The organism is Actinacidiphila yanglinensis, assembly GCF_900107965.1.
In the GTDB taxonomy this organism is placed as follows: domain Bacteria; phylum Actinomycetota; class Actinomycetes; order Streptomycetales; family Streptomycetaceae; genus Actinacidiphila; species Actinacidiphila yanglinensis.
Window position 1 is genome coordinate 1 of sequence record NZ_FNVU01000032.1, and the last position, 57,671, is coordinate 57,671.

General features: G+C 72.2%; 46 protein-coding genes and 1 pseudogene (1 of these 47 running past the window's edge). 30 read left to right on the forward strand and 17 right to left on the reverse strand.

Features of this window, described 5'->3' with window-relative positions; translation table 11 throughout:
* The 4 genes from C4U44_RS39300 to C4U44_RS39315 form a co-directional block, all read left to right on the forward strand.
* On the forward strand, positions 1–1,148 hold a 1,148-nt coding region (locus C4U44_RS39300; protein WP_200823563.1), incomplete at its 5' end, for a peptidoglycan recognition protein family protein.
* A 458-nt stretch (positions 1,149–1,606) separates the two neighbouring features.
* On the forward strand, positions 1,607–2,473 hold the full coding sequence (locus C4U44_RS39305) for a hypothetical protein (RefSeq protein WP_103890924.1): 867 nt from the start codon (positions 1,607–1,609) through the stop codon (positions 2,471–2,473).
* 305 nt (positions 2,474–2,778) lie between these two features.
* The gene (locus tag C4U44_RS42175; protein WP_200823564.1) at positions 2,779–4,905 is read left to right on the forward strand and encodes a hypothetical protein; all 2,127 of its coding nucleotides are present in this window, start codon (positions 2,779–2,781) and stop codon (positions 4,903–4,905) included.
* A 162-nt stretch (positions 4,906–5,067) separates the two neighbouring features.
* Complete coding sequence (locus C4U44_RS39315) at positions 5,068–5,766, forward strand: DUF899 family protein (RefSeq protein ID WP_103890925.1); 699 nt, start codon at positions 5,068–5,070, stop codon at positions 5,764–5,766.
* A gap of 106 nt (positions 5,767–5,872) precedes the next feature.
* Here C4U44_RS39315 and C4U44_RS39320 read toward each other — a convergent pair whose 3' ends face one another.
* Entirely contained in the window at positions 5,873–6,436 is a 564-nt protein-coding gene (locus C4U44_RS39320; RefSeq protein WP_103890926.1) for a GNAT family N-acetyltransferase, read from the reverse strand.
* Positions 6,437–6,948: 512 nt separating this feature from the next.
* Between C4U44_RS39320 and C4U44_RS39325 the strand changes: the two genes are divergently transcribed.
* On the forward strand, positions 6,949–8,028 hold the full coding sequence (locus C4U44_RS39325; protein WP_103890975.1) for a polysaccharide deacetylase family protein: 1,080 nt from the start codon (positions 6,949–6,951) through the stop codon (positions 8,026–8,028).
* Between the two features lie 126 nt (positions 8,029–8,154).
* Here C4U44_RS39325 and C4U44_RS39330 read toward each other — a convergent pair whose 3' ends face one another.
* Positions 8,155–8,637 (reverse strand): MSMEG_6728 family protein, encoded by a 483-nt coding sequence (locus C4U44_RS39330; protein WP_103890976.1) that lies wholly within the window; start codon positions 8,635–8,637, stop codon positions 8,155–8,157.
* Positions 8,638–8,833: 196 nt separating this feature from the next.
* Between C4U44_RS39330 and C4U44_RS39335 the strand changes: the two genes are divergently transcribed.
* Positions 8,834–9,718, forward strand: a complete 885-nt coding sequence (locus C4U44_RS39335; RefSeq protein ID WP_103890927.1) for a hypothetical protein — start codon at positions 8,834–8,836, stop codon at positions 9,716–9,718.
* Between the two features lie 327 nt (positions 9,719–10,045).
* Positions 10,046–10,480, forward strand: coding sequence for a very short patch repair endonuclease (locus C4U44_RS39340; RefSeq protein WP_103890928.1), 435 nt, complete (start codon positions 10,046–10,048; stop codon positions 10,478–10,480).
* 166 nt (positions 10,481–10,646) lie between these two features.
* On the opposite strand, the gene C4U44_RS39345 is transcribed toward C4U44_RS39340, so the two are convergent.
* Complete coding sequence (locus C4U44_RS39345) at positions 10,647–11,780, reverse strand: chitinase (protein ID WP_103890929.1); 1,134 nt, start codon at positions 11,778–11,780, stop codon at positions 10,647–10,649.
* A gap of 297 nt (positions 11,781–12,077) precedes the next feature.
* On the opposite strand from C4U44_RS39345, the gene C4U44_RS39350 reads away from it, so the two are divergent.
* The 5 genes from C4U44_RS39350 to C4U44_RS39370 all read left to right on the forward strand — a co-directional run bounded on the left by C4U44_RS39350 (position 12,078) and on the right by C4U44_RS39370 (position 17,855).
* Complete coding sequence (locus C4U44_RS39350) at positions 12,078–12,416, forward strand: hypothetical protein (protein ID WP_103890930.1); 339 nt, start codon at positions 12,078–12,080, stop codon at positions 12,414–12,416.
* Positions 12,417–12,711: 295 nt separating this feature from the next.
* The gene (locus C4U44_RS39355) at positions 12,712–15,129 is read left to right on the forward strand and encodes a glycoside hydrolase domain-containing protein (protein WP_103890977.1); all 2,418 of its coding nucleotides are present in this window, start codon (positions 12,712–12,714) and stop codon (positions 15,127–15,129) included.
* Positions 15,130–15,178: 49 nt separating this feature from the next.
* Positions 15,179–15,955: a hypothetical protein gene (locus C4U44_RS39360; RefSeq protein ID WP_103890931.1), complete on the forward strand. Its 777-nt coding sequence runs from the start codon at positions 15,179–15,181 to the stop codon at positions 15,953–15,955.
* A gap of 176 nt (positions 15,956–16,131) precedes the next feature.
* The gene (locus tag C4U44_RS39365) at positions 16,132–16,551 is read left to right on the forward strand and encodes a YciI family protein (protein ID WP_103890932.1); all 420 of its coding nucleotides are present in this window, start codon (positions 16,132–16,134) and stop codon (positions 16,549–16,551) included.
* Positions 16,551–17,855: an RNA polymerase sigma factor gene (locus C4U44_RS39370; RefSeq protein WP_235032682.1), complete on the forward strand. Its 1,305-nt coding sequence runs from the start codon at positions 16,551–16,553 to the stop codon at positions 17,853–17,855. Before C4U44_RS39365 ends, C4U44_RS39370 begins: the two co-directional genes overlap by 1 nt.
* A gap of 20 nt (positions 17,856–17,875) precedes the next feature.
* On the opposite strand, the gene fxlM is transcribed toward C4U44_RS39370, so the two are convergent.
* The 3 genes from fxlM to C4U44_RS39385 form a co-directional block, all read right to left on the reverse strand.
* Positions 17,876–20,179 carry a methyltransferase, FxLD system gene (fxlM, locus tag C4U44_RS39375; protein ID WP_235032683.1) on the reverse strand — a complete coding sequence of 768 codons (2,304 nt, stop codon included), beginning with the start codon at positions 20,177–20,179 and terminating at the stop codon, positions 17,876–17,878.
* 213 nt (positions 20,180–20,392) lie between these two features.
* Complete coding sequence (locus tag C4U44_RS39380) at positions 20,393–20,812, reverse strand: NUDIX hydrolase (RefSeq protein WP_103890933.1); 420 nt, start codon at positions 20,810–20,812, stop codon at positions 20,393–20,395.
* Complete coding sequence (locus tag C4U44_RS39385) at positions 20,809–23,883, reverse strand: DEAD/DEAH box helicase (protein WP_407642955.1); 3,075 nt, start codon at positions 23,881–23,883, stop codon at positions 20,809–20,811. Before C4U44_RS39385 ends, C4U44_RS39380 begins: the two co-directional genes overlap by 4 nt.
* A gap of 225 nt (positions 23,884–24,108) precedes the next feature.
* On the opposite strand from C4U44_RS39385, the gene C4U44_RS39390 reads away from it, so the two are divergent.
* Positions 24,109–25,119: an ADP-ribosylglycohydrolase family protein gene (locus tag C4U44_RS39390; RefSeq protein WP_103890935.1), complete on the forward strand. Its 1,011-nt coding sequence runs from the start codon at positions 24,109–24,111 to the stop codon at positions 25,117–25,119.
* Positions 25,120–25,271: 152 nt separating this feature from the next.
* On the opposite strand, the gene C4U44_RS43395 is transcribed toward C4U44_RS39390, so the two are convergent.
* The 4 genes from C4U44_RS43395 to C4U44_RS39405 form a co-directional block, all read right to left on the reverse strand.
* Positions 25,272–25,400 (reverse strand): hypothetical protein, encoded by a 129-nt coding sequence (locus C4U44_RS43395; protein WP_265737364.1) that lies wholly within the window; start codon positions 25,398–25,400, stop codon positions 25,272–25,274.
* Positions 25,401–25,500: 100 nt separating this feature from the next.
* Entirely contained in the window at positions 25,501–26,211 is a 711-nt protein-coding gene (locus C4U44_RS39395) for a DUF4232 domain-containing protein (protein ID WP_103890936.1), read from the reverse strand.
* Positions 26,212–26,499: 288 nt separating this feature from the next.
* A complete protein-coding gene (locus C4U44_RS39400; RefSeq protein WP_103890937.1) occupies positions 26,500–26,934 on the reverse strand; it encodes a nitroreductase/quinone reductase family protein in 435 nt (144 codons plus the stop codon).
* A gap of 120 nt (positions 26,935–27,054) precedes the next feature.
* Entirely contained in the window at positions 27,055–27,741 is a 687-nt protein-coding gene (locus C4U44_RS39405; protein WP_103890938.1) for a hypothetical protein, read from the reverse strand.
* 149 nt (positions 27,742–27,890) lie between these two features.
* Here C4U44_RS39405 and C4U44_RS39410 point away from each other — a divergent pair, with 149 nt between their 5' ends.
* The 8 genes and pseudogenes from C4U44_RS39410 (at position 27,891) to C4U44_RS39440 (ending at position 36,376) form a co-directional block, all read left to right on the forward strand.
* Positions 27,891–28,343 (forward strand): MarR family winged helix-turn-helix transcriptional regulator, encoded by a 453-nt coding sequence (locus tag C4U44_RS39410; protein ID WP_103890939.1) that lies wholly within the window; start codon positions 27,891–27,893, stop codon positions 28,341–28,343.
* Between the two features lie 297 nt (positions 28,344–28,640).
* Positions 28,641–30,494: a multicopper oxidase family protein gene (locus C4U44_RS39415; RefSeq protein WP_103890940.1), complete on the forward strand. Its 1,854-nt coding sequence runs from the start codon at positions 28,641–28,643 to the stop codon at positions 30,492–30,494.
* A 107-nt stretch (positions 30,495–30,601) separates the two neighbouring features.
* Positions 30,602–32,011, forward strand: a pseudogene (locus tag C4U44_RS43120) (alkaline phosphatase family protein); the annotation flags it as partial.
* A 291-nt stretch (positions 32,012–32,302) separates the two neighbouring features.
* Complete coding sequence (locus C4U44_RS43125) at positions 32,303–33,100, forward strand: YncE family protein (protein ID WP_235032694.1); 798 nt, start codon at positions 32,303–32,305, stop codon at positions 33,098–33,100.
* Between the two features lie 50 nt (positions 33,101–33,150).
* A complete protein-coding gene (locus C4U44_RS39425; RefSeq protein ID WP_103890942.1) occupies positions 33,151–33,888 on the forward strand; it encodes a hypothetical protein in 738 nt (245 codons plus the stop codon).
* Between the two features lie 92 nt (positions 33,889–33,980).
* Positions 33,981–34,496, forward strand: a complete 516-nt coding sequence (locus C4U44_RS39430; protein ID WP_103890943.1) for a DinB family protein — start codon at positions 33,981–33,983, stop codon at positions 34,494–34,496.
* Between the two features lie 76 nt (positions 34,497–34,572).
* Positions 34,573–35,139, forward strand: a complete 567-nt coding sequence (locus tag C4U44_RS39435) for a YciI family protein (RefSeq protein WP_103890944.1) — start codon at positions 34,573–34,575, stop codon at positions 35,137–35,139.
* A gap of 145 nt (positions 35,140–35,284) precedes the next feature.
* Positions 35,285–36,376, forward strand: a complete 1,092-nt coding sequence (locus C4U44_RS39440; protein WP_103890945.1) for a DUF4232 domain-containing protein — start codon at positions 35,285–35,287, stop codon at positions 36,374–36,376.
* Between the two features lie 81 nt (positions 36,377–36,457).
* On the opposite strand, the gene C4U44_RS39445 is transcribed toward C4U44_RS39440, so the two are convergent.
* The 6 genes from C4U44_RS39445 to C4U44_RS39470 all read right to left on the reverse strand — a co-directional run bounded on the left by C4U44_RS39445 (position 36,458) and on the right by C4U44_RS39470 (position 43,184).
* On the reverse strand, positions 36,458–36,928 hold the full coding sequence (locus C4U44_RS39445; protein ID WP_103890946.1) for a DoxX family protein: 471 nt from the start codon (positions 36,926–36,928) through the stop codon (positions 36,458–36,460).
* A complete protein-coding gene (locus C4U44_RS39450; protein ID WP_235032684.1) occupies positions 36,925–38,682 on the reverse strand; it encodes a discoidin domain-containing protein in 1,758 nt (585 codons plus the stop codon). Before C4U44_RS39450 ends, C4U44_RS39445 begins: the two co-directional genes overlap by 4 nt.
* Positions 38,683–38,951: 269 nt before the next feature.
* Entirely contained in the window at positions 38,952–40,064 is a 1,113-nt protein-coding gene (locus C4U44_RS39455; protein ID WP_407642956.1) for a DUF1996 domain-containing protein, read from the reverse strand.
* A gap of 463 nt (positions 40,065–40,527) precedes the next feature.
* Positions 40,528–41,298: an SAM-dependent methyltransferase gene (locus C4U44_RS39460; RefSeq protein WP_103890948.1), complete on the reverse strand. Its 771-nt coding sequence runs from the start codon at positions 41,296–41,298 to the stop codon at positions 40,528–40,530.
* Between the two features lie 258 nt (positions 41,299–41,556).
* Entirely contained in the window at positions 41,557–42,159 is a 603-nt protein-coding gene (locus C4U44_RS39465) for a GNAT family N-acetyltransferase (protein WP_103890949.1), read from the reverse strand.
* 86 nt (positions 42,160–42,245) lie between these two features.
* On the reverse strand, positions 42,246–43,184 hold the full coding sequence (locus C4U44_RS39470) for an NAD(P)-dependent oxidoreductase (protein WP_265737366.1): 939 nt from the start codon (positions 43,182–43,184) through the stop codon (positions 42,246–42,248).
* A 365-nt stretch (positions 43,185–43,549) separates the two neighbouring features.
* Here C4U44_RS39470 and C4U44_RS39475 point away from each other — a divergent pair, with 365 nt between their 5' ends.
* Together C4U44_RS39475 and C4U44_RS39480 are read left to right on the forward strand one after the other, a co-directional pair.
* Positions 43,550–44,140: a GNAT family N-acetyltransferase gene (locus tag C4U44_RS39475; protein ID WP_103890951.1), complete on the forward strand. Its 591-nt coding sequence runs from the start codon at positions 43,550–43,552 to the stop codon at positions 44,138–44,140.
* A gap of 76 nt (positions 44,141–44,216) precedes the next feature.
* Entirely contained in the window at positions 44,217–44,786 is a 570-nt protein-coding gene (locus tag C4U44_RS39480) for a TetR/AcrR family transcriptional regulator (protein ID WP_103890981.1), read from the forward strand.
* Between the two features lie 30 nt (positions 44,787–44,816).
* Here the strand turns inward: C4U44_RS39480 and C4U44_RS41365 are convergent, their stop codons facing one another.
* Positions 44,817–46,400: an alpha/beta fold hydrolase gene (locus tag C4U44_RS41365; protein ID WP_160145209.1), complete on the reverse strand. Its 1,584-nt coding sequence runs from the start codon at positions 46,398–46,400 to the stop codon at positions 44,817–44,819.
* Positions 46,401–46,656: 256 nt separating this feature from the next.
* Between C4U44_RS41365 and C4U44_RS39495 the strand changes: the two genes are divergently transcribed.
* The 7 genes from C4U44_RS39495 to C4U44_RS39525 form a co-directional block, all read left to right on the forward strand.
* On the forward strand, positions 46,657–47,529 hold the full coding sequence (locus C4U44_RS39495) for an ABC transporter permease (RefSeq protein WP_235032685.1): 873 nt from the start codon (positions 46,657–46,659) through the stop codon (positions 47,527–47,529).
* Positions 47,530–47,549: 20 nt separating this feature from the next.
* Positions 47,550–48,512: a carbohydrate ABC transporter permease gene (locus tag C4U44_RS39500; protein WP_200823567.1), complete on the forward strand. Its 963-nt coding sequence runs from the start codon at positions 47,550–47,552 to the stop codon at positions 48,510–48,512.
* A gap of 150 nt (positions 48,513–48,662) precedes the next feature.
* Positions 48,663–50,156, forward strand: a complete 1,494-nt coding sequence (locus tag C4U44_RS39505; RefSeq protein ID WP_103890954.1) for an ABC transporter substrate-binding protein — start codon at positions 48,663–48,665, stop codon at positions 50,154–50,156.
* 4 nt (positions 50,157–50,160) lie between these two features.
* A complete protein-coding gene (locus tag C4U44_RS39510) occupies positions 50,161–51,999 on the forward strand; it encodes a hypothetical protein (RefSeq protein WP_235032686.1) in 1,839 nt (612 codons plus the stop codon).
* Between the two features lie 47 nt (positions 52,000–52,046).
* Positions 52,047–54,908 carry a right-handed parallel beta-helix repeat-containing protein gene (locus C4U44_RS39515; protein ID WP_146088463.1) on the forward strand — a complete coding sequence of 954 codons (2,862 nt, stop codon included), beginning with the start codon at positions 52,047–52,049 and terminating at the stop codon, positions 54,906–54,908.
* 122 nt (positions 54,909–55,030) lie between these two features.
* Positions 55,031–57,091 (forward strand): DUF2264 domain-containing protein, encoded by a 2,061-nt coding sequence (locus tag C4U44_RS39520; RefSeq protein ID WP_103890956.1) that lies wholly within the window; start codon positions 55,031–55,033, stop codon positions 57,089–57,091.
* Positions 57,092–57,195: 104 nt separating this feature from the next.
* Positions 57,196–57,671: the beginning of an acetylxylan esterase gene (locus C4U44_RS39525; RefSeq protein ID WP_103890957.1), read on the forward strand. Its footprint extends 565 nt past the window's final position; 476 of the gene's 1,041 nt are visible here — the first part of the coding sequence; its start codon is at positions 57,196–57,198; its stop codon lies off the right edge, out of view.

A 57,671-nucleotide genomic window follows, 5' to 3' on the forward strand; every position in this document is an offset into this window, starting at 1 on the left:
ACGAGCACGAGGTCGATCGCCGCACCCTGTTCAAGGTGGGTCTGGGAGGGGCGGTGGCCGCGGTCGTCGGCACCGAACTGGCCTTCCCCGGTGCCGCGCGGGCGGCGGGCGCCACGCCCTCGACGCCGTCCGCCGAGTTCCCCTGGATCATCGACTGCGACACCTGGGGCGCCCGGCCCCCGTCCAGCCCGATCCAGATCACCGGCAACCAGACCAACAAGATCATCCTGCACCACATGGCCTTCCCGAACGTGACCGACTACTCGCGCGACCACGCGATCCAGTTGGCCAAGGACTGCCAGAACCTGCACATGGACACCAACGGGTGGGCGGACACCGGCCAGCACTTCACGGTCAGCCGCGGCGGGTACGTCCTGGAGGGCCGGCACCAGAGCCTGTCGACGCTGGAGACCGGCGAGCACCAGGTGATCGCCGCGCACTGCCCGGGGGAGAACGGCAACGCGATCGGCATCGAGAACGAGGGCACCTACATCACCGAGACGCCGCCCGACGCGCTGCTGGACTCGCTGGTGGAACTGTGCGTCGCGGTGTGCCGGCAGTTCGACCTGCACGCGTGGGACATCTTCGGACACTGGGACTTCCGCCTGGGGACCGACTGCCCCGGCATCTCCTTCTACGCGCAGTTCCCGATGGTGCGCTCGCGCGTCCTGAAGGCGATGGGCACCCCGCTCGCCGAGGTCCCCGACCGCCGCTGGCCCGACATCTGGCGGTTCGTCGACAGCCAAGTGGTGCAGATCGCACAGTACTTGCTGGTCGACGCCGGGTACGACACCCTGGCGATCGACGGCGTCTTCGGCACCGACATGATCGACATCCTGGCCGACTTCCAGACCACGCACGGCATCTCGGTGACCCCGGACGCCACGTTCGACACCGCCACCTGGGAGGCGCTCGCGCCCGTCCTGGACAAGCACGCCGCCGGGCTGCCGGTCAGCGCGGTGCAGTACATCCTGGCCATCAAGGGCTACGCCGACACCGTGAGCACGACCGGCGAATACGACCACGCCACCATGAAGGCCGTCCAGGACATGCAGCGCCTCCACGGCCTCACCCCGAACGGCAAGGTGGACCTCAGCACGTGGTGCGCCCTGGTCGGCGGCTCGGTACGGGAGGCCTTCCGCGTCTGATGGTGCCACGACGGTAATCGACCACGTAACACCCGCGCCGGATGCGGGCCCGAACCCGGAGATCGGGTACGGGCCCGCGGACATGAGCGGGACAGGCCGGGTTCGACCGGCAGGCAGGGCAGTTGGACGGCCGCGCTGCCGGGCCTGCGCGACGTGCGGACGACCGGCGGCGAGTCGGACGGTGTCCTGCCATCAGCGTCGCTCAGTAAGCCGCCGGCACGAACTTCGGCGAGCCGGAATGCGCGCAAGTCCCGGCAGACGCTCGCCTCGTTCCGGTCCCGTAGCCGCCACCGGCAGGTCATTCCCGAACCGAAGCCCCACCCCCGCTGAGCAGACGAGGGCCCGGGTGGGTCGGCTCGTCCCGCATGGAGGAGGATGCACGGCGGGAGGGGATTTGAATGCGTTCAAAAATCGAAGAACCCATGCACGTGGGAGGTCCCCCGCGTGCGCAAGGCCGGGTGCGGGACAGATTCGGCGGGGTTCTGGTGGCCTCGACCGGGGCGCTGTGCGTGGAAGCCGTGGTCGGCGGGATCGCGGCCCTTGCGTGGCAGGGCACTCGGGAGAACCCGGGCCTCGCCTACAGCGGGCTGGGCTTCTTCGTCCTGATCATGCTGGTACCGGTCCTGACCGTACTTCTCATGCTGCTGTCGGCCGGCGTGGTGATGCCCCTCCTGGCGGCGGCGGGGTGGCTGGGTCGCCGCGGCAGGGGGCGTGCACAGTGGTGGTGGACGCCGACGCTGGCGGCTGCAGCCGAGGCTCCCCTTGCCGTACTTGTTGCCGTACTTGCCGGGTCGGTCGTGACCCTCGTACAGGTGGTCGTCGGATGGCTCGTGGGGACTGCGGCGCTCGCCGGCCCCGCACTGGTCTCCCGCAGACTGCTGCTGTCGCACCGACCCCGGCTCTCCGGCAGGGCGATACTCGGGCGGGTGACGGCCTACGGGGCGCTCGCGGTCGTCGCCGCCGTCGTCGCCGCGATCGGTCTCTCCGCCGTCCTCGGATACGTTCCACCGCGGCTGAGCACACAGCTCGTCGCCGGGAAGTGGACCGACGGAAAAGGAGGCACGCTCGTCCTCACGCCGGACGGCGAAGGCACGGCAACCGGGCTCCGCACCTACGACTTTGACGCGATCCACCGGTGCACCGGCACGGGAACGTGGGTGTACGGATCAGGGACGGATGCGTGGTCCCAGGAGGTCAGTGTCTCCGTCGCCGGCTGCGACACGCAGACCTGGCGGGTCCTCGGCACCACCGAGCATCCGAAGCTGTACGTCTTCATCGGCGACCCCGACAGCGAGGACCTTTACGTCCTGCGACGCCGCGCCTGAGCCGAACCTCTGGGCGCACGAGGCGAGTACTCGGAAGCTCGACCCCGGTCAGAACACGTCACCGTGCCGACGCCACCGAAGCCGCGCCCTTCGGTGGCGGCACGCGGGGAACGACTCCCGAGGCACCGCAATCAGCGGGTGTCCGCCGCACGTTGTCACGGGTGACCTCGGCCATTCCGAGCTTCCAGGTTGCCGATCGCGCAGACCAAGCGCGCGATCGACGTCCCGCCTCTTGCCAGGACCGAGCGTGGGGCGCCCCAAAAAATGCCGGGGCCCTGGGACGACGCGTCCGGCACGATGGCTGCATGTCCAGGACTCCCGAGCCCGCGCAGGTGCCGCACCCCGTATCCCCGTCCGCCCTTGATGCGTTCGAGGCCGCGCTGACGCCTGCGGCGATGAACACCCCGGAGTCCGAACGCAACCTCGTCGCCGCGCTGCGCGGCATGGATACCGCCGGCGAGTCCGCCACGGCGCTCCGCTTTCTCTCGGACCAGCCGCGCGTGGTCCTGCGACTCGACGAGGCCGTGCGGCAGACGGCCGAATACCGACTCGGGCGCACGCACCGGGCCGGTCGGGCGGAGGTGAGCCAGGGTGCCGTCCCCGCCGAGGCCAGCCCGCTCGGCGTCGCACTGGCCGCCTGCCACCCGGACGGCCGCGTACGCGAACGCGCGGTGGGCAGAATCCACTTGCTGCTGGGAGGACCCCAACCCCCGCTGGACCTCGTGCCGTTCCTGGTGCTGCGCACCGCCGACTGGGCGGGGCCGGTACGGGACCGTGCCCGTGGGGCGTTGGCGCTGCTGCTGCACGAGCATCCCGAGGTGATGGTCCCCGCGACCGCGCCGCTCACCCTCCTGGTCGTCCGGCGTGAGCGGGGCGGGTTCGCGCGGCAGCAACTCGTGAGCGCTTTGGTCTCCTCGCCCGGGACGACTCTCTTCGAGCCCCTGCTCGCCTCGCCGGACGTACGGCTGCGACGGTTTGCCCTGCGGACGGCGCTCGCGAACCGTCGGCTCCCGCTCAGGACACTGGTCGCGATCACCAGGCGGGACGGTGACCGCCAGTGCCGGGGGCTGGCGGCGGAAGCAGCCGTACGCGACGCCGTGTGGACCGAACAGACCGACCTGCTACGGCAACTGGCGACCAGCGTTCACCACGAAGTGCGGGTCGTAGCACTCGTCGGGCTCCTCAGAAGGGGACTCGCCGCGGAAGTCACGCCCTCCCTCGGTGACACGTCTCCCCTCGTCCGTTCCGTCGCGCGCGACGCTGCCCGCCGTACGGGAACCGACGCGCTCGGCTGGTATCGAGCCGCCGTTCATGAACCCGCTCCGGGCCTGATCGCCGGTCTCGCCGAGACGGGCCGCAAAGAGGACGCCGACCTGCTGGCTCCCCTGCTCGGCCACCAGCAGGCGCCCATACGTGCCGCGGCCCTGCGTGGACTGCGCGCGCTCGACGCGGTAGCCGTCGAACGCGCCGTCCCGCTGCTGCGCGATCCGTCCACGAAGGTGATCCGCGAGGCCACCACGACCCTCCGCAGCTGCCTCGACCAACTCCCGCCCGGAACAACGGAGTCGTTGCTGGCGGACCGCGACCGCGCCGCGGTCCGACGGGCCGGGTACCGCCTCCTCGACGAACCCGACGCGCTGCGGCGGCTCCGCACGAACCTCCGCATCGCCACGGATCCCGACCCGCGGCTCGCCCGGTGGGCCGCCGGCGCGGCCGCCGCCCTGATTCGCGAACTCCACCCGTCTCCATGGCACTCCCGCGCCAGCGGGGTCCGACCCGCCTTCGACCCGACCGCCGACGAGCGGCACGAACTGCTCGTCCTGGCCGGGGCCGCCGCCGCGCTCCTCCCCCACCGGCCACGTCAACTCCTCCAGGAGCAGCTCGACCCCGCTTCCCCCACGACGGAACTGCTCAGGGTCCGGTACGGCCCGCACCCCGACACCACGAACCCACTCCTGGACGTGGAAGCCACCTTCACCGCGGAAGACCCGCACCGAACCATCGCGTTGATGCGCGAGGTGCTGCTCGCCGTCCTCCCGTACGCCGTCGGGCCGGCCGACGCATGGCCCGCCGACGAACGGTGGCCGGAGATCCTGCCGACCTGGTTCGTGGAGCGTTGCGCACCCGAGGTTCCGGTCCGACGGGGCGCCACGGCGGACTGGTTGACCAGGTGGCGCGGCCAGACCCCGCAGCAGCGCATGACCGACTTGCAGACGGACGCCGTCGCCGACTGGCGGCTCCTGGACTGGATCAACCTCTTCGACCCCGACGGCATGGCCGACAGCCGTTCCTGGCGCTGGTGGGACGGCGGGGTCAGGCGGCTTCACACCGGCTGGGTCCGCTTCGGCACCGACGGCCACCCCTACGGCGGCCGCCTGGCGCTGCACTGGCTCATCGAAGCCGCGGGCGGCTACGCCATCGAACTGCCTTGACCACCGCCGCGGTCACCGCTCGTCGGCACACACCGCCGCGCTCCCTCCGCCGCCGTCCACTCGACGGAATTCCGGGCGGACCGATGAGTTCCGCCTCGCCACGGAGTCCGCACTTCCAGAAAGGCACCGAAGGCACCGAAAACGCACCTGACCGGAGGCACCATGCCCACCAGCAGCAACGACGCCCTGCCCCCCGTTGTCGACGCTCCCACCTGGGAGAAGGAACTGGCCGCCCTGCGCGTGCGGGAGAAGGCCGCCACGCGTGAGCTCGACGCCATCGCGGCCCAGCGCCGCCGGCTGCCGATGGTGAAGCTGCCCGACTACGTGCTGGAGGGCGCGGAGGGCCCCGTCCGGCTCGCCGAGATCTTCGGCGACCAGCCGCAGTTGATCGTCTACAGCCACATGTGGCACGAGGGCGCCGAGTGGCAGTGTGGGGGCTGTACCGGCTTCACCTCGCAGTTCACCCGGCTCGCGGGCCTGGAGAAGTTCGACGCCCGGTTCGTCATCGTCACCCAGGGGCCGATCGACGAGGCGCTCGCGTACCAGCGCAAGGTGGGCAACAAGATGGCCTGGTACTCGACGGCGAACAGCCCGTTCGGCAGCGACGTGGGCGCGCCGCCCGACGGTGGATTCGCGGTCAACGTGTTCCTGCGCGACGGCGACTCGGTCTACCGCACCTGGCACACCGACGGCCGCGGGACCGAGCAACGTAGCTACCTGTTCGCCCTGGTGGACCTCCTGCCCTACGGCCGCCAGGAGGAGTGGCAGGACTCCCCCGAGGGCTGGCCCCAGTCGCCGACGTACAGCCGTTGGGCGTCGTCGCAGGAGATCGCGGCGGCGTACGGCGAGGGCGGCCGCTGAGGCAACGGGCTTCCGGGTACGGGGCGGTGGGCGTCACCTGCCGCCCCACGAACCTACCGCCCCGCGCGTACGTGCTTCCGCGCTACGGGTCCCGGTCCGCCGAGCGTCAGGAACGGCCCTGCGCGAAAGCGGACGGCGCGAAGGTGAAGGCCACGTAGGCGCGTTCGCCGATCTCGAAGCGGGCGGCCTCGGTCATCCCGTAGTGCCGGTGGACGGCCAGGGACCGCTCGTTGGCCGTCTCGACGAAGGCGACGGCGAGGTCGAAGTCGTCCTGCAGGGCGCGGCTGAGGGCCGTGAGGAGTTGGGTCAACACCCCGCGGCCTTGGAAGCGTTCGTCGACGGCGACGGGGCCGTAGAGGAACAGCCGGCCCGGGTCGCGGCCGTCGGCCGCCCTCGTGACCGCCGCGACCGCCGCCGCGGCCGGGTGCTGCGGGGGCAGGGAGCCCGGCTCGCTCGTGATCGCGAACCCGGCGAGATCGCCGTCCGCGTCGGCGACGAAGATGCCCGGGCCCTCCTGGAAGCGGTCGAGGAGTTCGCCCGTCAACTGGCCCTGCACGAAGCCACGGCGCGCCCGTTCCTCGTCACTGAGCCCTACTCCCCGGGCGCTGTCCATGAGGGACAGGATCGCCGCGTGATCTTCCGGGAGGGACCTGCGCACGTTGATCGCCATGCAGCAGACCCTACGGAGGCGAGGGGGGCGCGGCCAGCCGCGCTGTGCCGTGGCTGTCCGGTCCCACGCGGATGCCCGGCCAGAGCTTCGAAACTTTCGACGGAACTCGCAGCGACTCAGCCCGTCAAATCAGCTTGCGTCGCGGGATGTTGGCTTCGCACATCATGGATGACGCCTGAACTGCATGTTTCCGGGTGGCCAACTTCGCCTCCTCGCCGAATCATTCGAGCGGAATGCCGAAAGTGTTGACAGTGGCGGTGGGCGGGCCAACACTGTTCGCCGTCGGCAGACCCCACCTGCCGGCTCGGGTCACTGCCCCGCCCCCGACTCCCCGGTCGCCGAACGCGCGACGGTCCGTGGAACTCGGGCGGCGGTCCGTGGAGCTCGCGGCACCGCGCGGAACACCACCGTGCGGTCGTTGCGGCGCCTGCCCCACCGGTGACCCTCGCAGCGTCAACTCGCGCTGCCTTCCCCCCACATGTGATCAGGAGGAAGCGCCTCCCATGGAAGACATGTCCACGCGATCCACGCGCCCCAGACGGAAGATCCGCGCTGCCCGGCCCCAGACCCTCGTCACCGTACTGGTGGCCCTCGCCATGGCCGTCGCGGGCGCCTTCGCCCTCGGTGTCGGCGCCGCCCCGTCCAATGCGGCCACCTGCAACGGCTACGTCGGGCTGACCTTCGACGACGGGCCGTCCAACGACCACACCCCGGCCGTCCTCAACGCGCTCAAGCAGAACGGGCTGCGGGCCACGATGTTCAACGAGGGGCAGTACGCCGCCTCATACCCGGCCCAGGTCCAGGCCGAGATCAACGCCGGTATGTGGGTGGGCAATCACAGCTACACCCACCCGCACCTGATCCAGGAGAGCCAGTCGCAGATCGACTCGGAGCTCTCCCGCACCCAGCAGGCCATCGCCGCCGGTGGTGGCGGGACGCCCAAACTGTTCCGGCCGCCCTACGGCGAGACCAACGCCACGCTGAAGTCCGTCGAGGCCAAGTACGGCCTGACGGAGATCATCTGGGACGTCGACTCGCAGGACTGGAACGGCGCCAGCACGGACGCCATCGTGCAGGCCAACTCCCAGCTCGGCAACGGCCAGATCATCCTCATGCACGAGTGGCCCGCGAACACGTTGGCCGCCATCCCGCGGATCGCGCAGATGCTGGCGGGCAAGGGCCTGTGCGCCGGCATGATCTCCCCGCAGACCGGCCGCGCCGTCGCCCCCGACGGCGGAGGCAGCACCACCGGCGGTACGGGTGGCACGGGTGGTACGGGCGGCACCGGAGGCACGACAGGCGGTACGACCGGGGGTACGGGCGGCGGCAGTTGCACCGCGACCCTCTCCGCCGGCCAGCAGTGGTCAGACCGCTACAACCTCAACGTGGCGGTCAGCGGGGCCAGTAGCTGGACCGTGACCATGAACGTCCCCTCCCCCGAGAAGATCATCGCGACCTGGAACGTCAACGCGACCTGGCCCAGCAGCCAGGTGCTCACCGCCACGCCCAACGGCAGCGGCAACAACTGGGGCGTGACGATCCAGACCAACGGCACCTGGACCTGGCCAACTGTTTCCTGCCGCGCGACCTGAGCCCCACGCACGTAGGAACTCACGTAGGACCGCACGTAAGACCGCACGTCGTACCGCGCGACGTACCTCTCGACGTGGCGCGGTGGCCCCGGCCGCCGCGCCACACGCGCTCCGATCCCGCGGCGGTCAGACGAACGGCTCGCGGTCCGAGGACGGCCACACGTACGGCAGCCCGGCGGGCACGTCGGGGAAGTAGCGCCGATAGTGCTCCGGTGCCCGGGTCACGAGGGCCGAACGATGGCTGAGGTGGAAGTCCGGATCGCCGAGCCAGGGTGGCAGGTCGCCATCCCGAGCGAGTTCGTCCGCGGAGCGCACGTGCCGGCCCCGCGACGCGTGCGCCCCGGCCGGCAGATCGTGCAGCAGCGTGTCCGCGCACGTGTCGGCCCGGCCGGCCGCGGTCCACACCCGGCAGATCTCCAGGCCGTAGCGGACCAGTGCCTCCTCGTACCCGGCCCACATCTTCACCGCCGGGTGATGGCGCCACCCGTACCCGGCCACGGTCAGTCCCCGCAGCACCTGGATGGCCTCCACGCGCTGCTTGCCGAGGCGACGCTGGTCGAGCACACGCGCCGCTTCCTCGAAGTCCGGGTACGGAAGGAATGTCTGCACTCCGTACACGTAGCCGCGAGCGGCGCACCGGCCGCGTCCGACACGCGGGAGGAACGTTTCGCCGGTCAAGAAGACACCCAAGAGCGATCGATCTTGGACGAATCACGTGGTACGTTCTGTCACCAGTGAACTTAAATGAGTGACCCCGGCAGCGCGCCAACGCTCCGGGGTCCGGCACAAGGAGTCCAAGCTCCCCATGCAGATTCATCGTAACCGCCACACGAGCGGTTTCACGGTCCTGCCGAACACGGTCCTGCAGGATCGCCGGCTGTCCTACACCGCGCGCGGCCTGCTGGCCGACCTCCTCTCCCGCCCCGACGGCTGGCGCGAGGACGGCCGGGGGATGGCTGACACCAGCCCCCAGGGACGCCTCTCGGTGGCGAAGGCCCTGCGCGAGCTGACCGCCTCCGGCTATTACCGGGTCGAGCGGGTGCGCCAGGTTGACGGCACCATCGTCACCGAGACCCATGTGTACGACACCCCCCAGGTGGGGCCGGATGCCACACCTCCGGGCTCCGGCCCACCGGCCGATGCTGGTCCTGACGCCCACCCTGTAAAGAACCGGGCGAAAGAACCCTCCCTCCCCCGGCAGCGGCCGCCCTCGACGGCCGTCACCCCGGTGGTGCCGCCGGACGCGGCGACGGGCGAGGCCGCGGCCCTGCTCCACCGCGTGACCGCGGCAGAGCCCCGACTCCGCCTCGGCGCTGCGGAGGCCCTCAACCTCGCACCGCTGGTTGCTCGTTGGCTGGAGCGTGGCCACGGCCCCCGTGACCTGTCCCACGCCCTGCTCAACGGGCTGCCCGAACGCGTGCACAGCGCCTCGGCGTTGCTCCGCGACCGCCTCACCCGCAAGCTCCCTCCGGCAGTTGCGCCGGTCACCGCACCCCCGCCCCGGCACGAGTGCACCACGTGCGCCCGGCCCACCCCGGACGAGGGCATCTGCCGCACCTGCGCGGGCCTGAACGCGCCCTCACCGGCTGCCGTAGCCGAGCGCGCCCGCACCGCCGCCCGCGGCCGCGCCCTCACCCGCGCCGCCCTCAAAGGCCCCCGACCGGCCCTGACGGTCGCCGCAAGAACCTGACCGTGCCCACCCGATCACTCCCCGATCAGCCCGGCCCTCACCCCGTCCGCTCCGAGCTCCCCAACAGGTTGCTTCCGCAGTTCGATGCTTCGGGACGAGGACATTGAAGGCGCCTTGCCCGCGCGGCTGTGGCGGCGCCTTGGTGTCCGACATACCGAAAAAGTGTCGGCGCGACCACCAAACGACTACGTCGCGCGTTCACGGAGTGACGTTCCGCCGTAACGTGTCTCCGCCTTCGTCGCAGTGGACGCGCCTGCTCAACGCAGGGGCTCGTCGTGCCGGTCCCACGCCGGAGCCGCCCGCTCCCGTAGGTGGGAGACTGTTCTTATGTCCCCGACCGCGTCATCACCGGCTGTGGCGGCACGCATGAGTCGTCAGGCATCACGCGACACCATGCAGGAGCTCGCCGTTCGGAGACTGCTGCACAGGGCCGGCCTTCGGTACCGGCTCCACATGTCCGTACCGGGGATGCCGCGCCGGACCGTGGACGTGGTCTTCGGCGGGTTGAAAATAGCGGTCTTCTTCGACGGCTGCTTCTGGCACGGCTGTCCGGTCCACGCCACGCGACCCCAAGCGAATGCGGACTGGTGGCGCTCGAAACTGGATCGGAACAAGGCACGCGACCGGGAGACAACCGAGCATCTCCTGTCCGAGGGCTGGATCGTGATGCGATTCTGGGAGCACGAGTCGGCGGAGGACGTCGCCCGACGGATCCATGACGCCGTGGTCGACCGACGATCCTCCGCCCTCCCCGAGCACTGAGAATCGGACAACCTCGTATCGGGCCCTGAAAGGCCCCTTCGACCTGGCGTGACGTCGGGGACGAGTGTGGTCCCGATTCCATTGCGACATCCACGTCGGCGTTCAGCCGCCGGTTGCCCCGTCCCCCGGTCCGCCCCCGCAGAGGACGGCCGGGGGCGGGAAGGCGTCACATGCGGGAGCCGCGCTCCGCCTGGCGCGGCGCCGGCTTCGGCTCCGACCACGGGGAACGGCCCTTGCCCCATGTCCACTTGGAGTGGGTGAACGCCTCGAACGTGTGGCTGAAGTACCAGTCGCTCTGCGCCACACCCGAGCACGCGCCCGCGCCCGCCGTACCGACGCAGCTGCCGTTGTCCCGCTGGAGGGCCCAGAACGAGAGGGTGTTGATCCCCTTCGCCGCCGCCCAGTGCTCCACCGTCGCCGCGTCCGCCGTGGTGAAGGTCTCCGCCGGGCCGAAGTCGTCGATCCCCGGCATGTCCGTCACGCCGACCCTGCTCCACAGGTGCGACGGCTTCTCCGACGGGTAGAGCGCGGCCAGTTGGTTGATCAGGCCGGCCGCGGCCGTCTCCGTGTCGGTGGCCATCTCGTGGGACGCGCCGTCGTAGTAGTCGAACGTCATGATGTTGACGACGTCCACCCGGGCGTGGTTGGCGACCGCGTTCTGGAGCAGGGCCACGCCGGTGGCGCCCAGGCCGGTCGTCGTCGACGGCAGCGTGTAGGAGAACTGCACGTTGCGGTGGGTGCGGTGGGCCCAGCTCTCGACCTGGGCCACCGCCTTGTTGCGGCGGTCGATGCCGGCCGTGTTGGAGAGGGAGTCCGCCTCGACGTCGAGGTCGATCCGCGTCACGCCGTAGGTGGTGACCAGGCCCTCGTAGACCGACGCGATCGACGAGACGTCGGTGCAGCTGTCGGCGATGTCGGTGCCCGTGGTGTCCGCGGCGTAACCGCCGAACGACGGGATGGCGTTGCCGCCGCGCGCCTGGAGGGCGGCGATGTCCTTGCCGTAGACCGACTTGGACACCGGCGTCGTGGCGTCCCCGTTCCAGGTCGCCGTGCAGGAACCGGCCGCGGGGGTCTGGAGGAAGGCCAGCGTCAGGTAGGTGTTGTGGGACTGGGCCGCGAGTGCGGCCGGGCTCCCACCGGCGTAGGTCTCGTAGTACGGCGCGACCACGTGGGCCGGCATGGGCGCCCGGAAAGCCGGAGCGGCCTGTGCGGCGCCTCCCCCCGCCACCACCAGTCCGGCGGACACGGCGGCGGCCGCCGAAGCGGCAAGCAACGCGCGAACAGGTCCAGATCGTCTCATCAACGCTCCTACCAGGAGAAATAGAGCAGCAGGACACAGCGGAACAGCATCGTGCCCGGAGTCCGGCGGACTTCCGGGCGCGATTCGTCGGGCCTCAAGGCCACCCCGAACCAGGGGAATTGGCCTGACGCGCGTGAATGCGCCCATATTTGGTCTAGGCCAATGATCCTGTCAAGAGCCGAGGCGCCGCGCGCTCCCGGGCGCCCCGACCCTCAGGCGCACTCCGTCCACTCGGGCCACACCGGCCCAACATGCCCCCACCCGAACCTGGTTCGGCCCAGGCCCCACAATGGCCGGGTGAAATCCTGGCTGCTCCTCACGAGTTCGATCGCCTCCCTGCTCGCGGGCATCGCGACCTACGTCATCGGCGCCTGGGACGGCCACCTGTTCGACCTCAGGGCCCAGCGCACCTTCTGCACCGCCAAGCCCTTCGCGGGCGACGGGGGCGGGAGCTTCTTCCCTCCCAGCGAGAAGTGCCGCTGGACGGACGGGACGACGACGCAGCTGGTGCCGTCGTTCGTCGACCCGTTGATGGCGATCCTGCTCGTCCTCGGGGTCGTGCTCCTGGCGCTCGCCCTCGTGAGCATCTTCCGGCCCTCCGGAGAAACGGAACCGGCCCGTCCGCGCCTCTCCTAATAGCGAACGGGAAACGTCGAAAAGGGTTGATCCACCGCATTCCCGCATTCAAACGCGCGCCAGGAAGCCTGTGAAAAAGGGCGCGGGTCGAGGAAACCGTGACGATCACAACGCGCCCTCCCTCGAACCTTCACATCGTCAACCCGACTTTCTCCTTATACGGTTGCTCCGCGCCGGGCGCCGGGCCATCCACCACGCGCCCACCTGCACGCTTCGTCGTCCCACCCCGCTTCATGCCGAAAGGGACGGCAGCGCCGAGAATGCCGAGAATGCCGAAGGAGTCCGAGTGGACCAGATGGTGTTGGCAGCCCAGCAATGGGTCAACGCTACGTACGGAAATGTCGCGGGATACAACAGGGTCACCGAGGACGGCGCCACCGGGTGGTCGACGATGTACGCCCTCACCCGCGGTCTGCAACACGAATTGGGCATCACCGCGCTGTCCGACAATTTCGGTCCGACCACGCTGGCCGATCTGGCCGCACGCGGCGGCGTCAAGATCGACGACTCCAACACCAACCTCATCACGATCGTGCAGGCCGCCTGCTACTGCAAGGGCTACGACGCCGGGGCCATCAACGGCCAGTTCGGGCTCGACACCCAACTCGCCGTCGCCTCGATGATGGACGACGCGGGCCTGGGCGACGCGCTGGGCGGCGCGGTGGCCCCCAAGGTCATGAAGGCCCTGCTGACCATGGACGCCTATGTGGTGCTGGCCGGCGGCACGCAGGCGGTCCGCTCGGTCCAGCAGTGGATGAACAGCCGCTACACCGGCCGGCAGAACTTCTTCGTCATCCCCTGCGACGGGATCTTCTCCCGCTCCGTGCAGGGGGCGCTCTACCTGGCGATCCAGTACGAGTTGGGCATGACGGACGCGCAGGCCACCGGCGTGTTCGGCCCCGGCACCCAGGCCGGACTGCAGGGCATCCTGCTCGGCGAGGGCTCCACCGGCGTCTGGGTCAGCATCTTCACCGCGGCGATGATCTTCAACCGGGTGCTGCTGTCCGACGACTCGGTCTACACCGACTTCACCGACAGCTTCGGCTCCGGCCAGACCTCCGCCGTGAACGCGTTCCAGTCCTTCTCCGAACTGGCCGTCACCGGCACGGGGAACTTCGACACCTGGTGCGAACTGCTGGTCTCCACCGGGAATCCGGACCGCGCGGGCACGGCCTGCGACTGCGTCACCGAGATCACCGCCGACCGGGCGGCGGCGCTCAAGGCCGCCGGCTACAAGATCGTGGGCCGCTACCTCGACAACGTGGCCGGCACCTCGCTGAACAAGAAGATCCAGCCAGGAGAGCTGCTGACGATCTTCGAGAGCGGGCTGCGGGTCTTCCCGATCTCGCAGTACGACGGCGGCGAGCTGTCGTACTTCAGCTACCCCCAGGGCTACACGGACGCGCTCAACGCCCATGCGGCGGCGAACGGTTACGGCTTCGACATCGGCACGGTGATCTTCTTCGCGGTCGACTACGACGCCACCCAGGACGACATCGACTCCCACATCGTGCCCTACTTCGAGGGCGTCGTCGCCGGGCTCGCCTCCCAGGGCAAGAAGTACGTGCACGGCGTCTACGGTTCCCGCAACGTCTGCGAGCAGGTGACCCAGCAGACGTACGCGCGCTGGTCATTCGTCTCGGGGATGTCGACCGGGTTCTCCGGCAACATGGGGTTCACGCTGCCGGAGAACTGGGCGTTCAACCAGATCCAGACCCTCTCCACCGGGTCCGGCACCGGCGCCATCGAGATCGACAAGGACGTGGCCAAGCCCGGCACGTACTCGGGCGTCTCCTCGGTCAGCGACCCCGGCAACCCGGTCAACGACTTCATCGCCTACGTCGGCGCGCTGCACGACCTGGCCGTCCAGTACGACCCGACCCTGGACCCCAGCGAGCTGGCGCTGCAGTACCTGCGCAACGACGACTACGACTCGATCCAGTGGAAGGCGCTGATCGGCGGCACCGACCCGGACTGGATCAGCTACGCGAACAGCCAGGGCATCGGCGAGCTCAAGGTCACCGAGGTGGTCGACCCCTTCTACGGGATCAGCCTGCACGTGAGCCACCTGGGCGCGGCCGCCGACGGGGTCCGGCTGATCGGCAAGCCCTCCGGCACCGGGACCAACCGCGGTGACGTGGCCGGCTGGGGCGGCGACTGGATGACCTTCTACGGGGAGTGGCGCCGGGACAGCGACAGTTACTCCTCCGGCCTCACCTACTGCCAGGACAAGCTCGCCAAGCTCACCGACGTCGGCACGTTCAAGCTGCGCGACCTGATCGAGGACGCCGACGGCTACCTGATCGCCACGCGGCTGCTGAACGGCGAGAGCATCCTCGACGTGGTCGAGGACCACTACACCAACGGGTACCTCTCCCGCTTCGCGCAGTACTACCAGAGCCGCTTCGGCGGCATCGAGGACAGCGCCAAGGCCACCGCCAAGGACATGCTGACCTCCGACAGCGACGCGACGATCGTCGCGGGCCGGACATATCTGATCCAGTCCACCGGCGGCTTCCCGACGCTCGACCCGTCCCTGCTGCCCGACGACAAGCTGGACGAGTTCTGCCAGGGCTTTGCCGACATGCTCGCGGACCGGGTCGGCGAGGAGAACGCGCAGGTCGCAAAGGTGCGGGCCCGGAACGCGCAGGCCGCCAAGGTGCAGGCGTCCCGGCCCCAGGCGACGAAGAACAGGCTCGGGAGCACGCAGTAGCCCCGCCGGGGCCGTCCCGTCGACTTCGAACACAGAGGACTGGTCACAGATGAGCGAGAACAAGGGACCCAGCGAAGAACCCGGCGAGAAGATCGGACAGGGACCCAGCCGCAGGCGCATGCTGGCGTCGCTGGGCCTGGTGGCGGGCGGGGCGGCGGTCGCCGTCGCCGGGCCGGTCGGTTCGGCCCACGCGGCGGCGCCCGCGGCTCCGGCGGCTCCCGCGGAGACCGACCCCGCGGTACCCGCACCCCGGACCTGGACGAAGGGCACCACACAGAACGGCTGGCCGGTGGTGAGTGCCGCGGCCGGCGGCGGCTACACGAACCTGCGCATCGAGGGCACCAGCGCCGTGGTGGCCCTGCGCCCCGGGGACGCGGCGACGGTGCTGGAGTACGTCGCGCGCCGCTTCCACTACGAGATCAGGGCGCTGAAGAGCGGCGACGTCTTCGGCTACACCACCCAGCACTCGGTCACCACGGCGTACGAGTCCAACTACCTTTCCGGCACTGCCCTTTCGATCCTGCCCGGCCTCTACCCGGCCGGAGTGGCGGGCGGCTTCCACCCGTTGGAGCAGGTCGTGGTCCGCGACATCCTCGCGTCCTGCGCGGGGGTGGTGCGCTGGGGCGGCGACGACCCCGACGTCCCCAAGGAAGGGCACTTCCAGATCGACGTCCCGCCCGGCGCGTCCGCGTTGCGCGACCTCGCGGCGAAGCTCTCGGCGGCGCGGACCACGCCGGGCCAGGGCGCCGGCGCGTTCGTCGATCCGTTCGCGGCCGGGCGCCGCTCGGCCGCCAAGGCCATGGAGAGACGGCAGCGAGCCGCCTGACGGCCGACGGCCGACGGGCCGGTTTCGCGGGATCCGTTCCCGCGGAGCCGGCCCGTCCGTACGTACGCGTCGAGAAAAAGCCGTCCCCGGCCCGCTCGCCGTGTCGATCCCCGGCATCGCCGTTCGACCTCCGATAAAGAGGGTCGAGAGGCGACCCCCGATGAAGGAGAGCGACGATGGCGAAGTACATGCTGATCATGCGAGGAACCGACGAGTCCGTCGGGAAGATGATGGAGACGCCCTTCGAGGAGATGCTGGAGACGGTGGGCCGCTTCAACGAGGAGCTGATCCGCGCGGGTGTGCTGGTCGCCGCCGAGGGGCTGGACGACCCGTCCCAGGGCGTGGTGGTCGACTTCAGCGGGGAGACCCCGGTGGTCACCGACGGTCCGTACGGCGAGACGAAGGAGCTGTTCGGCGGCTTCTACCTGATCGACGTCGCCTCCAAGGAGGAGGCCGTCGAGTGGGCCAAGCGGCTCCCCGCCTTCCCCGGTTCGAAGGCCGAGGTCCGCCGGGTGCCGGGGATCGAGGAGTTCCCGCAGGACAACGAGTGGATCATCAAGGAGCGGGCCTGGCGCGAGCGGAACGGCCAGCTCTGATGCCGTCGGCCGACGGCGGCCCGCCGATCGCGGACGCGGCTCGGCGGGCCGTCGAGGCCGTCTGGCGGATCGAGTCCGCCCGCGTCGTCGGCGCGCTGGCCCGCTACACCGGGGACTTCGCGCTCGCCGAGGACGTCGCGCAGGAGGCGCTGGCGGAGGCACTCGTCACCTGGTCGCGCGACGGCGCGCCGGCCAACCCGGTGGGCTGGCTGCTGACGACCGCGCGGCGGCGGGCCATCGACGCCTTCCGCCGGAGGTCGGCACTGGACGAGCGGTACGCCCTGCTCGCGGGCCACCTGGCCGAGGGCGAGTTCAGCTCGGGCGGGCCGGCCGCGCCCGGCGCGGCGGACGACCTGCCGTGGGACCCCGCCCGGGTCGACGACGACGTCCTCGCGCTGATGTTCACCGCCTGCCACCCGGTCCTCTCGCCCGAGGCCCGGGTGGCGCTCACGCTGCGGGTGGTGGGCGGCCTGTCCAGCGAGGAGATCGCCCGCGCGTTCCTCGTGCCGGTCCCGACCGTCCAGGCCCGGATCACCCGGGCGAAGAAGACGATCGGTGCCGCGCACGTGCCGTTCGAGCTGCCGCGGCCCGAGGAACGGCGCGAGCGGCTCGGCGCGGTCCTGAGCGTGCTGTACGTGATCTTCACCGAGGGGTCGACGGCGACGGCCGGCGACAGCCTGCTGCGGCCCGATCTCGCCTACGAGGCCGTGCGGTTGGCGCGGATGCTGGCCGCGCTGCTGCCGGACGAGCCGGAGGTGTACGGGCAGCTCGCGCTGTTCGAGCTGACCGCCGCCCGCTTTCCGGCGCGTACCGGGCCGGACGGTGAGGCGGTGCTCCTGGAGGACCAGGACCGGCGCCGGTGGGACCGTTCGGCGATCCGCCGCGGTCTGGCCGCGCTCGGCCGGGCCACGAGCACCGGGCGCGGCCTGGGACCGTACGGGCTGCAGGCCGCGATCGCCGGCTGTCACGCGACGGCGGCGTCGGTGGGCGAGACCGACTGGGAGCGCATCGTGCTCCTCTACGAGGCGCTCGGCCGCGTCGCGCCCTCGCCCGTCGTCGAGCTCAACCGGGCCGTGGCAGTCGCGATGGCGAGCGGGCCGCAGCAGGCGCTGGACATGGTCGACGAACTGGCCGTCTCCGGGCGCCTGTCGGGGTCCTACCTGCTCCCGAGCGTGCGCGGCGAGCTGCTGGTCCGGCTCGGCCGGACCACCGAGGCCCGGGCCGAACTGCAGCTCGCCGCCCGACTGTGCGGCAACGCCCGCGAACGGGCGGTACTCCTGGGCAAGGCAGCGGCGCTGGAGTAACGGGGCTCGCCCCCTTGGCATCAGTGCTTGTGCGTCGACCAGTCGAACACCAGCCGGCTCAGGGGTTTGCGCACCACGTGGCCGGGGGGCAGTTCGGCGTCGGGGGTGGCGGCCGGGTGGGCGGTCAGGCTCGGTCCCGGGCCGGGGCGTACGTCGCGGTCCCATGTCCGCATCCGGTCCGCGAGGAGGTCGGACAGGGCCCGGGCGCGAGAGCCGAAGGCGTGGACGACGAACTCCCACTCGGCCTTGGCCGTCCCCGTCGCTTCGCGGGTCCTGACGTGGGTCAGGTAGGCGAGCGAGCTGCCTTGCGTGATCGCGGCGGCGTCGGCGCCCTTGGGCAGGTCGAGGTGGGCGATGTCGGGGTCGTCGGCGACGCGGTGGCCGGACAGGCGGCAGAAGCCCTCCAGAGTGGTGGCGAGGAAGAGTTGGAGGGTCGCGAAGGGCTCACCGTCCTCGACGGTGACGCCGGTCCGCGTGTCCAGGCGGGGCGTCGTCCCCAGGGCCGCGTCCAGCCCGGTGGTGTCGGTGGGTTCGCCGTCCTCGAACCGCACCTCGGCCTTCCCACCGAGGAGTTGGGTGGTGGGCGTCCGCCGGCCGCCGATGCCCTGGTCGCGAACGAATCCGCACACGGTGAAGTTCTGGGCGACCAGGACCTCGCCCTGCCGCTGGAACGTGATCGCCCGGGTGTAGCCGCCGACTTCAAGCGGGACGACGAGGTGGCCGCCCTCGGCGAGCTGCGCGGTCCACGCGGGCGCGAGGTCCCAGCAGTTGTGGGTGAGGAAGATCGCGTCGAAGCCGGTGTGCGGCGCGTGGTCCGGTGCCCCGAGCGCGCCGTCGCCCAGCACGAGTCGGACGCGGCCGTAGCCGGCCTCGGCGGTGAAGCGACGCGCGCGGCGGATGACGTAGGGGTCGATGTCGAGGCTGACGACCGAGCCCGCCGGCCCGACGATCTCCGCGAGCAGGGACGCCTTGTAGCCGCCGGAACCGATCTCGAGAACCCGCATGCCGGGCGCGAGCCGGGCGGTCTCGAGCATGTCGGCGTGCAGCCAGGCCGCGCTGACCGAACTGAGGGCCCGGCCGTCGTCGTCCCGGCGGGTCACCACCGCGAGGCTGTCGTCGTACGCGGTCTCCAGGGGGACTTCGGGTGCGTAACGGTGCCGGGGGACCGTGCGGAACGCGGCCTCCACCGCCGGTGTGCGCACCCATCCGCCGGCGACGATGGCGTCAACGAGTGTCGCGCGCAGCCGGATTGCGGCGGCGGGCTCTCCGGGCACCGCGACGGCCGCGCCGGCGTGCGGGTAGCGGTGGACCGGGGGCAGGCCGGGCAGGACGCCGGGCCAGACGACGTCGAGCGCGTGGGCGGAGGGAGCGAAGATCGGCCCGAGGGCGGCGAGGGTGTGCGGGTCGTGCCACTCCCACCGCGTGAACCGGTCCGGCTCGCGGCACTGGAGCGTGCCGGACCATGCCGTGATCCGGACCACGGCGGTCAGCCGGGGCAGTCCGTCCCGGTGGTCGGCGACCATCGCGATCAGGTGGGCGTCGGAGGGGTCGGCGTACAGGCCGGTCTCCTCGGCCAGTTCGCGTACGGCCGCCTCCTCGAAGGACTCCGCTCCGGCGTTCTTCCCGCCGGCCAGTTCCCACATGCCCGGCTGCGAGTGGCCCAGCAGGATCCGCCCCCGCGGGTCGGTGACGACCGCGTACGCCCCGGTCAGCGCGTGCGGCGCCGGCCGCCCCTTCTCCACCGCCGCGGCCCGGAGGCTGCGCGGTCCGCGCAGGACCAGGACCCCCGGCGTGTCCGCCCCGAACCGGTCCACCCGCTCCCAGCCCGCGGCCGGCGCGGCGATCCCGATGTCGTCCGGTGCGGTCCCCCGGTCCCCTTCGGGCGTCACCGCGGCCGCGACAGCGGTGATCACCACGAACGCTCCGCCCTCGCGCAGCCGGCGGCGGAGGCCGTGCATCACGCGCGTACGGTCCTGGAGGACGGTGGCCGAGTGGAGCGCGACCAGGTCGTAGCCGTCGCCGTCGAGCGCGTGGAGGTCATCGTCCTCGATGTCCAGCGGCAGCCAACGCACCCCGGCCGGCGGCTCGTGCCCCGCAGGCGCCGGATCCACGCCGGTACGAGAAACGACGTCGACCGTGTAGCCCGATTCCACCAGCCAGGCGGGGAGTTCGTCCGGCGCGCCGCCGACCACCAGGGCGCGGCCTCCCGTGGCGGGTGCGGGCACCTGCGCGGACAGCACGGCCCGCTCGGCGTCTCCCAGCCGCGGCAGGCGCTCGCAGCGAGCGGGCTGGCCGTCCCGGTCGTCCTCGGTGTCGTGTCCCACGATGCGAAGCTCCTGACCTGGTTGGACGCTTGGCGGGCACCCGCCCCGGAGCGCACCGGAGTCACCTGAACGCCCCACCCGCGCGCGCAGCCGGAACGGCGGTCCCGGCTCTGCCTAACGGGTCGCCGCACAGCGGGGTTTCGGCCTGGGGTTCGGCGACGTGCGGCCCGCAGCGGGGGACCTGGGCGTGGCAGCGCCGCGAAATGCGCCGCCTCACCGCGTGAGGGCACGGTCGAGGTACGCCCGGACCGGCCCGAAGACCCCGTACGGGATGCGGGAGTCCAGCTCGGAGCGGGTGCACCAGGCCACCTCCGCCACCTCCTCCTCGGCGGCGACACGGGCGACTCGGGTTGTGCCCGGGGGGATCTCGCAGGCCGTGTACGTCACGAACCGGCCCGTCATCGGATGGACGCGCCCGCCGAGCACCCGGATCGCCGTGACGTCGACGCCCGTCTCCTCGAACGTCTCGCGGACAGCGGCCTCCTGCGGCGTCTCACCCGGCTCGACCGCGCCCGCCGGGAACTGCCACGAGAGCCGCCCCTCGGCAACCCGCCGCCGTACCAGCAGGACGAGGCCCCCGCGCACCACGACCGCGGCGGAGATCCCGGGACGCCCGTCGGCGGCGTGGTTCATGACGACAGGGCCACCAGGTCGGCGAGTTCGGCGTCGCTCAGCTCGCTGAACGCCGCCTCGCCCGCGCCGAGCACGGAGTCCGCCAGTTCCCGTTTCCGGTGGAGCAGGGCGGCGACCCGCTCCTCCACGGTCCCCTCGGCGATCAACCGGTGCACCTGGACGGGCCGGGTCTGCCCGATCCGGTAGGCGCGGTCGGTGGCCTGGTCCTCCACGGCGGGGTTCCACCAGCGGTCGTAGTGGATGACGTGGCCGGCCCGGGTGAGGTTCAGGCCGGTACCGGCGGCCTTGAGGGAGAGCAGGAACACCCTTTTCCCGCCGGCCTGGAAGGCGTCGACCATCTCCTCGCGGCGCGCGACCGCGGTCCCGCCGTGCAGGAAGAGGGTCTCCACGGCCCGGTCGCCGAGGTGGCGTTCCAACAGCCGTCCCATGGCGACGTACTGGGTGAAGACCAGCGCGGACCCGTCCTCGGCGAGGACGGTGTCCAGGAGTTCGTCGAGGAGTTCCAGCTTTCCCGAGCGGCCCGGCAGCCTCGCGTCGCCCCGCTCCTTCAGGTACTGCGCGGGGTGGTTGCACACCTGCTTCAGCCCGGTGAGGAGCTTCATCACCAGCCCGCGGCGCGCCATGCCGTCCGATCCCTCGATCTCCGCCATGAGCGCCCGGACCAGTGCCTCGTAGAGGGAGACCTGCTCCTTCGTCAGCGACACCGGCTGGTCGGTCTCGGTCTTGGGCGGCAGTTCGGGCGCGATACCGGGGTCGGCCTTGCGCCGCCGGAGCAGGAACGGCCCGACCAGGGAGGCGAGTTGGCGCGCCGCCCGCGCGTCGCGGTCGCCCTCGACGGCCTTGGCGTACCGGTTCCGGAAGGCGGGCAGCGAGCCCAGCAGCCCCGGCGTGGTCCAGTCGAGCAGCGCCCACAACTCGGAGAGGTTGTTCTCCACCGGGGTGCCGGTCAGCGCGACGCGGCCCCGCGACGGGATCGTGCGCAGCGCCTTCGCGGTGTGCGCGTGCGGGTTCTTGACGTGCTGGGCCTCGTCGGCGACCAGCAGCCCCCAGGGCAGCCCGGCCAGGCGCGCGGCGTCGCGGCGCATGGTGCCGTACGTGGTCAGGACGAAGCCGCCCCGCGCTTCGGTGTCGAGGCCGGCGAGGTCGCGGCCGGGCCCGTGGAAGCGGCGTACGGGCGTGCCCGGCGCGAAACGGCGGATCTCGCGCTCCCAGTTGCCCAGCAGGGAGGCGGGACAGACCACCAGCGTCGGTCCGGCGGTGGCCGTCCGCTCCTGGCGGCGCAGGTGGAGGGCGATCAGCGTCACGGTCTTGCCCAGACCCATGTCGTCCGCGAGACAGCCGCCCAGACCGAGCGAGGTCATCCGGTGCAGCCAGTTCAGGCCGCGCAGCTGGTAGCCGCGCAGCGTGGCGGTGAGGGCTTCGGGCGGCCCCTGGGGTTCGCGCGCGGCACGCGCCTCGGGGTCGGCGATGCGGGCGCGCACCTCCTCCAGCACGCCGCCGGCGGCGACGGCGACCTGCTCACCGTCCACCTCGACGCTCCCGGTCAGCGCGGCGCTCAAGGCGTCGATCGCGGTCAGCGACGGCGCTCCGGACCGCGCGGCCCGCCGCAGGCGGCGCACCAACTCCCGGTCGACGACCACCCATTGGTCGCGCAGCCGCACCACCGGCTGACGGGCGTGGACGAGCCGCTCCAGTTCCGGCCCGGTCAGTTCCCGGTCGCCGAGCGCGACCCGCCAGCGGAAGTCGACCAGGGCGCCGGACGACAGGAAGGAGGCGGCCGAGGAGGTCGTGGTCTTGCGTACCGGTTCCAGGACACCGGACGCGGTCAACCCGGGCACCAGGTCCCTGGGCCAGTGCACGGCCACTCCGGCCCTGGCGAGGGCCTCGGCCGCGTCATCCAGCAGCGCCAGTGCCTCCCCGTCGGACAGCTCCAGGCCGACCGGAGCGGCCGCCTCCAGCAGCCGCGCGGCGGGGCGCCAGACGCGTGCGGCGCGGCGCAGGGCCCGGAGCGTGTCCGCGCGGGCCCGCGGGCCGAACTCCTCGGGCGCGGCGGCCGATCCGGACCAGAGGTCCACGGCGTCGATGAGCAGGGTCGGATCGGCGAGGCTGCGGAGCTGGACGACGGCGTGGAAGGTGCAGCGGAGGGCGCCCCCTGCTCCCTTGGCGTCCTCGGCCCTGGCGCGACGCTCGTCCCGCGCCTCCCGGTCGTCCCTCGCCTCCCCGTCCTCCCACGCCTCCCTGGGGTCGGCCTCCTCCTCCGCCGGTTCGACCGTGCCCGACAGCTCCAGCCGCAGCGACACCTCGACTCCCACGTCACGGGCGGCGGCCACCTGGGCGGCCTCGGCCGGCCGCTCGGGCACCGCGGCCTTCCGCGCGCGAGGCGCGACCGCCGCGACCGCGGGCCCGGCGGCGGCGCGGCGCGAGGCGGGGGTACGGGTCAGCGCGTCGGCGACGGCGTCCAGGAACGCGTGCAGCAGCGGCTCGGCCGCGGCAGGGGCGAGCGGGGAGGGGCCGGGGGCCCGAACGGCGCGGGCCTCGGGAGGCATTGCCGCCGCGAGTCCGCGCAGCCGCTCCAGATCCGCCGGGTCGAGGGGCCCGGCCCGCCACGCGTCGAAGCCCTCCGGTGACACGCAGGGCTCCGTCCGCCCCCGGGCGAGCAGGCCGAGCCCCAGCACGGCCGCCGCGCCCCAGAACGCCGTGCCGGCCGACGCCCGCCCGCTGCCGTCGGCGCCCAGGGCGCGGCAGCGCGTCAGCAGCGGGAGTGCCTGGTCCACCGGCACGGCGACAGCGCGCACCTCCGTCGCCGGCTCCGACGACCCGTGCGGGCCGACCACCGTCAGCTCCTCGGGTTCCACCCCCAGGTCCGGAGGCTCGCCACCGGGCGTCCAGAAGGCGATCCGTCCCAGCCGGGGCGGATCCGCGGGAAGGAACACCGCCTCGCCCGCCGCCAGTTCGGGCAGCGCCGCGAGCAACCGGGCCCGGCCGGGGGCAGCGGTCCCGGGTGCGGACGAACGGCCGGTCGGCGCCGGGCCGGAGGGAGCATTCCCCGCCGACGGATACACCCTCGTCACCGCACCCACTCCTGGAACCCGCTCTCCGGCAGCCGGGACGCCCTCGGCCCCGGCACGCCCTCAGCGGATCCAGGCTAACCACCGGCACGGACACGAGGAGAACCGCGCGCCTCCGGGCCGCGCCGCCAGGGCTTGCCGGCGGACGGATCGGGCGCCCCCGGAGGACCGCGCGGGCCCGGCTGGGGTAGACCTGGGGGTTCAGGGCGAGCAGGAGGGGAGGCCGGCGTGAAGCGTGCGGCGACGGGGGCGTTGGTGGGGCTGGCGGTCGGGGACGCCATGGGGTTCCCGACGGAGTTCAACACGATGGCCCGGATCGAGGAGAAGTGCGGGCCGTGGCGCACCATGCCGCTGCCGCTCTCCTCGGGACTCGCGTATGTCACGGATGACACGCAGATGACGTTGGCGCTGGGCGAGGGGCTGGTCGAAGCGCTGGCCGGCGGCCCGTTGACGGCGGCGCGGATGGAGGGGCCGGTCCGCGCCCGCTTCGTGGAGTGGTGCTACTCCCCGGAGAACAACCGCGCTCCTGGGTCGACCTGCCTGAGGGCCTGCGAGGCGCTGGGCCGTGGCGGCGACTGGCGGTCGGCCAGCGAGGTCGGCTCCAAGGGATGCGGCGCGAACATGCGGGTCGCGCCGCTGGGGCTGGTCCCGGGCCTGGACGAGCACCAGCTCTCCGGCGCCGCCCAGTTCCAGTCGGCGCTCACACACGGCCATCCCACGGCGCTGGCGGCAAGCGACCTGACCGCGTACACCGTCCGGTTGCTGGCGCGCGGCACCGGGCCGGACGAACTGCTGCCCGCGCTCGTCGCGTACGGCCACCGGCGCCGCGGGCACTACCCCGCCGACTGGCTCGGGGACCTGTCCGCGTACGCGCACGACCCCGACCCGGCGGCCTACACCGCCCGGGGCTGGGACGAGTGCCTGGCCGCGCTGGACCGCGTGGAGAGCGCGCTGCGCTCGCCCGACCCCGAGGCCGATCCCTGCGCTGCCACCGGGGCGGGGTGGATCGCCGAGGAAGCGCTGGCGACCGGGCTGTACTGCTTCCTGATGCTGCCCGACGACCCGCAGGCGGTGGTCCGGCGGGCCGCCTACTCCTCCGGGGACTCCGACTCCGTCGCCGCGCTGGCCGGGGCCTTCGCCGGCGCGCACCACGGTCTGGCCGCGTGGCCCGAGGAATGGATAGGGGACATCGAGTACCGGGACCGCCTGCTGGCGCTGGGTGCGGCCTGGGACGCCTGAACCGGCCTCCCTCGTACGGGAGAAGAAGGACGGTCCGGGACGAACAGGACCGTGGCCGGCCCGGGTCGGGCCGGAGGCGGGCCGGGGGCGGGGCCGGGTCGGAGCCAGGTCCGGGGCGCCGACTGCGCCCGCTCGTCGCGCGATCCGCGGGATCACCCGGCAGCGCGGCGGAAGACTCCCGCCTCCTGGGCCGGGTCACCCGTGTCACCGAGGATGACCACGTGGAAGACGGCGCCGGCGAGGGCGGTCACGAAACGGGAGAGCCTACGGGTGCTGCGCACAGCGGATCACCTGTCCGATCGGGTGGCGGGACACGGGGGTTGGGGGCCGGGGACTGCGACCGGGGTGCGCGGGGCACCCCGGTTCCTGCCGCCTGCGGCCTCACCAGGCCAGGGCGTCGTCCATCGACTGCTCCCAGTAGGTCGTCCTGAGGGAGTCGTCGATGTGGACGCCCTGCGCGGGCAGCGACGGGTGGGCCGCAGCGCCGGTGCTCCCGGTGCCGGACCGGCCGGAGAACCAGATGGTGAGGGACTTCACGGTGCGGCCGTTCGTGCCGCTCCCGTCGCCCGCGGACAGGATCACCGAGGCGTAACCGGACTCCCCGGGGCCGAGCGTGGTCACCGCCTGCGGGTGCGAGTCCTCGATCACCGACGGCACCGCCTGCGCACCGGCGAACTGCAGCGCCGGGTACCCGTACAGGTAGCAGGTCTTGCTGCCGGTGTTGGTGACCGTCAGCAGCATGTGGTTCACCGGACGGCTCACCGGCGCGGCGACGACCTTGGTGTCGGATCCGTCGCATGTCACGCTCTTGCTCGCGGGGTTCGGGGCCTTGGTCGCGGAACTGCCCCCCGCCGGCCGCGACCCGGCCGCCTTCGCCGGAGGCGTGGATGCCGACGGCGCGGACGGGACCGCGGCGGAAGGGGTGGCCGTGGGTGCGGCCGCGGGCGTCGAGGTGACCGCGGCGGCGTCCTTCGCGGCACCCGTGTCGCTCGTGCCCGGCCCACCGGTGCACGCGGTCAGCGCGAATCCGGCGAGTGCGACGGTCGCGGCGGCGCCGACGACACCGATGCGGGGGGTGCGGATGCGGAACATGAGGCCCTGCCTTCTTGGCTGTTCGAGGTGGGTGTGGTGCTCGATGACCTGATCTTGCGGCGCGGTCCGTCCCAGCCGCCACGTATAGCGGCGGGTTGGGGACGCTGGAACGCCGAAACCCCCTCCGACCAGCGGAGATACGGTGCCCCTGGAACGGGCGAACGGGATGCCGGGGACGGCGGAAACGGGTCCCGGGACCCGCCCGGCCGACCGATCGACCCGGCCGGCGGGCCCCGGTTCCCTGCTCCCGCGTGCCCCCGCGGCATCAACGGCACCAACGGCGGGCCCTCAGCGCGGAGTCAGCCGCAGCACCCGCGCCCCGTCCCGCCAGACCGCCCGCAGGTCCTCCCGGTCCGGCTCGCCGTCCTCACCGACCCGGATACCGTTGAACCTCGCGAAGGCCCGGTTGGCCCGCGCCATCTCGGCGTAGGCCGCGACGACTTCGGCCTCCCCGGTGCCGGTCCGCACGTCGGCCCGGCGGCGCCTGCCCCGGAGCCGGATCACGATCTGCTCGCCGGTGCGCAGGTTGCGCCCCCACCGGGACGAGGTGCCGATCAGGAGCTCGCCGCCCCGGGTCACGTACGCGACGGGGACCGCGTAACGCCGTCCCGAGACACGGCCGACGACGTGGAGGACGACCAGCCGGGCGCCGACGAGGCGCGAGAGCAGGGGAGTTCGCAGGAGGCCGCGCGCCAGCAGGTTGACCAGGCGCTGCCCCGGCAATGTCCGCACCCGCGGGCGGGAACGGGACGGGCGGCGGCCGGAACCGGACCGCGGGCGAGCCTCAGGACCGGGATCGGAGCCCTGCCCGGCCGCCCCCGCACCCTCACCTCTCATGGCCGCTCACGCCTGCTCACCGCTGCCGGTGGTGACCGGGGCCACCGCCGGGAGCCGCTGGTCGCTCGCGGAGGTGGGGGCCAGCCCGGTGACCGCCGCGGGCATCGCGCCGACCGTGAACACGCGGACCTCGTCGCCGACCGCGACCGTGAGGAAGGACGCCTCACCCGGCACCTGTTCGGGCACCGGGATCTCGTGCTGCCCGGCTTCCAGGTCGCCGTCGAAGACCGGCATCGAGGTGCTCTTCGGCTCCGGCGGGGTGAACGAGGTCCCCCACAGGGCCTCGACGGTGACGCGCGTGCGTGCGGTGAGGGTCAGCCTCGCGCGGCGGCCGGCCTCGTCGTAGCCGATCCGGACACCGGACGGGGCCCGTCGCCGGTCGAAGACGGCCTCTTCCACCTGGGCCGCGATGACGCCGGCGATGCCGGCGAGCCCCTGCACGAAGGTCACCCCGGCGTTGCGCCGGGCCACCTCCTCCCGCAGGTACTGCTTGGTCCCGGCCGGGACCATCCCGCCGAAGACCAGGACGTCGAGCGCGGCGACGTCGTAGTCGTCGAGCACCCGGTCGAACTGGTTGGTCGCGTCGGCGGTGCAGCCCCTGGCGCGCAGGAGGTCGACCGCCGCGAGAAGGACGCTGGGGCTGCGGCCGACCACGAGCACGCGATCGGGTCGGCCGGAGGGGGTGATGTTCATCGTCGGAACTCCCTGGTGAGGGCGGGACACGGACACCGCGCGCGGGCGTGAGCGCCGCGTGCACCGGCCGCCGCCGTGTTGGCCTGTCCAATGTTGGCCATTCCAACATAGGCGATGTTGGCCGGCCCCACAATTGGTAACCTGGAGGCATGCCCGCGCACCCCGTTCGGCCCGGCCGCACACCGGACCGGCTCAAGGACCGCCCCACCTGGCTGATCAGCCGTGCCTTCGCGCGCTCCTCGGCGCTGCTCGCGGCCGGATTCGAAGCGGACGGCGACGGCCTGCGCGGCTACCACTACCGGCTGCTCGCGGCGCTGGAGCAGTGGGGTCCCGCCAGCCAGGCCGACCTCGGGCGCGACACGGGGATCGACCGGAGCGACGTCACCGCGGCCCTCACCGAACTCGAGTCACGCGGGCTCGTCGAACGCCGGGTCGATCCCGATCACCGGCGCCGGAAGATCGTGACGATCACCCCCCAGGGCGGGGACGCCCTCGTCGGCCTCGACGCGGTGATCGACCGCACCCAGGCGGCCGTCCTCGCTCCCCTGACGGCCGCCCAGCGGCGCCAGTTCGTCGACCTGATGGCGAAACTGCTCGACTAGCGGATCCCGCACCCGCCCACCGAGCGCCGGCACATCGCGCGCCCCCGCGCGCACCCACTTACGGCGCACGCGGCACGCCGTTCGCGTGCCGCGACCGAACCGGTCGGCAGGTGGCGATCATCATTCGATTCCACTCCCGCTACCTGCTGAATGATGCCGAAATCGACTCTCTGAGTGGCTTCCCGCACCGCAACGGCGCGCTGGGCACCCACTCCATGATCACGACCTGTATCCCATGAGCGTGATCTGAGGCGATGGGAAGCGGGAGAAACAATGGTCGGGCGAAGGAAGTTCCTCATGGCCGGCGCCGCGGGCGGCGCGGTGATGCTTCCACGGGGAGTTCGGGGTGCGGAGGCGCACGCCGTGGCGGGAAGCGGGATGGGGTCGACCGACACCTCGGTGCCGCAGACGCCTCCGCTGGAGAAGTTCGTCGACGCGCTGCCCGTGCCGGGGACGGCCATCCCGGATCCTTCGGTCTATCCGGGCGCCGACTACTACGAGGTCACCATGCGTGAGGGCAGGTGGCGCTTCCACCGGGACCTCGGACCGGCGAAGGTGTGGGGGTACTGGGCCGCGAATCCGCACGACCCCCGCAAGCCGATCGGCATGGGCTACCTCGGGCCGACCCTCGACACGACCATCGACCACCCGACGGTCGTCAAGTGGCGCAACGAGCTGCCGAACACGACCCACCTGTTCCAGTTCGTGATCGACGAGATCCGCCAGGGAAACCCCGAGCTCACCCCGTTCCCGCCGCCGCCGTACCAGTCGCAGCAGCCCTTCCCCGCGAACGTCAACGTGTGGAACGTCGTGCACCAGCACGGCGGTTACACCGCGCCGCAGTCCGACGGCACGCCGCCGCAGTCCTACACCTCCGACGGCATCCACGGCGAGGGGTACACCACCCTCGACCCGAACCGGGCCGCACCCAACGAGCAGATCTGCGGCTACACCAACCACGACCGTTCGTGCCTGCTCTGGTACCACGACCACGCCATGGGAATGACCAGCCTCAACGTCTACGCGGGGCTTGCCGGCCTCTACGTCATCCGGGACCCCGCCGACGAGCGACTGGGTCTGCCGCAGGGCGAGTTCGAGATCCCCCTGGTCCTCCAGGACCGGACCTTCCACTCCGACGGCTCGCTCGCGTACACCATGACGCAGCAGGAGGGCGAGGACACACCGGTCGTCAACGGGAAGGCCTACCCGTACCTGGCCGTCGAGCCGCGCCGCTACCGGCTGCGCCTCCTCAACGGCTCCAACGAGCGCTTCTGGCGGCTGCGGTTCGACACGCCCCGGGACGTACTGCCCCAGCCCCAGCTGCCGTTCTGGCTGATCGGCACGGACGGCGGCCTCCGCGCTCCGCTGCCGATGCTGAACTTCCTGATCTCCCCGGCCGAACGCTACGACCTGCTGGTCGACTTCAGCCAGCTGCCCATGGGCACGAACGTCACGTTGACGAACTACAACGCGCCGGTCCACTACCCCGCGGGAGTCGGGCCCGAGATCACCGAGATCATGCAGTTCCAGGTCACCAAGCCGCTGTCCGGGGCGGACCGGACGAGGCCGGCCGCGCAGCTCAGGCTGCCGCAGGCCGCGGACGTCCGGCCGGAACCAGGCACCCGCCGGCGGCAGTGGGTCGTGTACCAGCACCAGCTCTTCGGCACGATGACCTTCAACGCGACGCCGTACTACGCGCCGCCGGAGGACACCGTCACGGCGGGCACCAGCGAGATCTGGGAGTACGTCAACCCCAACCACGACGCCCACCCGATGCACATCCACCTGATCAACTTCCAGGTGCTGGACCGGCAGCCGCTGGACGCGGCGGGCTACCAGGCGGCCTACGAGCGGTGGATCGACGGCGGCCGCAGGCCGGAGGACCTGCCGGTGCTGGAGAACTTCCTCACCGGCCCGCCGATCCCGGCGGACCCTGACGAGGCGCGGTCCGACAAGGACACGTTCAAGTCCTATGCGGAGACGGTGACCCGGGTCTTCATCCCGGACATCACCCCGCCGACGGACACGCTCGCGGGGATTCCGGGCAGCGGCGCCGAGTACCCGGCGTGGTACATCCACCACTGCCACATCCTCGAACACGAGGACGACGACCTGATGCGCCCCTGGGTCATCGTCGAGGACGACGCCTGATCCCTGCTCCCGTCAATGCCCGTCAGTGCCCGTCAATGCCCTTGAACAAAGGGCGCATTCGGAACACCGCGTGAAGGTGTTCCACGATCTCCCGCAGAGAGGGTGTCATGGCCGGGTTCTCGCGCAGGCGGCTCCTGAAGTCCGCGTTCGGTGCCGGGGGCGCGGCAGCGGCGATGTCGCTGCTGCCGCCCAACCTCCGGCGCGCCGTGGCGGAGTCGTCCGCGACACCGCGGAACCCGGGCTCGCTGGAGGACATCGAGCACGTGGTGATCCTCATGCTGGAGAACCGCTCCTTCGACCACTACTTCGGCACGATGCCCGGGGTGCGCGGCTTCGACGACCCGGACGCGGCGACGCTGTCCACCGGGCTGTCGGTCTTCCACCAGCCGGACGCGGTCAACCCCGACGGCTACCTCCTGCCGTTCCACCTGGACACCAAGACCACCAGTGCGCAGGCGATCCCCTCGACGAGCCACGCCTGGACGGTGCAGCACGCGGCGGTCAACGGCGGCCGGATGGACCAGTGGCTGCCCGCCCACCGCACGGCCGACGGACCGGCCAAGGGCCCGTACACGATGGGCTACTACCGGCGCGACGACATCCCGTTCCACTTCGCGCTGGCCGAGTCGTTCACCCTCTGCGACGCCTACCACTGCTCGCTGCTCGGCCCGACCTGGCCCAACCGCCTCTACCACTGGACCGGCACCATCGACCCGGACGGCCTGGCCGGCGGGCCGGTGACCAGCAACGTGATCCCGGCGCCCTTCCGCTGGACGACGTACCCGGAGCGGCTCACCCGGGCAGGCGTCTCCTGGCACGTCTACCAGCAGGAGGACGACTACGGCACCAACCCGCTGGAGTGGTTCCAGACCTACCAGGACTCCGTCCCCGGGGACGCGCTCCACGAGCACGCGCTGACCATCGGCCCGGCCGACCAGTTCGCGCAGGACGCGATCAACGACCGCCTGCCGAAGGTGTCGTGGATCATCCCGACCTCCGGGCAGAGCGAGCACCCGGACTACACCCCGGCCGCGGGCGCCGACTTCCTGGCGCGCCAGCTCGACGCGGTCGCCGCCAACCCCGACGTGTGGAGCAAGACCGTCTTCATCGTCAACTACGACGAGAACGACGGCCTGTTCGACCACGTGATCCCGCCGATCCCGCCGGCCGGCACGCCGGGCGAGTTCGTGAACGGCGTGCCGATCGGTGCCGGCATCCGGGTGCCGTGCGTCATCGTCTCGCCCTGGACGCAGGGCGGTTACGTCGCCGGTGAGCCCTTCGACCACACCTCGGTACTGCGCTTCCTGGAGCGGATCACCGGCGTGCAGGAGACCAACATCAGCGACTGGCGCCGTCGCACCTTCGGCGACCTGACCTCGGCCCTCGGGCTCTCCGCGGCCACACCGTTCCCCGCGCTGCCGGACACCAAGGCGCAGTTCTGGGCGGCCGAGGACGAGGTGGCCACGCTGCCGCCGGCCACGTTCCCCGGCGCGGGCCAGACTCCCCCGCACCAGGAGACGCCGGGCGCGCAGCCGGACCAGACCCCGGCGTCACCCGCCCCCGACGCCGCGGCGCCCGCGGCCGCCCATCCCCCGTACACCGTCAGCCGCATCGTCGAGAACGCGACGACCCACCGGTCGGACTTCCCGGACGGCACCGCGGGCACCGACTTCCCCGGCATCCAGGAAGCCGTCCCCGGCGTCGGACCCACCAGCGGCACGTACCTCTACACCGTCGGCGTGGTCAGCTTCACGCTGGCGGTGATCGACCCGGCCACCCGGCAGCTGGTGGCCAGCGTCAAGGCGGGGGTGAGCCCGTACGGTCTCACGAAGGCGCCCGGCGGCAAGCTGTACCTGAGCAGTTCGGGCGAGAACTCGGTCTCCGTCTACAACACCGGTACGGGCAAGGTCGCTTCGAGCATCGGTGTCGGCGCCTATCCGCACGGCCTGGCGACCTCGCCCGACGGCGGGAGCGTCTACGTCGCCAACACCGGCCCCGACACCGGACCCGGCGGCTCGCAGACCCTCTCCGTCATCGACACCGCCTCCGACAAGGTCACGGCCACCTGGACGTCCGGGACGGCCCCGCACTCGCTCGTGACCGGCACGGACGGCAAGGCACTCTACGTCTCCTGCTCCGACGGCCTGTCCGTGATGGACACCGGCACCGGAGAGCAGCAGGCACTGCTGACCGACCAGGCCGGGTCCAACGGCGTCGCCGTCCACCCCGACGGCACCCGCCTGTATGTGGTCAACACCTGGCAGGACACCCTGTCGGTGATCGACGTCCGCACCCTCCGCGTGCTCGCCCGGGTCGGCGTCGGCCGGACCCCCTGGCAGGTCGCCGTCAGCCCCGACGGCGCGCGGGTGTACGTCACCAACTCCAGGGACGATTCGGTCTCGGTGATCGACGCGGCCCAGAACCGGGTGACCGCCACCGTGGCGGTCAAGCACGTCCCGACGGGCATCACCGCGACCGCCTCCACGCTCTGGGTCGCCACCAACGCGTCGTCCACGGTCGACGCGATCGACGCGAAGTCGCTGAAGCCGTTGGGCAGTACGGCCCTCGGCCTGACCACCAGCCCGGCCGCGATGGTCATCGCCTGAAGCACTCCGATTCCGGGCGCCGGGGCAGGGGGGGCGTAGGCTCCGGCACCGTGGATCTGCGGACATGCGTTTTCGACGACCGGCCCGATCTGCGGGCGCAGGCCGAGGAGATCTTCAGCGCGGGCTGGCCCGAGTTCATCTTCCACGACCCGGCCGCCGACCGGCAGATGGACCGGGTCCGGGCGTGGTTCGGGGAGTTGAACCTCCTCCTGGTGGACGGTGCGGACCGCATCGTCGCCGGCGGCTGGGGAGTCCCCGTGTCCTGGGACGGGACCCTCGACGACCTGCCCGGTGGTTACGACGACGCCCTGCTGCGGGCGGTCGGCCTGCACGAGGCAGGCGGCAGGGCCGACACCCTGGTGATCGCCGCGGCCCAGGTCCGGGCGGACCTGCAAGGGCGCGGCCTGGCACGCGAGATGCTCGGGTTGCTCGCGTCGGCCGGAGAGCACGCGGGGCTGGAACGCGTGATCGCCCCCGTGCGGCCGACCTCGAAGGCCCGCTACCCGCTCACGCCGATGACCGAGTTCATGACCTGGACGCGGAGGGACGGCGCGCCGCTGGACCCGTGGTTGCGCACGCACCAGCGCATGGGCGCCCGCATGCTGTGTGCCGCCGAACGGTCCATGACGATGGAGGGATCGGTCACCGAATGGGAGAAGTGGGCCGGGTTCGCCCTGCCGGCCTCCGGACGGTACGTGGTCCCGGGCGCCCTCGCCCCGCTGGCCCTCGACCACGCCGCGGATCACGGGGAACTGGTGGAGCCGAACGTGTGGGTGCGGCACCGCTGAACGGCCCTTCCTTCGGTTCCACTGCTGACCACGGCAGGGCCGACCGTAAATCCAGGTGCCCTCCGGCACGTACCCCGCTAGCCTCCGCCGACATGGCATCCGAACTGCAACGCCCACCGCTCCAGGCCGACGAACGCACCGCCATCGTCGGGTGGCTGGACCTCCAGCGGCAGATCCTGCGCTGGAAGTGCGAGGGCCTCGGCGACGAGGACGCGCACCGCTCGGTCATCCCCACCTCGCCGGCCATGACGATGGCGGGCCTCGTCTCCCATATGCGCTGGACCGAGCACCTGTGGCTCGACGTGCTGTTCCTCGACGGTGACAAGGAGCAGAACCCGTCGTTCGACGAGTCGCGCGAGGACGCGGACTGGGACACCGGCGGCCGCCCGATCGCCGAACTCCTCGCGGAGTACGAGGCGCAGTGCGCACGCAGCAACGAGATCGTCGCCGCCGCGTCCCTCGACGACGTCGGCCGCCACCAGGAATTCCGCGCGGGCGGCGCCAACCTCCGCTGGATGCTGATCCACCTGGTGGAGGAGACGGGGCGGCACGCGGGACACGCGGACATCGTCCGCGAACTCCTGGACGGCGCGAAGGGCTACTACTAGGCGGCGCCCGTCAACGGTGAGCGCCGGCACCGTAATCCGCTCGACCCGGCGGGTCGGTGCGGGGAACCCTGGGGGCATGGAGTTCTTCTGCTACCACCGCGACCGGCCCGGCTCCGGCGCGCTGCGTGACGAGTTGCTGCAGGAGCACTGGTCCTACATGGACCGGTTCGCGCAGGAGATGATCGCGCGCGGCCCGACGCTCGCCGGTGAGAGCGGCGACGCGGCGGACACGGCGACCGGAAGCGTGCACATCCTCGACCGCGAAGACGCCGCCGCGGCCCGTGCGTTCGCCTTCGACGAACCCGGGTACCAGGCGGGCGTCTACCGGGACGTGCTGCTGCGACGCTGGCGGAACACGCTGGGACGCACCATGTGGGACTTCCCGGGCGGCCGGACCGGGGGCAACCGGTACCTGGTGATCGGCCTGGGCACCGGGAATCCCGCGGACATCGAACCACCCGTCGACAAGGCCGAGTTGATCGCGTACGGGTCGCTGCTGTCGGACGACGGGGCGACCTGGCTGGGCACCGCGGCGCTGGTCCGCGCGCCGGACGGGGACACCGCACGTGCCGTCCTCACCGCGGACCGGTACGCAGGCATCGAGGTGCACAATTGGCAGTTCGGCGGTCGCGACGACCAGTGAAGCGGCGCCACCCGGCGGCCCGGCGATCGGCACAGCGGATCACCCTCCCCCGCCCCGCGCGGCGCCCGTAGACTTCCCCGCAGTGGTGGCCCGGGGGGGGCAGCCGACGCCTGAGCGGCGGGAACACGCGTACCACGGGGGGAACATGCGCGCAGCACGACGATGGGTGACGAGCGCGGTGGGGGCGGTGGCGCTGGCACTCGCGGTCACCGGCTGCGGCACCGTGCACGGGACGGCGACGACGATGCCCTCGACCATGCCCGCACGGGTGTCGGCGGCGGCGACCCTGGGCCCGGACGGCACCGTCCCGTGGGTCGACGAGCCCGCCACCGAGGCCGACTTCACGACCGCGGTCCGGCCGGCGCCCGCGACCGGACCGACCTGCCGCGCGTCCCAACTGGACGCCACGCTCCCGCGCTGGATCCACAAGAGCACCGGCGGCGAGGTGAACGACCCCGTCATGGAAGCGTCCATGTACGGCTACGCGGTGCTGACCAACACCTCGCACACAGCATGCAGGCTGGACGGTCTGCCGAAGGTCCGGCTGGCCGCGGGCGGGGTGCCGCTCGACCTGATCCAGGGCGGGTCCCGGAACGACGGCCCCGCGGTCGGCCTGCCGCCGGGCGGCAAGGCGAACTTCCGCCTCGACTGGGACGCCCCGTTCTGCCCCGCGTCGCACGGCCCCTACACGCTGGACGCGGACCTGCCGGGCGCCGGCGACGTCGCGGTGCGCCTGACGGACCCGAGCGTGCCGGGATGCGCGCGCGACGACACGCACCCCGACCTCGCCTCCTCCCTCACGCCAGGCCCGATCGCGGCCGGTGACGGCCAGCCCCGGCCGCCCGTCGTCTCCCCGCTCAGGAACCTGACCGCGCGGGCGACCCACCTGCCGGCACGCGTCCACCCCGGCCGGAGCGTCGACTTCGACGTGACGCTGTCCAACCCGACCGGCACCGCCGTGTCGTTGGCGGGCCGACCCGGCTTCACGCTGGAGGTCACCTGCACGGGCACGAACGGCCGCCAGGGCCTGAGCGACGGCTTCAAGGAGTACCTGCTCAACAACCGCCCGGTCACGCGGGTACCGGCGCACGGCTCGGTCCGGTTCGCGATACGCGCGGCCGTCCCCGAGGCGTCGTCCTTCCCCGGCCCGCAACTGTCCCTCACCTGGCGGATGATCACGCGCGGCCTGCCGGCCGGGCTCCCCTACCTGGTCCTCACCCTCCCCACCGGCGCCTGAACCGGCCACGGGTGCGGCCCCGCGGGAGAACCCGCGGGGCCGCGACGAGGATCGCCGATCGAGGCGGACGGCGATGGGGGGTCAGACGCGCGCGCCGACCTGTGCGGCCCGCTTCTTCGGCGCGCCCTCCGCACCTCCGCGAGCGACGCCGGCGAGGACGTGGTCGAGGGAGAGCGGTCCCGGGCCGGTGACGGTGATGAGGAGGAGGGTCCAGCAGAACAGGACCGCCGGTTCACCGCCGTTCCGGATCGGCAGGAGCGCGTGGTGCTGGTGGATGTCGAAGTAGGCGAAGGCCATGGAGCCCGAGCCGATCAGCGCAGCGACGCGGGTGCCGAGTCCGGCCAGGACCAATGCTCCGCCGAGGAGTTGGATGACCGCCGCGTAGCCGCCCGGCCAGGTGCCCGCCGCGATCCGGTGGGTGCCGAGGGTGCCGAAGAGCGAGGCGACCCCGTGGCAGAGGAAGAGCAGCCCGACCACGGCACGGAACAGGCTGAGCACGTACGGCCGGGCGCCTTCGAGCCGGGCCGCCGGTGCCGGCCTGGCCCCGCTCACGTGTAGATCCCGAACTCGTAGAGCGAGTAGCCGTATCCGGTGCCCCGCTGCGTCCCCTGGATCCGGACGTAGCGGCCGGTGCCGCTCACGTCGATGTCGTCGACGTTGCCGTCCCCGTCGGTCACCGACTTCACCGTCGTCCAGTTGGTGCCGTCCTCGGAGGTCCGGATGTCGTACGCCTTCGCGTACGCGGCCTCCCAGTCCAGCTGGACGTGCTTGAACGTGGTGCTCCGGCCGAGGTCCACCTGGAGCCACTGCGGGTCGCTCCAGTCGCTCGACCACCGGGTGCCGGTGCTGCCGTCGACCGCGTCGCCCGGGGTGCACGGGCAGCCGCCGGTCGGGGCGGTCTGGTACGAGGAGGCGGTGGCGGGCTTGTTGAGCGCCACGTTGGTGCCGTCGACCTTCGGGGGCACCACCTTCAGCGACTTGGAGCCGTAACTCACGTTGCCGTGGCCGTCGGTGGCCTTGAGGTAGATCTTCCACACGCCCGGCTTGTCGGGGGCCTTCGTGGTGATGGTGCTGCCGTTGACGGTGGAGTCGGCCGGGGTCAGCGCGCCGTTGTTGTCGACGTAGATGCTGCTGTAGAGCACCTGGTAGCCGATCGGGTCGTTCTCCGGGTCGGTGGTGTGGGCGGTGAGGGTGACGTCACCGCCGGTGGGCACACCGTCGGTCGCGCCGGCGACCGTCATGTCGGTGACGACGGGCGCCTGGTCGTCCCCCGAGGTGTCGCCGCCGTACGCCCTCTTCACCGCGTAGTACGAAGGGCGCTTGAGGCCGTCGGGCACCAGGTTGAACCAGATGCCGCCGAAGTCGTCCTCGTTGCCGTAGTGGAAGAGGGTGGCGCCGAGCGCGACGCCCTGGTGGCTGGTGATGCAGTTCCAGGCGTTGGTGTAGCCGTCGGCCTTCTGCTGGTCGTCCGGCTCGTCCGGCACCCCGTTCGCGTCGTCGGGCACCTCCCACGACCCGGCCGGACCGCCCTCGGTGACGATGTACGGCTTGTCGTAACCGCCCGCCTCCCAGTCCGACTTGACGTTGCAGACGTCCTTGTAGGAGTTCACCGCGTACAGGTCGAGGTCCGGGGCGTCCTTCTTGTAGTAGGGCCACGCCCCGGTCCAGGCGTCGGTGGAGGTCACCGGGTGGTTCGGGTCGACCGCGTGGATCTTCTGGGCGATCTGGTCGACGAAGGTGACGTACGCGTTGCGCTGCTGCTCCAACTCGTCGCCGCTGTAGCAGTTCTGCAGCCCGAGCACCGACTCGTTGCCGACGTCCCACATCAGGACGCCCGGGTTGTCCTTGTAGGTCTCCACCCACTTGGGGAACTCGGTGAGCATGTCGTTCTTGTACGTGTCGTCGGTCAGGTAGTTCACGCAGCCACCGGCACCCGGGCCGCCGCCGGGCTGGAGCCAGAAGCCGGCGATCACCTTGATGCCGTTGGCGGCGGCCGCGTCGAACAGCGGCGCACTCGTCGCGTCGGTGCCCCAGGTGCGGATCGTGTTGACGCCCATCTTCGCGACGTCCGGCAGGTCCTGGGCGGCGTCGGCGGGCGAGGGTCCCCAGGTGAGGCCCTTGACCTCGTAAGGTGCGCCATCCACGGTGAGCTGCCAATTACCTTGCGAGCCGGTCACCTTGACGACGCTGCCCGCGGCGTGCGCGGACGGCGCCTGGAGCGCGGCGAGTCCCGCCACGGCCAGCGCGGTCGCGGCGAGCGGGGCGACGGCGCGACGCGCCCGCCCCTTCCTGAGGGGTCGCTGCATGTCTTCCTCCTGGGTACGAGGCGTGGCGGTCACGGGAAGCCGGCCGGCGGCACGGGGCAACGCGGAGGAAGCAGGGGGCGGTTCGGACCTGGGGGACGGCGGCGAGGGCATCGCGGTCGGCAGTGGGGTGGGGGACGTGGGGGGCCGGTACGGAGGTCGTGCGGGGGTCTGCATAGGTCACCTGCGGTGTTGGGGGGACAGGCTGGATCAGGGAGAGCGCTCTCCCGGGCGGCCCGGGAAAACCCGCCCGGGAGAGACCCGCGGACGGGTTACTGGATCAGCTCGTAGTTGTCGTCGAGGACGGCGCCCTTGTCGGGCTGGCTCTGGTCGTAGCCGTGGGCGTCGCACTGCAGGCCGCCGTCGATGCAGTGGGTGACCATCGCGGCCTGCGTCGCGTCGTCCCAGTCGGCGAAGAAGTCGTAGTGGAAGGAGTGGCCGGTGCCGCTGGCCAGGTGCACCTGCGACATGTCGCCGTTGACCGGCCAGGCCATCTTGAACTCGATCATCGGCAGGGCCACCGGGTGGTCGGCCGGGCAGACGTTCTCGTTGGCACCGGTCGCGATCGGATACGCCATGTGGCTCTGGTGGTCAGGCGTGTCCAGATGGATGCCGTCCCAGCAACTCGGCGCCTGGAGGCGGATGTTGAGCTGCACGTCGGCGGTGTTCGGGCAGGTCGCGGGGAACTCGAAGTTCTGGTAGCTGTCCCCGCACTCCCAGCCCTCGACGGTGCCCTTGAGGTTCTTGAACTGGTCCTCCGTCTGCATCGGGTTGCCGACGACGAAGCGCAGGCCCTTGGGGAAGGGGCGGACGCTGGTGTAGTCGGTGACCCCCGCCTTGTAGTAGATCGTCTGCGGGCCGACCGGAAGGATCTTCTGGTCGCCGTTGTACAGACTCGGCATCCAGTACGCGGACTTGTCGCCGGGCGCGAGGCACGTGGTGCCGCTCGCCGCCTCCAGGGAGGCGGTGGTCGAGTCGGCATCGGTGCTGACGTTGCCCATGAACGTGTGGTCGTGCGACTTGCCCGGCTGCCCCGGGAAGACGATCGGGTCGTCCGGGGCGGTGTGCGAGGGCGCGCACTTCGCCTGGAACTCGTGGAAGTAGGCGTGCGGCGGATCGTAGGTCGACGGCGTCACGCCGGTGACGGGCGGGTCGGCCATGATGTAGCCGTCCCCGTCGGGGTCGTCGCCCGACGTCTGCGTCGACACCGGCATGTCCATCGACATCGACCGGTCGCCCTGCTGCGCGGAGGCCGCGTGCGCGGCGCTCGCCGAGTGATGCGCGGGGCTGGCGGAAGCGTTTCCGGTGAGGACCACCGCGCTGCCAACCGCGGTCAGCGCGAGGGCGATGAGCAGCCCTGGAAGTTTTCTCGACCTGTGTGCCACGGAGACCTCCTCGTTCTCGTGGCTCCGGTGGGTGTGGCGCGGCGGCGGTTCCGGTTCCCGGGACCGCTGTCGACCCGCCGCCGGGCGGGGAGAGTTCGGAGAGCGCTCTCCCGTGTCACGGCATGTTGCGCTTGTGGTTCAGGAGTGTCAACAGTTCTTGAAGTTGCGGGAGGTTGGCGGGCCGCCGTGCGTGGGCGCCCGCACCCAGCTGGCCTGGTGGATTCACCGGGCATGGGGATTCGGTGAAGGAATGTGTGGGCGGCGTGGAGCGCGGCTCCGCGCGGTCGGCGCCGCGTCCCCGCGGTCGGCCGGCTGCCGGGCGGCAGCCAGCCGTTGGGCGCCCCGTTCCGCCGCTTTCGGGGTGGTACGGGGCAGGGCTTCGTTGCGGTCCCGGCCGGTGGGGCGTCGGGACTGCGTCGGGGCGGTGCGGGGGTCGTACGGTCGGGGTTGCGCCCGGATCGGGTCAGAGCGACGGGGTGAGGGTGAGGTAGGCCATGCCGAGGTGGCGGCGGTAGCCGTTGAGCCAGCCGGCGCGGTGGGCGTCGAGCCGGGCGCGGGTCTCGGCGGCGCGGGGATGGGCGGGATGGGCGGCGAGCCAGTCCTCGGCGTCGGACTGGTAGCCGGACTCGAAGTCGTCCCACTCGGCGAGCGAGGCGGTCTCGATCCAGGAGGGCCGGAAGCCGGCGGCGACAGCGAGGTCGACCAGGCCCGGCAGGTCCGGGAGTTCGTCGGCGGAGGCGTCCGGCCACATCGCGGCGAGCCGCTCGGGCGGCGGAGTCCGCTCCCAGATGCCGTCGGCGAACAGCACGCGCCCGTGCGGCGTGACGAGGCCCCGGAGGGCTTCGAGGGCGGCCGGAATGTGGGCCGGAGGGCTCTGGTCACCGAGCGCCTGGGAGGCGCCGAGGCACAGGACGAGGTCGGCCGGGCCGCGGAACGTGCCGACCGCGGACTCCTCCGCGAACTCCACCCGATCGGCCAGCCCGCGGCGTTCGGCGGCGGCCCGGCCGCGCGCGAGGTCGGTCGCGTTGAGGTCCACGCCGACGCCCCTCGCGCCGGGCACGGCCGCCAGGACGCGCAGCATCAACTCGCCCCAGCCGCAGCCGATGTCGAGCACGGTGGCCGGTGGGGCGACGCGGGTCAGCCGGTCGACGATCCGCGTCGCGCGGTCCTCGGCGAGCGGGCCGTGGAAGGTGAGGCGGGTGAGGCGTGGCGGAAGGCTCTGGTCGTCGTCCATGCCCGGGGACGTTAGGCGGGGGCGGGGCGGACCGGAAACGGTTTTCCGGGCGCGGGCAGCGGTTTCCCCGAATCGGGCGACGGTTCTCCGGTTCGGGCGACGGTTCTCCGGGTGACGGGGGGCGGTGCGTGGCGCGGGCGAGGGGCGCTCGGGGCGGGGCTCGCCCGTCACCGTCACCGTCCGCGGCCCGGCCACCCGCGTGACCCGGGGGCCGAGTCGCGGCTCGACTCGCCCGACCTTCCCTTTCCCCGGGCGGGCTCAGTCCCCCGTCACCGTCCGCGGCTCGCGCCACATCGGGTACATGTGCGGGCCGCCGGGCAGCTCGACCGGGGTGCCGAGGAAGGTGAAGCCGAGGCGTTCGTACAGGCCGCGGCTGCGTGCGGAGCTCGCTTCGAGGTAGGCGGGCAGGCCCTCGCGGTCGCACTGCTCCAGCGTCGCCGCGATGAGGACGGCGCCGACTCCCTGGCCGCGTACGGAGGATGCCACGGCGATCATCATCAGGTACGCGTGGGCGCGGTCCGTCGGGTGGGTGGCCGCGGTGAGCCGGGCGATCTGCTCGACCCGCTCGTTGCCGGGATCGACCGCCTCGCGGAACCGCGCCGCGTCGTCCGGATCACCGTGGGCGCCGGCCGGCACCGGCGTCCACAGCGCGCAGCCGGTGCCGTCCTCGGCGAGGTCCGTGTGGCCCTCGGCGAGCGAGATCTCGAGGAAGGCGCCCATGAGGGCGCCGTGGCTGCGGCGCAGGTGGTCCTTGTCGGGGAAGACCCAGTTGCTCACCGGGTCGTCGGCGAAGCCCTCGTCCAGCAGTCTGACCACGGCCTCCCGGTCCTCCGCACCGGCCCTGCGTATCGCCACGCCCATCACACGTCCGCCTTCCGTCCGACCGGCACTTCCCCATGGCCCGTTCCCGCCGCCGCAACTCCTCCGATGCGTACGGCGGTTGCAGCCTAGACGCTTCGCTCCGGGAGGGGACCCGCGGCTGCGGGCACGTCCGTCCTGGACTCGAGGGCGTGCAGCACCGCGACCATGTCGGCGCCGCCGTGGCCGAGCCGGACCGTCTCCTGGAACAGGCTGTGGCAGACGTCGAGCAGTGGGGAGGCCACGCCCGACTGCCTGGCGGCGGACGCGATCAGCCGGTTGTTCTTGAGCACGTCCACCACCCCCGCCTGCACCGAGAAGTCACGGTCGCGCAGCTTCGGCGCCTTCATCCGGGACACCCCGCTGGCCATCGGACCGGCGTCGAGCACGGCCAGGAAGCGGTCGCGGTCCAGGCCGTGCCGGTCGGCGAAGTGGAACGCCTCGGTCAGGCCGGTCACCGTCGTGATCAGGAAGAGGTTCACCGCGAGCTTGGTCACCAGGGCGTCGGGGACGGCGCCGCACACGAACGTCTCGTGGCACATCGGGGCCAGCAGCGGCAGGACGGTGGCGACCGCACGCTCCTCCCCGGCGACCATCCCCACCAACCGCCCCTGCTCCGCAGGGAGTCGCGAGCCGGACACCGGTGCTTCCACGTAACTCCCTCCCGCCGCCCGGATGTCGGCCTCCAGGGCGCGGGAGTACTCCGGGGACGTGGTGCCCATGTGGACCAGGACGCGGCCGGCGGTGCGTTCGGCGAAGGCGGGGGTGCCGCGGCCGAGTACGGCGTCGATGGCGGCGTCGTCGGCGAGCATGAGGAAGACGGTGCGGCAGCGGGCGAGGACCTCGACCGCCTCGGCCGCGACACTCGCTCCGGCCGCGCGCAGCGGCTCACAGCGTTCCGGGGTGCGGTTCCACACCACCAGGGGGACGCCGGACCGGGCCAGGTTGAGCGCCATGGGCTGCCCCATGACGCCGAGGCCGAGGAATCCCGTCTCGCCGCCGGTGCCCCCGGTGCCGCCCGCACCTATTCCGCCGGCCGCCCCGTGCACGTGGGCCACCGCGCCCGCCCCGCTCGCGTCGTACACGTCGTTCACGTCATCCGTGCCGGGGGAAACGCTCGCCGTGCCCCCGTCCCCTGTCCCGTCGGCACTACCCGTGCTGCCGTTGCTGCCTGCGCTCATCGCGGACCGCCCGCCGTCCTCTGGTGCGTGATCTGTCATCGCTTGCGGTTTATGACAGCGGTCATAATACTGAGACTATGACGACGGTCATAGTGGGTACGCAGCGGCCGCTCCCCGGGCCGACCGCGCGACGGGCTCCGACGCCCGCACGGAAGCCGGATCGGCAGCTGGATCGGGAGCCGGACCCACGCGGGCCCGCCCCGAAGTGGCGGGTGGCGCCCGTCCGGCCGCAGGACGAGGCCGCGCTCGCGGAGCTGTTCGCGCGCTGCTCGGCGGAGACGGTCCGGCTGCGCTTCTTCGGGCGGCCGCGCGAGCTGCCCCGCCCCTACCTCGACGCGATGCTCGCGGGGCGTCCTGAGACGCACGACGCGGTCGTGGCCTATCCGGAGTACCCGGAGGGAGCCGGTGGTCCCGAGGGACCCGAGGCGCCGGAGGGCTGGGCGGGTCCGGTGGGCCTGGGCAGCCTCACGGCGGGCGGCCTGGCCCCGGGCGCGTCCCTCTACCCCGGCGACGATGCGCACCCGGTCGGTGAGCTGGGCCTGCTCGTCGTCGACGACTGGCAGCGGCGCGGCGCGGGCGGGGCGATGCTCGACACGCTGCTCGACCGGGCCCGGGCGCGCGGGATGCGGCTGGTGTCGGCGTCCGTACTCACGGGCAGGCGAGGGCTGTTGGACGTGCTGGGGCGGCGACTCCCGACAGTGCGGATGACGCGCGACATCGACGCCCTGACCGGCGTCTATAGGCTGGACGCCGAGCAGTGGGCGGAGGCGGGAGACGGTGGACGCGGGCAGGGGCACGGCTGAGGCGGGCGACGGCAAGGGCACCGGAGAGGGCGACGGCGGTGCGCCGCGGCCTCGTACGTACGGACCGCGCGAACGCATGGTGTTCAGCGCGGCCCAGCTCATCCGCCGCGACGGCGTGAACGCCACCGGCATGCGCGAGGTGGCCGTCCACGCGGGCGCGCCGCGCGGCTCACTCCAGCACTACTTCCCGGGCGGCAAGCAGCAGTTGGTCGACGAGGCGGTGGCTTGGTCCGGACGGTACGCGGCCCGCCGGATCGGCCGCTTCCTCGCCGCCCTGCCCGAGCCGTCGCCGAGCGCGCTGTTCGCCGCGATGGTCGGGCAGTGGATCCGGGAGTACGAGACCGAGGGGTTCGGCGCGGGCTGCCCCGTGGCGGCCGCGACCGTCGACTGCGCGCAGTCCGCCGAGTCCACCCGGCGCAGCGCCGCCGGTGCCTTCGCCACCTGGAACGCGCCCCTCGCCGACGCCCTCACCGGTTTCGGCGTACCCGCGGCGCAGGCGCCCGCCCTCGCCCTCCTCATGATCAGCACCCTTGAGGGCGCCCTGCTCATCGCCCGCGCCGAGGGGTCCACGGCACCCCTGGAGACGGTCGCCCGCGAACTCGGGCCGCTGCTCGACGGGTGCGCCACCGGCCGGGACCGGACCTGATCACCGAACTACGGGTCGCGCGGCGGGCATTCAGGCCGAAGGGATGTGCCAGGAGAGCCAGTCGAGGACCTCGTCGACCTGCCGGGCGTCGAACTCATGGGCCACACCGTCGAGGACGACATGGCGCAGGCGGTCGGGGACGTCCGCGTAGGCGGGGGCGAGCGCCGCGGCGAAGTCCGCGATGTGCGCGGGGGTGGTGAGCGGATCGCGGTCACCCGCGATGAGCAACAGAGGGCGCGGGGCGAGGAGTTCGGCGAGGTGGGGGCCGGGGCCGCCCTCGCGGACGCGGGGCGCGGCGCCGAGGTCGGCGAACTGCGGGAGCAGCGTGACGTCGCAGACCGGCATGATGGCCGCGCCGCAGGCGATCCGGCGGTCGCCGGCGAGCTTGAGGAGGGTCTGCAGGCCGCCCCAGGACTGGCCCACGAGCGCGATCCGGTCGGCGCCCGCGACCACGCCGAGGCCGAGGGCACCGTCGACGAGCGCGGTGGCCTCCTCGCGCGCGAGGGCGAGCAGGTCGGGGCCCTTCCCGGACAGGCTCTCCTGGTGGAGGGCGACGGCGTCCTCCCAGGTCCGCTTGCGATCGCCGTGGCCCGGCGCGTCGGGCACCAGCACGTCGTACCCGGCGTTGAGCAGCGCGGCCACCAGGTTGGGGCTGACCCGGTTGCCGGCGACGCCCGGCGGCAGCGCCTGCTCCTTGTTCGCGGTGAACCCGTTGTAGAAGATCACCAGGCAGTCGCGCCGGGCTTCGGGCGGCGCGTCGATCTGCACGCACGGGATGGGGTCCTCGCCGCCGCCGCGCGGCAGGAAGACGGTGCGCGCGTGCGGCCACGGCCGCCAGGGTGACACCGGTCCGAGCGGCCCCGCCAGGTGGGACGCGGCGCGCACCGCCTCGACGAGCGCCTCGGCGAAGAGCTGCCCGACGAGTTCGGGCGAGGTGTGCTCGGGCAGCGGCGCCGTCAGGTCCGCCCGTTTCAGCAGCGGACGGGACGGCTGCGCGGCCACGTACGCGATGCGGGCGCCGGCCTCCCGGGCCGCCTCGACACCGGGGGTCTGCCCGAAGTCCGCGGGGCCGTAGGCGAGAAGGAGCACGACGGCGCCCGGGGCGAGCCCGCGGGCGCGGGCGGCCCAGTGCGCGGGGACGGCCGACTGCGCGGCGTGCACGGAGAGTTCGGCCAGTCCGGTGGCCAGCACGCCCGCGGCGCCCGCGAGTTCGGCGGCCGGCCAGATCTCCACCTGCGCGGCGGTCCGCACCGCCTGGGCAACGGTCGGCAGCGAGGCGTCCGTTCGCAGCCGGTCGGCGAGGGCGGCGAGCCGGTCGGTGGGCGCCTCACGGGAACCGTGGCTCTCGGCGGCGAAGTCGTTCGCCACCCCGAGCCGCAGCGCCGCGTACCCGGGGAAGCCCACGCTGCGGCAGAAGCGGGAGACGGTGGGCTGCGCCACCTCGCAGAGTTCGGCGAACTCCCCGATGGACAGGGCGATCGCGCGGGCCGGTTCGGCGAGGACGCGCTCGGCCACCCGGCGTTCGGCCGGTGACAGGTCCGGCAGGGCGGCGCGGATGCGGTCGAGGGCAGCGGTGCGGGTGCCGGGGGAAGGCGGCTGTTCCAACAAGGCCATGGCGCAAGTATATTGCATAGCGGTTACACCGCAAGTAATATCCCGACGACCAACGGCGCATATCTCATACCGCACCGAGCCAGGAGTTCCGCACAGCCACGGAGATCCCATGCCAGCCCCAAGCGTTGCCGCTTCCTCCCGCAAGAGCCGCAGACCGCAGGGCCGTTCCCCCGGTGTCCCGCCAACCCCGCCACCCGACCCCCGAGTTCGCACCAGGCGGCAGGCGCGGCGGCGCTCCGACGCGGTGCTGCTCCTCATGGGCGCGCCCGCTCTGCTGCTCCTGCTCGTCTTCAACTACCTGCCGATGGCGGGCCTGGTGGCCGCCTTCGAGGACTACCGGCCGCGCGAGGGCTTCCTGCACAGCTCCTGGGTCGGCCTGGAGAACTTCCGCTACCTGTTCACCGGCGGCGACACCTGGCACATCACCTACAACACCGTGCTGATGAACGCCCTGATCATCGCCGCCACGCTGGTGTGCTCGCTGGCGCTGGCCCTGCTGCTCAACGAGATCCGCGACCTCTCCCCGCGCGTCGCGAAGGTCTACCAGTCGGCGATGTTCCTGCCGTTCGTCTTCTCCTGGGTGGTGGTCAGCTACTTCGTGCTGGCCTTCCTCGACGCCGACCACGGGCTGGCCAACCAGGTCCTGACCGCGCTCGGCCGGCACCCGGTGGACTGGTACGCCGACCCCGGGCCGTGGCGGATCGTGCTGGTGGTGGTGGCGGTCTGGAAGGGCGTCGGCTTCTGGGTGGTGGCCTACCTCGCGGCGATCCTCGCCATCGACCCGGAACTCTACGAGGCGGCCGCGATCGACGGCGCCTCGCGCTGGCAGCAGAACCGGCGGATCACCCTCCCCCTGCTCACCCCGATGATCAGCATCAACCTGCTCCTGGACGTCAGCCACATCTTCCACGCGGACTTCGGGCTGTTCTTCCAGGTGCCACGCAACAGCACCCCGCTCTATCCGACCACCGACGTGATCGACACCTACGTGTACCGCTCGCTCACCTCGCTCGGCGATGTGGGCATGTCCGCCGCGGCCGGCCTCTACCAGGCGTTCGTCGGCTTCGTGCTCGTGGTCGGCGCCAACTGGCTGGTGCGCCGCCGCAACCCCGACAAGGCCCTGTTCTGAGTGCGGATCTGGAGACTGCTGTGACCGCTGCGACCCTCACCGACGAATCCCCGCACCGCGGGACCGCACGCCGCCGCCCCCTGCGCCGTGGCACCCCGCGCCGCGGCCCGGTCGGCACCAACCGCTTCACGGCCGGCCGGATCGCCATCCACGGCCTGCTCGCCCTGTGCTCGATCGCCTTCCTGGCGCCCCTGTTGATGGTGGTGTCGGCGTCCTTCTCCTCCGAGAGCGCCATCAACGACAAGGGATACTCCCTGCTGCCCCGGCACTTCACCACCTTCGCCTACCGCTACGTGGCGGGCGACCCGAGCCAGGTCCTCCAGGCGTACGGCGTCTCGATCCTGGTGACCGTCACCGGCACGCTGGTGTCGCTGCTGGTGATGTCGATGCTCGCGTACACGCTGGCCCGGCGCGACTACACGCTGCGCCGCCCGCTGACGCTGTACCTGATCTTCGCGATGCTCTTCAACGGCGGCCTGGTGCCGACGTACATCCTCATCACGCAGTACCTGCACCTGCAGGACACGCTCTTCGTGCTGATCCTGCCCTACCTCGCCTCCCCGTGGTTCGTGATCCTGCTGCGCACGTACTTCGCCTCGCTGCCGACCGAGATCATGGACGCCGCCCGGATCGACGGCGCCGGCGAACTGCGCACGTTCTTCCAGATCGTGCTGCCGCTGTCCACGCCCGCGCTGGCCACCGTCGGCCTGTTCACCGGGCTCGTCTACTGGAACGACTGGTGGCTCGGGCTGCTCTACATCGACAACGAGCACCTCGCCCCGGTCCAGCTCTTCCTGTACCGGATCATCTCCAACATCGACTACGCCGCCAGCACCCCGCAGGCCGGGCAACTCGTCACGGCGCCGGTGCAGACGGTGCGGATGGCGGTCGCGGTGCTCGCGATCGGGCCGATCGTCATCGCCTTCGGCTTCATCCAGCGCTATCTGGTCCGCGGTATCGCGATCGGCGGGCTCAAGGGCTGACGCGCTCTCCCCGCCACCCGCCCTCTCCGGGCCACCGCACGTCACCCGTCCCCCCAACACCCCTACGCACGAACGCCCTTACGCCCGGTCGCGCCTGCCCGCACGCCGGCTCCGCCTTCCTCCCACCCGCACCCCGGAGGTTCCTCCACCATGTCCCACGCCCGTACACCGCTCGCCCGCAGATCCGTACTCGCCGCCGGTGCGGCCGCGGCCGCGAGCAGCGCACTCGCCGCCTGCTCCGGCTCCTCGTCCAAGGGCCCGGGCGGCACCGTCAACCTCACCTACCAGTACATGTCCTTCCTCGCCCAGCCCGACCAGGCGCTGGTGCAGAAGGCCCTCGACGCCCGGCTCAAGGCGCTGGGCGCGACCTTCACCGTCACGCTCCAACCGGTGCTGGACTACACCGAGAAGATGACGCTGAACATGTCCGCCGGCAACGTCGCGGACCTGGTCTTCACCGCGAGCTGGACCAACGACTTCTTCAAGAACGCGGGCAGCGGCAACTTCCTCGCCCTGGACGACCTGTTGCCGCAGCACGCCCCCAAGCTCTACGCCAGCCTTCCCAAGTCGATCTGGCAGGGCGCCACGGTGGGCGGCAAGATCTACGCCGCGATCAACCAGCAGCGCTTCCCCAAGCTGTGGGGGGTGTCGCTGCGCCGCGACCTCGCCGAGAAGTACGACCTCGACGTCGCCTCGCTCACCGGGTACGCCCAGCTGGAGCCGTTCTTCGCCAAGGTCAGGGCGGGCGAGAAGGACGTCATCTGCTGGGCCACCGACAACGCCACCTCCGGCACCGCCTTCTACCCCGAGCTGTACGGGTGGGACCCGGTCGCCACCCAGTACGGCCTGGCGGTGAAGTACGACGACACCAGCCGCAAGGTGTTCAACGTCTACGCCACCGACGAGTACCGCGCCGCAGCCGAACTCGTCTACTCCTGGCGGCAGAAGGGCTACACCACGAAGGACCCGCTGAGCGCCGCCGACCGCGCCGCCAAGCAGCACGCGGGCTCCATCGCGGCCTTCAGCACCCAGGCCCCGCCCACCAACCCGCAGTTGGAGAGCTTCCCCACCCTCAGCAAGAGCTTCGTGGCGACCCCGCTGCTGAACACCGACGGCGTGGCCTCGACACTCACCGCGGTCAGCCGGGACACCGCGCACGCGGAGGAGTGCGTGCGGTTCCTCGAACTGATCAACACCGACAAGGTCCTCTACAACCTGCTGTGCTTCGGCATCGAGGGCAAGCACTACGTCCTCAAGGACGGCGTGGCGACCTTCCCGCCCGGTGTCGACACCAAGAGCGACCGCTACAACCCCAACCTGGACTGGCAGTACGGCGACCAGTTCAACGCCTTCTATCGGACCGCGGACGACGCGAAGTCCAAGCGCTGGGAGGTCGAGGCCGCGCTCAACAAGTCCGCGGCGACCTCGGTCGCCCTCGGCTTCGCGCTCGACACCTCCAAGCTGCGCACCCAGGTCGCCACCGTCACCGCGGCCATCACCCAGTACCAGCAACAGGTCACGATCGGCCTGGTCAAGCCCTCCGACGGCATCCCGAAGCTGCTCAAGCAGCTCGACCGCGCGGGCCTGGACACGCTGCTGTCGGCGACGCAGGACCAGATGGACACCTGGGCGAAGGGGAAGTGACGCCGTGTCAGGCTGGTTCGACGGCGACGGTCCCCCTGCGGGCCCGCCGAGACTGCGCGCGGACGCGACGTACCCCCGGCCACCGCGCTGGGCGGTGCTCCAGCGCCGGCTGTTCGACGAACTCGACCAGGCGTGGCGGGAGTTCTCGGCCCGCTACTGCGCGCCGGACGGCGACGGCCGGCTGGTCTTCCACGACCGTCTCGGCGTCCCGCCCGACGACCGCGACGGCGTCGACGACTTCTACGAGCCCTTCTTCAACTGGCCGCTGCTGTACGCCCTCGGCGGCTCCGACGACCTGCTGCCCGCCGCCCGCCGGCACTGGCTGGGGGTGACCGCGCAGCTCACCGAGGCCGGCATGGTCAGCGACGGCCGCGACCGCGGCTACGACTGGTTCCACCAGGGCGAGGGTCTGCTGCTGCTCTACCACCTGTGCGTGGCCGCGCCGGACGACGAGCGGATCAGGGCGCAGGCGATCCGCTCCGCCGAGATGTACCTCGGCGGCCCGCCCGGCGCCTACGATCCCGTCGCCAACGTCATCACCGCCCCGCACACCGGCTCCGACGGCGCCCGTCCCGGACTGACCGGCGGCGAACCGGTCTTCCCCTGGAGCCCGGTCTTCGCCTGGTACGGCCTGCCGCTGGACTGGATCGACGGCATCGACTCCTACGACGCGCTGACCGCCGACCCCGCGCTCGCCCGCCGGATGGGCGAGGAGATGCGCGACCGGATGGGCCGCGGCGACACCGCGGTCAACCTCGCCGCGACCAGCCTGGTGGCGAACGCCTTCCTGCTCACCGGCCGGGAGGAGTTCCGGGTGTGGGTGCTGCGCTACGCGGCCGGCTGGCTGGAACGGGCCCGCGCCAACGGCGGGGTGCTGCCCGACAACGCCGGCCTGGACGGCCGCCCGGGCGCCTACCTGGACGGCCGCTGGTACGGCGGGCACTACGGCTGGGCCTGGCCGCACGGGCTGCACAGCGTCGGCGCGGCAGCGGTCATCGCCGCCTGCAACGCGGTGCTGGTCGGCGGCGGGAAGGAGTACCTGGAACTCGGCCGCAGCCCGCTCGACGCGGTCCTGGCCGGGTTGCGGACCGGCGCGGACGGCGTGCCCACGGTGCCGTACAAGCACGACGACTCCGGCTGGCACGGCCACCGGCCGATGCAGATGGCGCTGCCGACGGCGCTGTGGCACGTCAGCCAGGACCCGGCCGACGCCGAACGGCTGGAGCGGGCGACCGGCCAGGACCGTACCGGGATCGCCGCCATGCGCACCAAGGAGGAGGCGGGCCACGAAGTGCCGTGGCTGGCGTTCCTCGCCGGCGCGAACCCCGACTACCCGGAACGCGCCCTGCTGGTCACGCTCGACCTGGTGCGCGAGCGGACGAGCCGGATCGCTGCCGACCCGACCGACCCGGCGATCGGTCCCGGCACCGCCGACATCCACCACTGGCAGGACCTCAACCCCGTACTCACCGAAGTACTCGGGCAGTTGACCTGCGGCGCGCCGCAGCCGCTGTACAACGGCGGCCTGTGGCACGCCCGGTTGCGGTACCACGACGCCGAACGCGACCGGCCCGGCCTGCCGCCGGACGTCGCGGCGCTGGTCACCGCGATCGATCCCGCGCGTACCGCGGTGACCCTCGTCAACCTGGACCCGGTCGCGCCGCGCCGGGTACGGGTGCGGGCCGGCTCCTTCGGCCAGCACACCTTCGGCACCCTGCGCCAGGACGCGAGCCCCGCACTCCCCGTCCACGGACCGGAGTTCGAGGTCCTGCTCGGGGCGGGCTGCGCCACCGAACTCGTCATGACGCTCGATCTGCACGACCGCGAGCCGTCCCACCGCTGACCGACACCGCCCTTGTGAACCCCACCCATTTCCCCCGAGGGAGAACCGTGTTCACGACATCCAGGCAGGACCGCGTACCGCAGCACGGCAGAAGTCCGCTACCTCGATCCCGACCGCGGCTGTTCGGCGTCTCCGCGGCAGCGCTCGCGTGCACCGCGGCGGCGGTGCTCACCGCGGGCGCGCTGGCCACGGCGCCCGCGTCGGCGGCGACGGCCGTCGCGCACACCTACTACGTCTCCACCACCGGGAGCGACAGCAACAACGGCACCGCCACCACGACGCCGTTCCGCACCGTCCAGAAGTGCGCCGACCTCGCGCAGGCCGGCGACACCTGCTCGATCATGGGCGGCACGTACCACGAGACGGTCACGCCGGCGCACTCCGGAACGGCGGGCGCGCCCATCAGCTTCACCCCCTACGGCGGGCAGCACGTCGTCATCGACGGCGCCGATCCGGTGACCGGCTGGAGCAAGGTCTCCGCCGCCGACCTGTCCACCCTCACCGCCGCCGACTCCCATGTGACCGGCTCGCCGTTCGCCGGCGCGGTCGGCGCCGGCACCATGTACCAGGCGCCGTTGTCGGTGAACGCCTCCCTCGCCGGCAACGAGCTGTTCTACGACGGGACCGCGGCCAACCAGGCGCAGTGGCCCGACCCCGGAGTCGACCCCCTCACCCCGACGATCGAGTACGCGGGCACCGGCACCACCGCCACCTCCATCGCCGACCCGGCGCTGACCGAGCCGGCGGGCTACTGGACCGGCGCGAGCGCGTACACCTCGCACTGGTACGACGTGCAGACCACGGCGGTCACCTCCTCCGCGCCCGGGTCGGTCACCCTCGCGTCGAGCCCCAACCTCGGCCTGGAGGCGGGCAACCAGGTCCGCTACTACCTCTTCGGCACCCTGGAGACCTTCTCGCACGCCGGGCAGTGGTTCTACGACAGGACCGCGCAGAAGCTCTACCTCTGGTCCCCGGACGGCAGTTCGCCGGCCTCCCATGCGGTCGAGGTGAAGCAGCGCACGTACGCCTTCGACTTCGGCGCCGTCAGCCACATCGCGGTCAACGCCCTGACTCTCAACGGCGCGACCGTCACCACCGGTGACAGCAGCACCGACGTGGTGCTCACCCGGATCGACGCGGAGTACCCCTCGTCGTTCTCCACCGCCGCCACCTACATCCAGGGCAGCAAGGACACCGGCATCATCCTGCGCGGCACCGGCAACTCGCTGCGGGACAGCACCGTCGCGCACAGCTCGGGCAACGGCGTGGTGCTGCTCGGCACCGGCAACCTGGTCTCGGGCACGGTGATCCACGACGTGGACGCCATGGGCACCTACACCGCGGGCGTCAACATCGCGGGCAACAGCGAGACGGTCACCCGCAACACCATCTACCGCACCGGCCGTTCGGGCATCCTCGTCGACTGGCACGCGCTGACCCCGGCCACCACCGCCTCCGGCGAGACGTTCTCCTACAACGACATCTCCGGCTACGCCCGGCTCAGCGTCGACACCGGCGGCATCTACGCGGGCGTGAACCTGACCCTTCCGGGCAGCTCCATCGACCACAACTGGGTGCACGACGCGACCCCGCTGCCCCTGGTGAAGACCTACGCGCTGGCCGGGATCTACCTCGACGGCGGGACCGGCGGCGGCGAGGTCTACGACAACGTCGGCTGGAACCAGATCTTCGGCACCGTCTTCATGAACACCCACGGCCTGGGCACCAAGGTCTACGACAACGACGGCGGCGTCCAGCTGTACACCGGGACCTACGACTCCGGCACCGAGGTCGAGAACAACATCGGCGCCGACCTCGCGGCCGTCTCCTCCGGCGGCGTCCTCATCGGCCACAACCTGCCGGCCGCCACCGCCCCGCTCTACGCCGACCCCGCCCCCGGCGGCACCGACTACCGCCTCCAGGCCGGCTCCCCGGCCCGCAACGCCGGCGCCGTCGTGTCCGGCATCACCCTCAACTACACCGACCCCCAACCGAGCATCGGCGCCTACCAGTACGGCGCCCCCTACTGGACCGCCGGCGCCTCCGGGACCGTCCCGGCCGGGCTGCTCTTCGCCACCGCCGGCACCGGCAGCTACACGGTGGCGGCCGGCGGCAGCACCGCGGTGCCGCTGAACGCCACCATGACCGACGGCAGCACCGCGAACGTGGCCGCCAGCAACGCCACGTACACCGTCGTCGACCCCGCCACCGCGTCCGTCGACAGCAACGGCACCGTGCACGGACTGGCCACGGGCACCACGGTGGTCACCGTCCAGGCCGTCTACCAGGGCCAGGTGGCGAACGGCAGGTACACGGTGACGGTGCCACCCGCGAGTTCCACGCTGCCGACCGGATACAGCCTCACCCACCTCGGCACCGACTTCTACGGCGGCGCCACCAACGGCTATGCCACGGTATCCGGTTCGGGCAGCGGCACCATCGCCACCACCGGCTACAACATCTGGAGCAGCACCGACAGCGGCAGCTTCCTGCACACGGAGGTGTCCGGCACCGGTGACGTCACGGCGACCGTCACCATCACCGCGCAGTCCGTGCCGCCCTGCGGCGTCGGCCTGATGATCCGCGACGGCAGCGCCGCGAACGCCAAGGAGATCAGCTTCCGTTCGCAGGACGGCGGGCTGCGGCTGGTCTACCGCAACGAGTCGACCCTGCCGAACACCGGTTACCTGACCACCGCGAAGCCGGTGATCACGCTGCCGGTGCAGCTCAAGCTGGTCAAGTCGGGCTCCACCTTCACCGCCACCTACAACACCGGTTCCGGCTGGACCGCGATGGGCACGACGACCGCCACCATGGGCACCTCGCTCGAAGTCGGCCTGGGCATCTACTCCGGTGCCTACTCCGGCACGTCGGCGTCCTTCGACGACCTGGCCGCTGCCACCGCCTGAGCGCTCGGCCCGGCGCCCCCACCCCGGCCGTACGGCCCCGGCAGCCCGGCGCCTCGTCCTGACCGCCCCACGCGCGCACCTTGGCGCGCACCTTCGCGCGCTCCCCGGAGAGGACCCGCCCGATGACGCAACCGCCCGCACCCGACCGCGACCTGTCGCCGTACACCGGCTGGACCCGCGCGCACTGGACGGCTGCGGCGGACCGGCTCCTCTCCGGGGTGCGCCCCTTCGCCTCCGACGGAAACGCGCTGATCGACCTGCCCGGCGACCACCCGAGCGACTCCGGCCGCTGGTGCGACGGGCTCGAGGGCTTCGCCCGCACCTTCCTGCTCGCCGCCTTCCGGCTCGGCGGCCACCCACCCGTCTCCCACGGCCCGTTGGCGCAGCTCGCCGACTTCTACGCCCGCGGCCTGGCACACGGCACCGACCCCCGCGCCGCGGACCGCTGGCCGACACTGCGGGAGAAGGGCCAGGCGAAGGTGGAGTGCGCGTCGATCGCGCTCGCCCTGCACCTGACCCGCGGATGGATATGGGACCGGCTGCACGACGACGTGCGCGCACGGACCGTCGCGTGGATGTCCGCGATGCTCGGCGCGGCCACCCCCGCCAACAACTGGCTCTGGTTCCGCTGCGTCACGGAGGCGTTCCTGCGCTCGGTCGGCGGCCCCTGGAGCCCGGCCGACATCGCGCACGCGATCGAGCGGACCGAGTCCTGGTACGCCGGCGACGGCTGGTACTCCGACGGCGACTTCGGCGCGGGACCGCGCAACTTCGACCACTACAACGGCTGGGCGATGCTGTTCTACCCCCTGTGGTACTGCGCGATCTCCGGCCCGGACGCGGAACCCGGGCTGCGGCAGCGCTACTCCGGCCGGCTCGACCGCCATCTCGCCGACGCCCAGTACCTGGTGGGCGCCGACGGCGGCCCGCTCTTCCACGGGCGCTCCCTCACCTACCGGTTCGCGACGCTCGCGCCGTTCTGGACCGGCGCCCTCTTCGACGCGACCCCGCTGAGCCCCGGGCTGACCCGGCGGATCGGCAGCGGGGTGCTGCGGTACTTCCTGCGGTCCGGGGCGGTCGACGCGCACGGCCTGCTGCCCCTCGGCTGGCACGGCGCGTTCCCGGCCATCCGGCAGACGTACTCCGGCGCCGGCTCCCCGTACTGGGCGAGCAAGGGCTTCGCCGGGCTGCTGCTCCCCGCGGACCATCCGGTGTGGACCGCGGTCGAGGAGCCGCTGCCGGTCGAACGCGGCGACGTACACGTCACGTTGACCGCGCCCGGCTGGCTGGTGTCCGGCACCCGCGGCGACGGAGTGGTCAGGGTCGTCAACCACGGCGGTGACCACACGGCGCCGGGCCGTACCGGGTTCGACGAGCCCTGCTACGACCGGTACGCCTACTCCACCGCGTGCGGCCCCGACCTGGGGGAGCCGGACCCCGCCGCACCGGTGGACTCGCACGTGGCCCTGATCGCCGCCGACGGCCGGGCCTCGGTCCGCCGCCCGTACCAACGCCTGTTCCTGCGCGGCCGGGTGGGCGTCTCCCGGCACCGCGCGCACTGGCCCCACGAGCCGGCCCGCCACGGCGACCCGCCCCGCACCCGGCTCGGCCCCGTGCTGACCACCGCGTCCGTGCTGCGCGGCGCCGTGGAGGTGCGGATCGTCCGGATCGATGGCCCCGACTCCCGTACGGACGAACCCTTTCCGGCGGACGAGCCGCACGCACGCCCTCCCGACCGCCCCGGTCCGTGGCGCCTGCGGGTCGGCGGCGCCGCACTCGCCGCCGCCTGGCCGGACGCGCTGGTCACCGGGACCGGCGGGGGCAGTGCCCGCGTCACCGCCCCGGACCGCGGCCTGACCAGCGCCGTGCTGATGCTCTCCGGGGCCGGCCGGTACGGCGTGATCCGGCGCCGCGACGCCAACGCGTTCGGCCGGTGGTCGGCCTGCCCGTGGGTGGAGACGGCCGCGCCGGTCGTGAGCGGCGAGATCCACACCGTCGCCGTGGTGCTCGGCGGATCCGACAACACCCCGGCGGGGGTACGGATCGCGGTGCGCCGCGGAGGTCCGGACGAGCCCGGCGACGTCGTCACGGTGACCTGGCCGGACGGCGCGTGCGACGTCGTGCCGCTCGACCCGGAACCGACCGCGCCCGCTGCTGCCGGACCGCCCGGCCCGCGACCGTAGCGCCCGTGCCCTCGGGTACGTGCGCCCGCACGCTCTCGGGTCCGGGTGTTCGTACGCCCGGACCCGAACTCCGCACCGCCGTCCGACGAATGGAATCCACCGCAATGGCACTGTTCGATCTGTCCCTCAGCGAGCTCCACGAGTACCACCACACCCCCGAACCACCCGCCGACTTCGAGGAGTTCTGGACCAGGACACTCGCCGAGGCGGACACCTTCCCGCTCGCGCCGCGCTTCGTCCGGCACGACGCGGCGCTCCCCAATGTCGCCGTGTACGACGTGCGGTTCGCGGGCTGGGGAGGCGACGAGGTGCACGCGTGGCTGCTGGTGCCGGGCGCGGCCCCGGGCCCGGTGCCGTGCGTGGTGCAGTACCTCGGCTACGGCAGCGGGCGCGGCTACCCGCACGACCACACCCTGTGGGCCGCGGCCGGCTGGGCGGTGCTGGTGATGGACACCCGCGGGGTGAGCGGCGTGTCGGGGCTGCCCGGATCGACGCCCGACCCGCACACCGGATCGGGGCCGCAGGTACCGGGGTTCGTGACCCGGGGCATCCAGGACCCCGAACAGTATTACTACCGGCG

What these genes read in the sequence shown, in the direction of transcription:
- C4U44_RS42175 (WP_200823564.1), top strand. Translation starts at nt 2,779, where the DNA reads ATGTCCAGGACTCCCGAGCCCGCGCAGGTGCCGCACCCCGTATCCCCG.
- C4U44_RS39315 (WP_103890925.1), top strand. Translation starts at nt 5,068, where the DNA reads ATGCCCACCAGCAGCAACGACGCCCTGCCCCCCGTTGTCGACGCTCCC.
- C4U44_RS39320 (WP_103890926.1), bottom strand. Translation starts at nt 6,436, where the DNA reads ATGGCGATCAACGTGCGCAGGTCCCTCCCGGAAGATCACGCGGCGATC.
- C4U44_RS39325 (WP_103890975.1), top strand. Translation starts at nt 6,949, where the DNA reads ATGTCCACGCGATCCACGCGCCCCAGACGGAAGATCCGCGCTGCCCGG.
- C4U44_RS39335 (WP_103890927.1), top strand. Translation starts at nt 8,834, where the DNA reads ATGCAGATTCATCGTAACCGCCACACGAGCGGTTTCACGGTCCTGCCG.
- C4U44_RS39340 (WP_103890928.1), top strand. Translation starts at nt 10,046, where the DNA reads ATGTCCCCGACCGCGTCATCACCGGCTGTGGCGGCACGCATGAGTCGT.
- C4U44_RS39345 (WP_103890929.1), bottom strand. Translation starts at nt 11,780, where the DNA reads ATGAGACGATCTGGACCTGTTCGCGCGTTGCTTGCCGCTTCGGCGGCC.
- C4U44_RS39355 (WP_103890977.1), top strand. Translation starts at nt 12,712, where the DNA reads ATGGTGTTGGCAGCCCAGCAATGGGTCAACGCTACGTACGGAAATGTC.
- C4U44_RS39360 (WP_103890931.1), top strand. Translation starts at nt 15,179, where the DNA reads ATGAGCGAGAACAAGGGACCCAGCGAAGAACCCGGCGAGAAGATCGGA.
- C4U44_RS39365 (WP_103890932.1), top strand. Translation starts at nt 16,132, where the DNA reads ATGGCGAAGTACATGCTGATCATGCGAGGAACCGACGAGTCCGTCGGG.
- C4U44_RS39370 (WP_235032682.1), top strand. Translation starts at nt 16,551, where the DNA reads ATGCCGTCGGCCGACGGCGGCCCGCCGATCGCGGACGCGGCTCGGCGG.
- C4U44_RS39380 (WP_103890933.1), bottom strand. Translation starts at nt 20,812, where the DNA reads ATGAACCACGCCGCCGACGGGCGTCCCGGGATCTCCGCCGCGGTCGTG.
- C4U44_RS39395 (WP_103890936.1), bottom strand. Translation starts at nt 26,211, where the DNA reads ATGTTCCGCATCCGCACCCCCCGCATCGGTGTCGTCGGCGCCGCCGCG.
- C4U44_RS39405 (WP_103890938.1), bottom strand. Translation starts at nt 27,741, where the DNA reads ATGAACATCACCCCCTCCGGCCGACCCGATCGCGTGCTCGTGGTCGGC.
- C4U44_RS39410 (WP_103890939.1), top strand. Translation starts at nt 27,891, where the DNA reads ATGCCCGCGCACCCCGTTCGGCCCGGCCGCACACCGGACCGGCTCAAG.
- C4U44_RS39415 (WP_103890940.1), top strand. Translation starts at nt 28,641, where the DNA reads ATGGCCGGCGCCGCGGGCGGCGCGGTGATGCTTCCACGGGGAGTTCGG.
- C4U44_RS39430 (WP_103890943.1), top strand. Translation starts at nt 33,981, where the DNA reads ATGGCATCCGAACTGCAACGCCCACCGCTCCAGGCCGACGAACGCACC.
- C4U44_RS39435 (WP_103890944.1), top strand. Translation starts at nt 34,573, where the DNA reads ATGGAGTTCTTCTGCTACCACCGCGACCGGCCCGGCTCCGGCGCGCTG.
- C4U44_RS39440 (WP_103890945.1), top strand. Translation starts at nt 35,285, where the DNA reads ATGCGCGCAGCACGACGATGGGTGACGAGCGCGGTGGGGGCGGTGGCG.
- C4U44_RS39450 (WP_235032684.1), bottom strand. Translation starts at nt 38,682, where the DNA reads ATGCAGCGACCCCTCAGGAAGGGGCGGGCGCGTCGCGCCGTCGCCCCG.
- C4U44_RS39460 (WP_103890948.1), bottom strand. Translation starts at nt 41,298, where the DNA reads ATGGACGACGACCAGAGCCTTCCGCCACGCCTCACCCGCCTCACCTTC.
- C4U44_RS39465 (WP_103890949.1), bottom strand. Translation starts at nt 42,159, where the DNA reads ATGGGCGTGGCGATACGCAGGGCCGGTGCGGAGGACCGGGAGGCCGTG.
- C4U44_RS39480 (WP_103890981.1), top strand. Translation starts at nt 44,217, where the DNA reads ATGGTGTTCAGCGCGGCCCAGCTCATCCGCCGCGACGGCGTGAACGCC.
- C4U44_RS41365 (WP_160145209.1), bottom strand. Translation starts at nt 46,400, where the DNA reads ATGGCCTTGTTGGAACAGCCGCCTTCCCCCGGCACCCGCACCGCTGCC.
- C4U44_RS39495 (WP_235032685.1), top strand. Translation starts at nt 46,657, where the DNA reads ATGGGCGCGCCCGCTCTGCTGCTCCTGCTCGTCTTCAACTACCTGCCG.
- C4U44_RS39505 (WP_103890954.1), top strand. Translation starts at nt 48,663, where the DNA reads ATGTCCCACGCCCGTACACCGCTCGCCCGCAGATCCGTACTCGCCGCC.
- C4U44_RS39520 (WP_103890956.1), top strand. Translation starts at nt 55,031, where the DNA reads ATGACGCAACCGCCCGCACCCGACCGCGACCTGTCGCCGTACACCGGC.